The 56,787-nt window shown below is 68.3% G+C and carries 50 protein-coding genes (1 of these 50 only partly in view); 23 read left to right on the top strand and 27 right to left on the bottom strand.

Annotation, left to right across the window (positions count from 1 at the left end; all coding sequences use genetic code 11):
• Together ACYVDK_RS14720 and ACYVDK_RS14715 are read left to right on the top strand one after the other, a co-directional pair.
• On the top strand, positions 1-489 hold the end of the coding sequence (locus tag ACYVDK_RS14720) for an aldehyde dehydrogenase family protein (RefSeq protein ID WP_460523051.1). The gene continues 975 nt to the left of window position 1, outside the view; 489 of the gene's 1,464 nt are visible here — the last part of the coding sequence; its start codon lies off the left edge, out of view; it ends in the stop codon at positions 487-489.
• A 4-nt stretch (positions 490-493) separates the two neighbouring features.
• A complete protein-coding gene (locus ACYVDK_RS14715) occupies positions 494-2,149 on the top strand; it encodes a GMC family oxidoreductase (protein ID WP_460523049.1) in 1,656 nt (551 codons plus the stop codon).
• A gap of 191 nt (positions 2,150-2,340) precedes the next feature.
• On the opposite strand, the gene ACYVDK_RS14710 is transcribed toward ACYVDK_RS14715, so the two are convergent.
• From ACYVDK_RS14710 to ACYVDK_RS14695, 4 genes are all read right to left on the bottom strand, one after another.
• Complete coding sequence (locus ACYVDK_RS14710) at positions 2,341-2,988, bottom strand: HAD family hydrolase (RefSeq protein ID WP_460523047.1); 648 nt, start codon at positions 2,986-2,988, stop codon at positions 2,341-2,343.
• Positions 2,989-3,150: 162 nt separating this feature from the next.
• On the bottom strand, positions 3,151-4,845 hold the full coding sequence (locus ACYVDK_RS14705) for an amidohydrolase (RefSeq protein ID WP_460523045.1): 1,695 nt from the start codon (positions 4,843-4,845) through the stop codon (positions 3,151-3,153).
• Between the two features lie 3 nt (positions 4,846-4,848).
• Positions 4,849-5,682 carry a MoaF C-terminal domain-containing protein gene (locus tag ACYVDK_RS14700; RefSeq protein ID WP_460523043.1) on the bottom strand — a complete coding sequence of 278 codons (834 nt, stop codon included), beginning with the start codon at positions 5,680-5,682 and terminating at the stop codon, positions 4,849-4,851.
• An 85-nt stretch (positions 5,683-5,767) separates the two neighbouring features.
• Positions 5,768-7,240 (bottom strand): APC family permease, encoded by a 1,473-nt coding sequence (locus tag ACYVDK_RS14695; RefSeq protein WP_460523041.1) that lies wholly within the window; start codon positions 7,238-7,240, stop codon positions 5,768-5,770.
• 233 nt (positions 7,241-7,473) lie between these two features.
• Here ACYVDK_RS14695 and ACYVDK_RS14690 point away from each other — a divergent pair, with 233 nt between their 5' ends.
• Both ACYVDK_RS14690 and ACYVDK_RS14685 read left to right on the top strand, forming a co-directional pair.
• Entirely contained in the window at positions 7,474-8,223 is a 750-nt protein-coding gene (locus ACYVDK_RS14690; protein WP_460523039.1) for an SDR family NAD(P)-dependent oxidoreductase, read from the top strand.
• 85 nt (positions 8,224-8,308) lie between these two features.
• Positions 8,309-9,127, top strand: coding sequence for an SDR family NAD(P)-dependent oxidoreductase (locus tag ACYVDK_RS14685; RefSeq protein WP_460523037.1), 819 nt, complete (start codon positions 8,309-8,311; stop codon positions 9,125-9,127).
• A 76-nt stretch (positions 9,128-9,203) separates the two neighbouring features.
• Here the strand turns inward: ACYVDK_RS14685 and ACYVDK_RS14680 are convergent, their stop codons facing one another.
• The 9 genes from ACYVDK_RS14680 to ACYVDK_RS14640 all read right to left on the bottom strand — a co-directional run bounded on the left by ACYVDK_RS14680 (position 9,204) and on the right by ACYVDK_RS14640 (position 17,965).
• Positions 9,204-9,644: an ester cyclase gene (locus tag ACYVDK_RS14680; RefSeq protein ID WP_460523035.1), complete on the bottom strand. Its 441-nt coding sequence runs from the start codon at positions 9,642-9,644 to the stop codon at positions 9,204-9,206.
• Positions 9,641-10,231: a PadR family transcriptional regulator gene (locus tag ACYVDK_RS14675; protein ID WP_460523033.1), complete on the bottom strand. Its 591-nt coding sequence runs from the start codon at positions 10,229-10,231 to the stop codon at positions 9,641-9,643. The genes ACYVDK_RS14680 and ACYVDK_RS14675 overlap by 4 nt, the downstream gene beginning before the upstream one ends.
• A 170-nt stretch (positions 10,232-10,401) precedes the next feature.
• Positions 10,402-11,142: an ABC transporter ATP-binding protein gene (locus ACYVDK_RS14670; RefSeq protein ID WP_460523031.1), complete on the bottom strand. Its 741-nt coding sequence runs from the start codon at positions 11,140-11,142 to the stop codon at positions 10,402-10,404.
• On the bottom strand, positions 11,142-12,974 hold the full coding sequence (locus ACYVDK_RS14665; RefSeq protein ID WP_460523029.1) for a branched-chain amino acid ABC transporter ATP-binding protein/permease: 1,833 nt from the start codon (positions 12,972-12,974) through the stop codon (positions 11,142-11,144). Before ACYVDK_RS14665 ends, ACYVDK_RS14670 begins: the two co-directional genes overlap by 1 nt.
• A complete protein-coding gene (locus ACYVDK_RS14660; RefSeq protein WP_460523027.1) occupies positions 12,961-13,821 on the bottom strand; it encodes a branched-chain amino acid ABC transporter permease in 861 nt (286 codons plus the stop codon). The genes ACYVDK_RS14665 and ACYVDK_RS14660 overlap by 14 nt, the downstream gene beginning before the upstream one ends.
• Before the next feature lie 76 nt (positions 13,822-13,897).
• Positions 13,898-15,100, bottom strand: a complete 1,203-nt coding sequence (locus ACYVDK_RS14655; protein WP_460523025.1) for an ABC transporter substrate-binding protein — start codon at positions 15,098-15,100, stop codon at positions 13,898-13,900.
• A gap of 165 nt (positions 15,101-15,265) precedes the next feature.
• Positions 15,266-15,658, bottom strand: coding sequence for a nuclear transport factor 2 family protein (locus ACYVDK_RS14650; protein ID WP_460523023.1), 393 nt, complete (start codon positions 15,656-15,658; stop codon positions 15,266-15,268).
• A 23-nt stretch (positions 15,659-15,681) separates the two neighbouring features.
• Positions 15,682-16,500 carry a MoaF C-terminal domain-containing protein gene (locus ACYVDK_RS14645; protein WP_460523021.1) on the bottom strand — a complete coding sequence of 273 codons (819 nt, stop codon included), beginning with the start codon at positions 16,498-16,500 and terminating at the stop codon, positions 15,682-15,684.
• 493 nt (positions 16,501-16,993) lie between these two features.
• Positions 16,994-17,965, bottom strand: a complete 972-nt coding sequence (locus ACYVDK_RS14640; protein ID WP_460523018.1) for a helix-turn-helix domain-containing protein — start codon at positions 17,963-17,965, stop codon at positions 16,994-16,996.
• A gap of 344 nt (positions 17,966-18,309) precedes the next feature.
• Here ACYVDK_RS14640 and ACYVDK_RS14635 point away from each other — a divergent pair, with 344 nt between their 5' ends.
• The 4 genes from ACYVDK_RS14635 to ACYVDK_RS14620 all read left to right on the top strand — a co-directional run bounded on the left by ACYVDK_RS14635 (position 18,310) and on the right by ACYVDK_RS14620 (position 23,827).
• Positions 18,310-19,845: a periplasmic substrate-binding domain-containing protein gene (locus ACYVDK_RS14635; protein WP_460523016.1), complete on the top strand. Its 1,536-nt coding sequence runs from the start codon at positions 18,310-18,312 to the stop codon at positions 19,843-19,845.
• A 120-nt stretch (positions 19,846-19,965) separates the two neighbouring features.
• Positions 19,966-20,907 carry an ABC transporter permease gene (locus tag ACYVDK_RS14630; protein ID WP_460523014.1) on the top strand — a complete coding sequence of 314 codons (942 nt, stop codon included), beginning with the start codon at positions 19,966-19,968 and terminating at the stop codon, positions 20,905-20,907.
• Positions 20,904-22,982, top strand: a complete 2,079-nt coding sequence (locus ACYVDK_RS14625) for an ATP-binding cassette domain-containing protein (RefSeq protein WP_460523012.1) — start codon at positions 20,904-20,906, stop codon at positions 22,980-22,982. Before ACYVDK_RS14630 ends, ACYVDK_RS14625 begins: the two co-directional genes overlap by 4 nt.
• Positions 22,979-23,827, top strand: a complete 849-nt coding sequence (locus tag ACYVDK_RS14620; protein ID WP_460523010.1) for an ABC transporter ATP-binding protein — start codon at positions 22,979-22,981, stop codon at positions 23,825-23,827. The genes ACYVDK_RS14625 and ACYVDK_RS14620 overlap by 4 nt, the downstream gene beginning before the upstream one ends.
• Before the next feature lie 341 nt (positions 23,828-24,168).
• On the opposite strand, the gene ACYVDK_RS14615 is transcribed toward ACYVDK_RS14620, so the two are convergent.
• A complete protein-coding gene (locus ACYVDK_RS14615) occupies positions 24,169-25,746 on the bottom strand; it encodes an HNH endonuclease signature motif containing protein (protein WP_460523008.1) in 1,578 nt (525 codons plus the stop codon).
• A gap of 186 nt (positions 25,747-25,932) precedes the next feature.
• On the opposite strand from ACYVDK_RS14615, the gene ACYVDK_RS14610 reads away from it, so the two are divergent.
• From ACYVDK_RS14610 to ACYVDK_RS14595, 4 genes are all read left to right on the top strand, one after another.
• Positions 25,933-26,661: a tyrosine-protein phosphatase gene (locus tag ACYVDK_RS14610; protein WP_460523006.1), complete on the top strand. Its 729-nt coding sequence runs from the start codon at positions 25,933-25,935 to the stop codon at positions 26,659-26,661.
• Positions 26,662-26,733: 72 nt separating this feature from the next.
• Positions 26,734-27,438 carry an ASCH domain-containing protein gene (locus tag ACYVDK_RS14605; RefSeq protein WP_460523004.1) on the top strand — a complete coding sequence of 235 codons (705 nt, stop codon included), beginning with the start codon at positions 26,734-26,736 and terminating at the stop codon, positions 27,436-27,438.
• A 176-nt stretch (positions 27,439-27,614) separates the two neighbouring features.
• A complete protein-coding gene (locus tag ACYVDK_RS14600) occupies positions 27,615-28,109 on the top strand; it encodes a hypothetical protein (RefSeq protein ID WP_460523002.1) in 495 nt (164 codons plus the stop codon).
• A gap of 11 nt (positions 28,110-28,120) precedes the next feature.
• The gene (locus ACYVDK_RS14595; protein ID WP_460523000.1) at positions 28,121-28,552 is read left to right on the top strand and encodes a protein-tyrosine phosphatase family protein; all 432 of its coding nucleotides are present in this window, start codon (positions 28,121-28,123) and stop codon (positions 28,550-28,552) included.
• 1 nt (position 28,553) lies between these two features.
• Here the strand turns inward: ACYVDK_RS14595 and ACYVDK_RS14590 are convergent, their stop codons facing one another.
• From ACYVDK_RS14590 to ACYVDK_RS14580, 3 genes are all read right to left on the bottom strand, one after another.
• The gene (locus ACYVDK_RS14590) at positions 28,554-29,177 is read right to left on the bottom strand and encodes a TetR/AcrR family transcriptional regulator (RefSeq protein ID WP_460522998.1); all 624 of its coding nucleotides are present in this window, start codon (positions 29,175-29,177) and stop codon (positions 28,554-28,556) included.
• A 9-nt stretch (positions 29,178-29,186) separates the two neighbouring features.
• Positions 29,187-30,371, bottom strand: coding sequence for a Rossmann-fold NAD(P)-binding domain-containing protein (locus ACYVDK_RS14585; protein ID WP_460522996.1), 1,185 nt, complete (start codon positions 30,369-30,371; stop codon positions 29,187-29,189).
• 104 nt (positions 30,372-30,475) lie between these two features.
• Positions 30,476-31,447, bottom strand: a complete 972-nt coding sequence (locus tag ACYVDK_RS14580; protein ID WP_460522994.1) for a methyltransferase family protein — start codon at positions 31,445-31,447, stop codon at positions 30,476-30,478.
• 290 nt (positions 31,448-31,737) lie between these two features.
• Here ACYVDK_RS14580 and ACYVDK_RS14575 point away from each other — a divergent pair, with 290 nt between their 5' ends.
• The gene (locus ACYVDK_RS14575; RefSeq protein ID WP_460522992.1) at positions 31,738-32,487 is read left to right on the top strand and encodes an alpha/beta fold hydrolase; all 750 of its coding nucleotides are present in this window, start codon (positions 31,738-31,740) and stop codon (positions 32,485-32,487) included.
• Positions 32,488-32,930: 443 nt separating this feature from the next.
• On the opposite strand, the gene ACYVDK_RS14570 is transcribed toward ACYVDK_RS14575, so the two are convergent.
• A complete protein-coding gene (locus ACYVDK_RS14570) occupies positions 32,931-34,025 on the bottom strand; it encodes an aldo/keto reductase (protein ID WP_460522990.1) in 1,095 nt (364 codons plus the stop codon).
• A gap of 108 nt (positions 34,026-34,133) precedes the next feature.
• Here ACYVDK_RS14570 and ACYVDK_RS14565 point away from each other — a divergent pair, with 108 nt between their 5' ends.
• Positions 34,134-34,874, top strand: a complete 741-nt coding sequence (locus ACYVDK_RS14565; protein WP_460522988.1) for an SDR family NAD(P)-dependent oxidoreductase — start codon at positions 34,134-34,136, stop codon at positions 34,872-34,874.
• A 181-nt stretch (positions 34,875-35,055) separates the two neighbouring features.
• Here the strand turns inward: ACYVDK_RS14565 and ACYVDK_RS14560 are convergent, their stop codons facing one another.
• Positions 35,056-36,429, bottom strand: coding sequence for an amidohydrolase (locus tag ACYVDK_RS14560; RefSeq protein ID WP_460522986.1), 1,374 nt, complete (start codon positions 36,427-36,429; stop codon positions 35,056-35,058).
• Between the two features lie 55 nt (positions 36,430-36,484).
• Here ACYVDK_RS14560 and ACYVDK_RS14555 point away from each other — a divergent pair, with 55 nt between their 5' ends.
• From ACYVDK_RS14555 to ACYVDK_RS14545, 3 genes are all read left to right on the top strand, one after another.
• A complete protein-coding gene (locus tag ACYVDK_RS14555) occupies positions 36,485-37,594 on the top strand; it encodes a zinc-binding dehydrogenase (protein WP_460522984.1) in 1,110 nt (369 codons plus the stop codon).
• A 64-nt stretch (positions 37,595-37,658) separates the two neighbouring features.
• Positions 37,659-38,630 (top strand): aldo/keto reductase, encoded by a 972-nt coding sequence (locus ACYVDK_RS14550; protein ID WP_460522982.1) that lies wholly within the window; start codon positions 37,659-37,661, stop codon positions 38,628-38,630.
• Positions 38,631-38,671: 41 nt separating this feature from the next.
• Positions 38,672-39,664 carry an alpha/beta hydrolase gene (locus ACYVDK_RS14545; protein WP_460522980.1) on the top strand — a complete coding sequence of 331 codons (993 nt, stop codon included), beginning with the start codon at positions 38,672-38,674 and terminating at the stop codon, positions 39,662-39,664.
• Between the two features lie 220 nt (positions 39,665-39,884).
• Here ACYVDK_RS14545 and ACYVDK_RS14540 read toward each other — a convergent pair whose 3' ends face one another.
• From ACYVDK_RS14540 to ACYVDK_RS14525, 4 genes are all read right to left on the bottom strand, one after another.
• Positions 39,885-40,487: a TetR/AcrR family transcriptional regulator gene (locus tag ACYVDK_RS14540; protein WP_460522978.1), complete on the bottom strand. Its 603-nt coding sequence runs from the start codon at positions 40,485-40,487 to the stop codon at positions 39,885-39,887.
• Positions 40,488-40,786: 299 nt separating this feature from the next.
• Entirely contained in the window at positions 40,787-42,829 is a 2,043-nt protein-coding gene (locus ACYVDK_RS14535; protein ID WP_460522976.1) for a primary-amine oxidase, read from the bottom strand.
• A 147-nt stretch (positions 42,830-42,976) separates the two neighbouring features.
• On the bottom strand, positions 42,977-44,212 hold the full coding sequence (locus ACYVDK_RS14530; protein ID WP_460522974.1) for a multidrug effflux MFS transporter: 1,236 nt from the start codon (positions 44,210-44,212) through the stop codon (positions 42,977-42,979).
• A gap of 20 nt (positions 44,213-44,232) precedes the next feature.
• Positions 44,233-45,219 (bottom strand): alpha/beta hydrolase, encoded by a 987-nt coding sequence (locus ACYVDK_RS14525; protein WP_460522972.1) that lies wholly within the window; start codon positions 45,217-45,219, stop codon positions 44,233-44,235.
• A gap of 320 nt (positions 45,220-45,539) precedes the next feature.
• Between ACYVDK_RS14525 and ACYVDK_RS14520 the strand changes: the two genes are divergently transcribed.
• Positions 45,540-46,889, top strand: a complete 1,350-nt coding sequence (locus ACYVDK_RS14520; RefSeq protein WP_460523090.1) for a pyridoxal phosphate-dependent decarboxylase family protein — start codon at positions 45,540-45,542, stop codon at positions 46,887-46,889.
• A 71-nt stretch (positions 46,890-46,960) separates the two neighbouring features.
• Here ACYVDK_RS14520 and ACYVDK_RS14515 read toward each other — a convergent pair whose 3' ends face one another.
• The 3 genes from ACYVDK_RS14515 to ACYVDK_RS14505 all read right to left on the bottom strand — a co-directional run bounded on the left by ACYVDK_RS14515 (position 46,961) and on the right by ACYVDK_RS14505 (position 49,965).
• On the bottom strand, positions 46,961-48,220 hold the full coding sequence (locus ACYVDK_RS14515; RefSeq protein WP_460522970.1) for an NYN domain-containing protein: 1,260 nt from the start codon (positions 48,218-48,220) through the stop codon (positions 46,961-46,963).
• A 279-nt stretch (positions 48,221-48,499) separates the two neighbouring features.
• Complete coding sequence (locus ACYVDK_RS14510; protein ID WP_460522968.1) at positions 48,500-48,928, bottom strand: pyridoxamine 5'-phosphate oxidase family protein; 429 nt, start codon at positions 48,926-48,928, stop codon at positions 48,500-48,502.
• Positions 48,919-49,965: a protein kinase family protein gene (locus tag ACYVDK_RS14505; protein ID WP_460522966.1), complete on the bottom strand. Its 1,047-nt coding sequence runs from the start codon at positions 49,963-49,965 to the stop codon at positions 48,919-48,921. Before ACYVDK_RS14505 ends, ACYVDK_RS14510 begins: the two co-directional genes overlap by 10 nt.
• 43 nt (positions 49,966-50,008) lie before the next feature.
• On the opposite strand from ACYVDK_RS14505, the gene ACYVDK_RS14500 reads away from it, so the two are divergent.
• The 4 genes from ACYVDK_RS14500 to ACYVDK_RS14485 all read left to right on the top strand — a co-directional run bounded on the left by ACYVDK_RS14500 (position 50,009) and on the right by ACYVDK_RS14485 (position 54,933).
• Positions 50,009-50,668 (top strand): CG0192-related protein, encoded by a 660-nt coding sequence (locus tag ACYVDK_RS14500; protein WP_460522964.1) that lies wholly within the window; start codon positions 50,009-50,011, stop codon positions 50,666-50,668.
• A 336-nt stretch (positions 50,669-51,004) separates the two neighbouring features.
• Positions 51,005-51,655, top strand: a complete 651-nt coding sequence (locus ACYVDK_RS14495) for an NAD(P)-dependent oxidoreductase (protein ID WP_460522962.1) — start codon at positions 51,005-51,007, stop codon at positions 51,653-51,655.
• 207 nt (positions 51,656-51,862) lie between these two features.
• Positions 51,863-54,175 (top strand): MMPL family transporter, encoded by a 2,313-nt coding sequence (locus ACYVDK_RS14490; protein WP_460522959.1) that lies wholly within the window; start codon positions 51,863-51,865, stop codon positions 54,173-54,175.
• Positions 54,176-54,210: 35 nt separating this feature from the next.
• On the top strand, positions 54,211-54,933 hold the full coding sequence (locus ACYVDK_RS14485; RefSeq protein ID WP_460522957.1) for a hypothetical protein: 723 nt from the start codon (positions 54,211-54,213) through the stop codon (positions 54,931-54,933).
• Between the two features lie 16 nt (positions 54,934-54,949).
• On the opposite strand, the gene ACYVDK_RS14480 is transcribed toward ACYVDK_RS14485, so the two are convergent.
• Positions 54,950-55,609, bottom strand: coding sequence for a LysE/ArgO family amino acid transporter (locus tag ACYVDK_RS14480; protein WP_460523088.1), 660 nt, complete (start codon positions 55,607-55,609; stop codon positions 54,950-54,952).
• Between the two features lie 110 nt (positions 55,610-55,719).
• Between ACYVDK_RS14480 and ACYVDK_RS14475 the strand changes: the two genes are divergently transcribed.
• Positions 55,720-56,583 (top strand): LysR family transcriptional regulator ArgP, encoded by an 864-nt coding sequence (locus ACYVDK_RS14475; RefSeq protein WP_460522955.1) that lies wholly within the window; start codon positions 55,720-55,722, stop codon positions 56,581-56,583.
• Positions 56,584-56,787: the final 204 nt, after the last annotated feature.

Raw genomic sequence — 56,787 nt, 5'->3', positions numbered from 1 at the left:
GGTGTGGGGCTCGATGAGGTCAACGTGCTCGGGCCGTTGCAGAACAAGCAGCAGTTCGACATCGTGAACCGGCTGGTCGAGGATGCCAGGGCGCACGGCGCACGGATCGTCACCGGCGGCGCGCCCGCCCCGGAGCTCGGGGAGTTGTTCTACCCGATCACGTTGGTCGCCGATGTGAGCGACGGTACCGCGATCGTCGACGAGGAGCAGTTCGGTCCGGTGTTGCCGGTGATCAAGTACTCCGATGTGGACGATGCCGTCGCCCGGGCCAACCGACTGGATGTGGGGCTGGGCGGTTCCGTGTGGGGTGATCCGGTTCAGGCGCGCGCGGTCGCGGCGCGCATCCAGTCCGGAACGGTGTGGATCAACTCGCACGGCGGGCTGCACCCGGCGGTTCCGTTCGGTGGTGTGAAGAACTCGGGCTACGGGCTGGAGTTCGGCGCTGCCGGGCTGAAGGCCGTGGCCGCCACTCAGGTGATCAGCGGTTAGCGTCGTGAGTACTTCAACGGCCTCGGTGATCGTTGTCGGCGCAGGATCGTCCGGCTGCGTCCTCGCCAGAAGACTCGCAGACGCCGGCCTTCACCTGACACTCCTGGAAGCCGGCGGCGAAGACACGAACCCTGCCATCCACGATCCGAGCCGCGCGGGCGAGCTGTGGCACGGGCCGGAGGACTGGGACTACCGCACCGTACCGCAGGAGCATGCGGCCGGGCGCCGCCTGCACTTGCCGCGAGGAAAGGTGCTCGGCGGGTCGCACGCGCTGAACGCCATGATCTGGGTGCGCGGTGCGCGCAGCGACTACGACGGATGGGCAGCGCAAGGCTGCACGGGATGGGCGTGGGGCGACGTGCTGCCGGTGTACCGGAGCATCGAGGCGTTCTCGAGCGGGACGCCCGGTGCGCACGCTGACTCAGGCCAGCGTGGGGAATCGGGTCTGCGCGGTGACGAAGGCCTGCGCGGTGACGAAGGCCTGTGCGGTGACGAAGGCCTGCGCGCAGACTCCGAGTTGCGGGGAACTGACGGCCCGCTTCCGGTGACGGATGCCTATCCGCTCGCGCCGATTCAGGCATCCATCATGCAGGCGGCGCTCGAGGACGGGCTCGAGCGTAACCCGGACTATAACGGCGAGCGGCTCGACGGCGTCTCACAGGAGCAGGTCACGATGCAGGACGGCCGTCGTGTGAACACCTGGATGGTGTACCTGAAGCCGGTGCGCGACCGCGTGGATCTGCGCACCGGATGCCATGTGCGCTCGGTCATCGTCGAGAACGGCCGCGCGGTCGGAGTTCGGTACCGCCGGGCTGGCGACCCACTGAACGGCGCCCTGCACGAGTTGCGGGCCGACGAGGTGGTGCTGGCCGCCGGTGCGCTGGACTCGCCGGCCATCTTGCTGCGGTCGGGCATCGGTGCGGCGGAGCACCTGGATCCGCTCGGCATCGATGTCGTGCACGACCTGCCCGGCGTAGGTGAGAACCTGCACGACCATCTGCTGTCGCCCGTGGTCTTCCGCACCACGAAGAAGAAGGTGGGACCGCCTCAGCCCGGCGTCTCGGTGACACAGACGCACCTGTTCTGGCGGTCGCGGCCGGAGCTCGACGAACCGGACACGCAGCCCATCCACTTCTCCGTTCCGATGTACGGCGAAGACCTCGAACCGGTGGGCGACGACGGGTTCTCACTGATGGCGGGCATCGTGCGGCCGGCCAGTCGCGGATCGCTCCGGTTGACCGGACCCGGTCTCGATGACCCTGTGCAGATCGACCTGAACGCGCTTGCGGAGCCCGACGACGTGGTATCCCTCGTCGCCTCGGTGAGGCAATGCCGCTCGATCGGCTCGCGCCCCGCCCTCGCAGAGGAGTGGGGAGCCGTCGAGGAGTACCCGGGGCAGGAGGTCTCCGACGACGACATCGAAGACTACGTGCGCCGCACCGCCATCACCTACCACCACCAGGTCGGCACGTGCCGCATGGGAGTGGACGCCGACGCGGTCGTCGACCCACGGCTACGCGTACACGGCGTCGCCGGCCTTCGCGTGACGGATGCCTCGATCATGCCCCGCATCACCACAGGCAACACGAACGCGCCGGCCGTGCTCATCGGCGAGCAGGGCGCGCGGTTCCTGCTGGAGGAGCTCGACCCCCCGCGATGATCACGACTGCGCCGACGCATCGCACGTGAACTTCCGGCCGGAGGTGTCGCTATCCAGTCGAATAGCGACATCTTCGGCCACCAACTCGCACGCTCACGCGATAAGAAGGGCGAGCGCGGGAGCTCCCGCGGAGGTTCGACACCCCGCCCGACCGCTGCAGCGTAGCCGTTTGAGGCGCGCTGGCCCCTCGATCACCGGGGGTCTGCCTCGAGCATCGCGAATACGGCGTCTGTCACAGTTCGCGCTGTGATCGTCGGCACACCTGCACTCGTCGTCGGCACACCGGCCGACGTGATCCAGGCGGTGCGTAGACCGACTGCTGCACCGCCGGCGACGTCGTGTTCGAGGCTGTCGCCGACCATCCAGCCACGGAGAGAGCAGCCGAGTCGTTCGGCGAGCGCACGGAAGATCGCGGGGTCGGGCTTGCGGAACCCCGCTTCTTCCGAGATGACCCAGCCGTCGACGAGAGCCGCGAGCCCGGTGGCGCGAATCTTGCCTTCCTGGTTCTGCACCGACCCGTTGGTGAGAACGCCGATGGTCCAGCCTTCAGCACGGAGACCGCGAAGGGCGGCTTTGTCGGCGTCGGTGCATTGCACGAGGTCGGGCATCCGTCGGCGGTAAGCCGCAAGCAGGTCTGCGCCGCGAAGAGGCAACGACCGTGCCGCGACGAGCCTGTCGAACGCAGCATCCTTCGGCCCGCGTTCGCTCAGCGCCGATGCGATGCCTTCTGCCGCGTCGAGGGGCAGGCACCATTGCGCAATAAGCTCCTCGCTCCACTCCCGTGCCGCACGAGCTTGATCTACCAGCGTGCCGTCGAGGTCGAACGCGGCGAGAGCCATGCGTCGAGGATACGAGCACTTCTGGCCTCGTGACGTGAAAGCAGGACCGGCATGGCGTGCTCCTGGTGGGGTTTCGGAGGTGCGGGTCAGCGCAGGGCGCCTACGTGGAACACAAGCCCGAATCCGCACACGCGCAGCGGTGCTGTCGGTTGTCACGTCGTGTCAGGAGGCCGTGTACACCCGCCGTCCGGCGAACCAGGTCTCGAGCACCCGGGCGTCGATGATCTTGTCGGGGTCTTCGCCGATCGCGTCGCGGTCGAGGATGACGAAGTCGGCCGACTTGCCGGGCTCCAGGGAGCCGGTCTCGTCGTCCAGACCCATCGCGCGGGCCGCGTTGATCGTGAAGACATCCAACGCCTCATCGGCGGTGATCGCCTGCTCCGGCCAGAGCACTCCGGGCGCACGACGAAGCGGGTCGGCCCGGGTGATCAGGCCTTGCATGCCCTCCAGCGGATTCGGCGACTCCGACACCGGCCAGTCCGATCCGCCGGCGACCAGCACGCCGGCGTCGATGAGCGACCGGTTCGGCTGCAGGTGCTCGGCACGCTCAGCGCCCAGCACGTCTGCGAGCGCCTCGGGGATCACGCCGGGGAACCAGACGAACGGCGAGATGTCCGCGATCACGCCGAGGAGCGCCATGCGCGGGATGTCCGCCTCGGCCAGGAACTGCCCGTGCGCGATCTGCACCGGAATCGTGTAGCCCTCCGCCCGGAGTCGCTCGACCACGTCGAGCAGCAGGTGCGCCGAGCCGTCGCCCGTGCAGTGCACCTTCGCGCCGAGGCCGCGCTCGGCGACGCGATGCAACCATCCGTAGAGCTCGTCCGCGTCCATGGTGGTGGTGCCGTGGAAGTGCGCGCCGTGCGCGGCATCCGGCAGGTAGGGGGCGAGGAACGACGCCGTGCGCGCCGGCGGCACGCCGTCGAGGAAGATCTTCACGAAGTCGGGTCGGTGGTGTCGCGTGCGGAAGCGCTCGCCCGTCGCCACGAGTGGTTCGCCGACCGGGTCGTAGCCGAAGATCTCATCGTTGATCGTGAGACTCGACACCACCCACGCGTCGAGTTCGCCTGCGGAGTCGAGTGAGTGCAGGGCGGCGAGGATGTCCGCCGACACGGCGGCATCCTGAAACGCTGTCACTCCGAACGCGTTCAGCAGTTCCACACCGCGTTGCGACGATCGGCGGTGCTGCTCCGGCGTCAGGCCGCCGGTGCGGGCGAACGCCTCCTCGACCGGAATGCCCGCAGCCTCCAGCAGGATGCCGGTCGGCTCGCCGTCGACCTCGTCCAGCGGCGTCACGCCGCCCTCCGGCAGCGCTCCCTTGCGGATGCCCGCCAATTCGAGCGCAGCCGTGTTCGCCCAGCGGTTATGCCTGCTGTCTTCGACGATGACGACCGGACGGCCGCCGGATGCCGCATCCAGTCTCCTGCGCGCCGCGGAGCTGTTCAACTCGGGCATCATCGTGCTCGGGTAGGCGCTGCCGACGATCCAGGCATCCGCGGGCAGGTCGGCAGCATGCTCGCGGACGCGGTCGAGGATCTGGTCGAGCGTGAGTGTCGGCTTCAGCGTCAACTCGTACAGGTCGGCACGGCCGGCCTGCGTGTGGTGATTGTGCACGTCGACGAAGCCCGGGTACACCGCGGCTCCGCCGAGATCACGCACCTCGGTGACGTCGTCGCTGTGTGCAAGCACCTGCTCGGCAGTGCCGACCGCGAGCACACGGCCGTCGGCGAATGCGATCGCCTCGGCCACGGTGCGACGCCCGTCCGCGATGCGCACGGTGCCGCCGGTGAGGATGAGGTCTGCCCCGGCTCTCGCGTCGCCCGCGTCACGGCCGATCGTCGAGCCCTCCGCTGCCGCCACGGTTCAGCGCTCCGGCTGCAGCGCCGGGTCGTACTCGGCCGGGTGCACCGTGTTGGAGAGCAGACGCCCGAACGCGCCGAACGTGAAGTGCGTCTGGCCCGTGCCGGCCTCGTCGACGCCGAACAGCACGCCGTGCGAGCGCAGCGACCGCTGGTCGCGGTGGTCGGCGATGGTCACCGATCCACACGGGATCACCTTCTCCCGCCAGGCGAACACATAGATGCCGGGGCGGATGCGCCACGTCGTCTGCTCGTCGGTGTCGGCGAGACCCTGCTCGGGGCCGGCCAGGCACTGCCAGGAGTACCAGTGCGGCGACAGGTACACGTGCTCGTACGCATGCTGCGACGAGTACACCCACAGTGCACGGCGCCCGATCAGCTCGTTCGTGGGCGACGGTGCCTCGCCGGTCTGCGCCATGCCCTCGATGCGGGCGGGCGCGAAGTGCTGCTGCACGGCGGTGCGCCCCGGTGCGGCTTCTCCGATGACGCTGAGGATGGCCAGCGCGTGTCCGCCGCGCAGGTCCAGCACGAGCGACACGGCCTCGTTCGGCAGGTAGTCGTGGTGGAACTGCGCGTAGTACAACTCGTCGTCCACGCGGATCACCTCGCAGGCATCCGTCTGCGCCGCCGCTTCTGTGGGATCGCCCTGGCCCGGCTCGTACACCCATGACACCGTGCCGGCGCCGAACGTGTGCGAGATACGGGTACCCCGCTCGTCGACGACAGTGACCGTGCGGCCCTCGAGGTCGCTCGACGGCTTGGCCTTGTTGGCGTCGAAGCCCGGGGCGAGGCCGTCGAGCGGTAGCCAGGTCGTGGTGTCGGAGAGGTTGGTGGTCATGGATGCTCCTTCCGGGTGGTCGGGGACGCCTGGTCGGTCGCGGCGCGGCCCGTGATGACGCGAGGGGTTGATGCGGTGCGAGAACTCACAGACCGGGCACGGGGTCTTTGTGCTGGTCGGCGGCGTGCACGTTGAACTTCTCGATGTCGGTGGCGAGTGCGTCGTACACCTTCGGCTTGCGGCTGCGCAGGTACGCGCCGTAGATCGTGCCGCCGATGATCGCCAGCACCAGCAGCAGCGGCAGCATCAGGATGAAGATGTTGTCGCTTCCGGCGACGATGTTGAAGTTGAAGACGGCCAGTAGCACGATCGACAGCAGTCCGAGGAATCCGAGTCCGGGTGCGATGAACGTGCTCCACCAGCGCGGGTCGCGCTGCCTGCGGAACCACACGACGATCGAGAGCGCCGCCAGGGCCTGCAGGATGAGCACCGCCAGTGTGCCGAACCCGAGCATCGCCGGAACGAGCGTGGCGATCGGGCTCAGCCCGGCCAGAGCGAACAGTCCTGCGATGATCGCGCCGAACAGCGCCTGGACCAGTCCGGCGATGGCGGGGGCGCCGTTGCTCCGGGTGCGGGCGAGTGCGTTGGGCAGAATGCGCGCGCGCCCCATCGAGTACAGGTACCGCGTCGCGGAGTTGTGGAACGCGAGCATCGCGGCGAACAGGCTCACCAGCAGCAGGATCTCGGCGATGATCATCATCGGCTCGCCCAGGTACTCGTGGATGAGCGAGAACAGCAAGTCTCCGGCATCCAGATGCTTGAGGGAGGCGTTCTGCGCCTGCGCGACACCGGTCGCGCTCACGAGCGCCCATGTCGTGACGCCCAGGATGATGCCGATCGCGATGATCGCCGAGTACGTCGCCCGCGGGATGGTCTTCAGCGGGCGCCTGGCCTCTTCGCTGAACAGCGCGGTCGCCTCGAACCCGAGGAACCCTGTCGCGGCCAGCAACAGACCGATCGGCAGCGACCCGGAGAACACGGCGGCCGGGCCGAACGCCGAGACGTCGAAGCCGGTGCGCACGAGCACGGAGATGTCGAAGACGACGAGCATGAGAGTCTCGAGCACGAGGGAGACGCCGAGCACCTTGGAGCTGAAGTCCACTCCCCGCCTGGCCATCACGAAGCACACGGCGATCGACAGCAGACCCCACACGTACCAGTGCATGTCGAAGCCGGTGAGCTGAGCGATGACCGTCTGCATGAAGAAGCCGCTCGTGCCGATCGTGCCGACGACGAAGAAGTTGTAGCCGAGCGTGGCGATCAGGCCCGCGATGAGACCGCCGGTGCGGCCGAGGCCCTTCACGACGAAGGCGTAGAACCCGCCGGCGTTCGCCAGCTGCTTCGACATCTGCGCGTAGCCGACGGCGAACAGCAGCAGGATGACCGCCACGATGAAGAACGACGCCGGCGCGCCCCCGCCGTTGCCGAGAGCGATGGCGAGGGATGCCACCACGACGATGCCGGTCAGCGGTGCGACCGCCGCCAGCACGAGGAAGACGATGCCGAAGACGCCGAGCGAGTTGCTCTTGAGTGTCGTGTTCGTCGGGTTGTCTGACACGAACGGCTCCTTTGCCTAGTGGAGATGCTGAGGATTGTTGCTGAGGGCGGATGCTGGTGGGCGTCGCCCGGATCCAGCGCGCGGCGACACAGGACGATGTCGTCCCACCGTGCCATTCTGCGTTCGTCGAGGGGCCGCGCTGTTGGCCCTGAGCGCACGACGATAGCGCTCTAGTGCAGACCCGGCCGCAGCCCGCGTGACGCCGCGGACGTTCTCGATGGAAGATGACCGGCATGGACCTGAGACTCGGTGGACGGCGGGCGCTCGTCACCGGCGCGGCCGGCGGCATCGGCAGCGCGACGGCACGGGCGCTCGTGGCCGAGGGTGTGTCGGTGGCACTGATCGACCGCGAGGCGCCGGAGCCGCAAGCCTCCGCGTTGCGCGCCGCAGGATGCCATGCCGTCGCGCTCGCCGCAGATGCTGCTGACGAGTCGCAGGTGGCATCCGCGGTGGCCGCCGCTGCGCACCGGCTCGGCGGCCTCGATCTCGTGATCGGCTGCGCGGGTGTCTCCGGCCCGGTCGGCACCAGCCTGGTCGGCACGACGCAGGATGCTTGGGAGCGCGTGTTCGCCGTCAACGTCACGGGCGCGTTCCTGCTGCTCAAGCACGCATTGCCCGAGCTGCGCGATGGCACCGAGCCGGCCGCGGTGTTCGTGGCCAGCGACTCGGCGCTGGTGGCGGCGGGCGGGATGGCCGCGTACTGCGCGTCGAAGGCGGCGCTTCTGCAGCTGGTGCGGGCGGCATCCGTCGAGGAGGATCGCGTGCGGATCACCGCGGTATGCCCGTCGATCGTGGACACCCCGATGAGCAGGGGCGACCTGGGGCTGTCGCACGGATTCGACGGGACAGGCTATCCCGTGCAGACCGCGGACGACGTGGCTGCCGAGATTCTCTTCCTCGCCTCGCCGCGCGCCAGGGCCGTCGACGCCACGGGACTCGTCAGCGACTTCGGCTACACCGCCCGTTCGAGCTTTCCGGCGTAAGGCCGGCATTCATCCTGTCGGCGCAGGGCCGGCATCCAAAGATCCTGGAGCATCGAAGCTCCTTGACGAGAGGGAGAAGCGCAAGATGGCACAATTCGCCGGAGCCGGCGTCGCGGGCAAGGTCGTCGTGATCACGGGAGGCGGAACCGGAATCGGTGCGTCGATCGCCGAGCGGTTCAGCGCCGAGGGCGCCAACGTGGTGGTCGTCGGGCGCAGGCTCGCTCCGCTCGAGGAGGTCGCCGCGGCCACCGGAGCCGTTCCGCTGGTCGCGGACGCCGCCGATTCCGCGGCCGCATCCGGGGTGGTGCGCGACGTTCTCGCCCGCTTCGGACGCCTCGACGTGCTCGTCGCCAACGCCGGCGGTCATGGTTTCGCGCCGGTGGGGGAGACGGATGATGCGGGCTGGGAGCAGGCGCTGCGCGCCAACCTCACGACCGCCTTCACGATGGCGCGCGAATGCCTTCCGGCGCTCATGGAGGCCAAGGGGCAGATCGTGATCGTGTCGTCGCTGGCCGGCCTGTTCGCCGGGCCGTCCGTCGCCGGGTACACCGTGGGAAAGCACGCCCTCATCGGGCTCACCCGCACGCTGGCTCGCGACTACGGACGCTCCGGCGTGCGCGTGAACGCGGTGTGCCCTGGATGGGTGCAGACGCCGATGGCCGACGCGGAGATGGACGAGTTCGCCGAGCACGCGCCCGACCTCACCTGCCGAGAAGACGGCTACGCCGCCGTCACCGCGGATGTGCCGCTCGGCCGGCCGGCGCAACCCGCGGAGATCGCCGCGATCGTGCGCTTCCTCGGCTCGGCTGAGTCGTCGTACATGACCGGCGCCGTGCTGGTGGCCGACGGCGGAGCTCACATCGTGGATGTTCCCACGCTGGCCTTCGACCACGCCGGCATGTAGCGGGGTCGCCTCACGAGTGCGGGCATGCTCCCGCGCGGTGGGCGCAGGCCATGCGCGGCATCACGCACGAAGCCCGCTATGCCCTTCCCGGCTTCCAGCCGAGCTGAAGGAGGAGGCCGAGGTCGTCGCGCACTGCGCGATGGGCGACGATCCGCCCGTTCGCGGTGTGGAAGATGTGCACCTGCTTCTGGGCGAAGGCACGGCCGGTGGGTTCGATGCCGTGGAACACGCCGGTGTGCTGCCCCGACATGATGCTCGCAGCGATGACGGTGTCGCCGTCGACGGCGATCTCCTGGGGTTGGAACCTCAGATTCGAGAACGAGTTCCGCAGCCAGGTTCCGGTGGCGAGGAAGCCCTCGGGGCCGAGTTCCCGCCGTTCGGTGTCTCCCGGATCATCCTCCGCCTCGTGATTGACGAAAGCGGGCGAGATGATGCGTGCCGCTTCCTCGACGTCACCGGTCTCGATGAGTCGGAATGACGCGAGAGCGAGATTCTTGAGGTTCTGTGTCGTCGTCATGACGGCTCCTTCGGTGTGGCGGAATCATCGGAGCCGCCGGGGGCGCCGAGTCCTGCGATACGTTCCCGGACGGCGTGGTGCCAGGCGATCTCCGCGCGCAGCCGGGTGATCGAGTGCGCGAAGAGGTCTCGGTCGCGATCGTCGAGATAGTCCCCGGCCGCGCCCTGCTGGTGCTCGAGTCGATCGATCTGCATCTCGAGCGCGCGAACGCGGTCGTCGATGATCGTCAGCAGCTCGTCGCCGGGCACGTCGTCGGCGACCGAGAGTCCGAGATCGAACGGGTCGGCCGGCAGCTCCACCGTGCGCAGAAACTCGTCCCGGAGAACATGCAACTCGCGGCGGCCCTCCTCGGTGACCGTATAGATCGTGCGTTCGGGCAGCAGCCCTTCTCGCTCGGTACGCACCGGCTCGACGAGGCCTTCGCCGTTCATCCGGCGCAGTGTCGAGTAGATCGAGCCGATCCCGACGTCGGTCCACAGTTCTGTGCGCCCGATCTTGGCCTCACGACGCAGTTCGTGCCCGTGCGCCTGCCCCCGCCGGACGAGTTCGGCAAGCAGGAACAGACGGGTCGAATCGCCGCGTTTCATAGCGACTAGTATACACAGACTAGTATCTGTCGAACGGGTAACGGATCCCCAGGAACGCGGCGTCTCTGGTGCCCGGGCCGAAGGGACGCACCGACCGTCGCGGTTCGAGGCGGTTGCCGCCGGCACTCGGCCGCGCAGCGGTCCACCCGTTCAGCGCGCGCCTTCGGTTGTTACGAGGCCGACGGTGAAGCGGTCGTGCCGAGGTACGCCTCGTGCAGCAGCTGCGGGGCATCGCGCAGTCGCAACGCGTCGCCCTGGTAGGTGACCCGGCCGCCCGAGACTACGAGCGCCTCGCCGGCCAGCCCGAGCGCCATGCTGGTGAACTGCTCGACGAGCAGAACACCGACTCCGGCCTGCGCGATCGTCGTCACCATCGGCAGGAGCCGGGTGAACACCACCGGCGCCAGCCCCAGCGACATCTCGTCGATGAGCAGGAACCGGGGCTGCGCCGCGAACGCCCGTGCGAGCACCACCATCTGCTGCTCCCCGCCCGAGAGCAGAGCGGTCGGGGAGTCCCAGCGCTTCTCCAGCTCGGGAAAGTGCTCGAGCGCGGTCCGGGCACGGGCATCCGTTCCGGCCGTCAGCACGAGGTTCTCGCGCACGGTCAGCGACGGGAAGACGGCCCTGCCCTGCTCGATGTGCACGATGCCGCGCCGTGCTCTCGCCACGCGGGAGAGCCTTCCGATCGGCTGGTCGTCGAGCAGGATGCTCCCGCTCGAGAACGACGTGACGCCCGAGACCGACTCGATCAGGCTGGTCTTGCCTGCGCCGTTCGGGCCCACGAGGGCGGTCACATCGCCCGGCCGCAGCGTGATGCTCACGTGCGAGATCACGGGACCGGCGCCGCGGCTCACCGTGACGTCGTCGAGCACCAGCGACCCGTGTGCGTCTCCACTGCGCGCATCGGCCATCACAACAACTCCGTTTCGCCCATGTAGGCCTTCAGAACGGCGGGGTCCGCCAGCACGTCCTCCTGCGGTCCGCTCGCGATCACCTGCCCGAAGTCGAGCACGGTGATCTCCTGACACACCGAACGCACCAGTTCGAGGTCGTGCTCGATCAGCACGACGGCGATGCCGAACCGGGCGGGCACCTGCCGGAGTCGCTCGCCGAGCGCGACGTGCTCCTCCAGTGACAGTCCCGCGGCTGGCTCGTCGAGCAGCACGATGCGGGGAGAGGCCAGCACAGCGGCCGCCACCTCGATGAGCCGCCGGGTGCCGACGTCGACGTTCAGCAGTCGCGTGCGTGCCCGCGGGCATCCGAAGAACTCCAGTGTCTCCTCGATCTGCTGCAGTGAGAGACGTCGTCGTGCGACGAACCGCACGTACGCCTCGACGGTGAGGCTGGGCGGCACGCGGTCCTGCTGGAACGTGCGTCGCAGGCCGGCGCGCGCACGCTTCGTGGGGGAGAGGCCCCGCAGATCTGCGCCCGCGAGCGTGACGGTTCCGGTGTGCTGGGGCAGAAAGCCGCTGATGGCATCCACGAACGTCGACTTGCCTGCGCCGTTCGGCCCGATCAGGCCCGTGATCGAGTTCTCGCGCACGGTAACGCTGACGCCGTCGAGCGCTTTCACGGAGCCGAACGCGACTCCGAGGTTCTGCACGACGAGCAGCGGGCCACCGATGCTCGTGCCGCCGACGCTCGGGCCGCCGACAATGGTGCCGCCGACAATGGTGCCGGCGACGCCCGTACTGCCCGTGCTCGTGCCGCCGACGACCGCGGCGCTCGGCGCCACCGAGGCATCGACGTCGTCGGCGAGTGCCGCATGCTCGCCGGCGGCCTGCACCTTCGCCTGACGCTTCCACCAGGTGTTGCGGATCGCGCCGCCGAGCGTGCTTCCGCTGGCGAGCGCCTGCACGCCGAGGGCACCGAAGATCACGAAGCCCCAGTCCTGATCGACGCCGAGTCGCTTCAAGATCTCGGGAACGGCGATCCAGAGGATGCCGCCCAGGATGGCCATGTCGATCAGGTGCGCGCCGGTCATGATTGAGAGCACGTACAGTGCCAGCGACTGGATCGGCTGGAAGCTCGACGCGAACGCGAGACCCACCTGACCGGCGATGAGGCCGCCGCTGATGCCGCCGAGCGTCGCGCTCACGGCGAACGCGGTCAGCTTCGACACGCTCACACTGGCGCCGACGGATGCCGTACCGCGTTCCGAGAACGCGACGGCCTTCCATCCGGCTCCCCAGCGTCCGTTCTGCACGAAGTAGACGACGAGCGCGCACACCGCCAGTACGAGCACGCTGAAGAAGAAGAACTGCGGGTCGGTGCTGAAGGCATCCGGTCGCAGCACGGAGTCGCCGGCCGCAGCCCCGGGGAACTGGATCTGCACGAGCGTCACGTCGGCTGCTGCCGCGAACCCGAGCGTCACGACGGCCAGGTTGACACCGCGCAGTCGCAGGGCGGGCAGGCCGATGATCACGCCGACTGCGCCGGCCGCAGCACCGCCCAGAATGAGCCAGACGACGAATCCGCCTGGTGCATTCATCACGTTCAGCCCCGAGACGACCCAGGCGCCGACGGCCGCGAAGGTGAGCTGGCAGAGCGAGATCATGCCCGCGCTTCCAGTGACGATGCCGAGGCCGAGAATGGCGATCGTGGCCACCACGACGCTGATGCCGAGGTAGACGACGTATCCGCTCAGGCTCAGGCTCAGAACGTAGCCGATGCCGACGCCGACGATGGCGACGACGAACGGCAGGGCGTACCTGACGAGCGTGCTGCGGTCAGCGCGCGGCATCCCACACCTCCTTGCGCTGCATCCACAGCAGGAATCCGACGATGACGAGGAACGGCACGAAGTTGCGCACGGCCGAGAGTGCGTCGATCTGTGCGACCACGCCGCTCAGCGCCCCGAGCCCGAGGCCGCCGATCACGGCGAGATCGAGCCTGCGGAAACCGCCGACCAGCGCGGCCGCCGCGGCCGGCACGATGAGCATGGACAGGCTCGTGGCGTCGTTGGCCTGCGACGGCGCCACGATGATGATGACCAGCGAGCTGAGGATGCCGGTGGCCGCCCACACCGCCACGCTGAGCGGCCGCGACGGAATGCCGATCAGCTCAGCGGTGATCGGACGCTCCGACAGCGCGCGCAACCTGGTGCCGGCGCCGGTGCGGCTCAGCACGAAGTACGACGCCACAGCGACCACCACCGAAAGCACCACAGTGGTGACCGTGAGCCAGCTCACCGTCACACCCGCAAGCTGGAACGCGGGGCCGGCGATGATCGGCTCGAACGGCTGCGGCTTGTTGCCGAACAGAATGAATGACAGCGAGATGAGCAGCAGCAGCGGCCCGACCGTGACGGCCGAGCGGATGCTGGTGGACGCCTCGGACAGCCAGGTCGCGACGATCCAGCCGATCGCGGCACTCAGCGCACCGCCGACGAGGATGCCCGCCACCGACGCGACCGGGATCGGCCAGCCCAGCGCACCCACCAGCCAGACGGCGCAGAACGCGCCGAACATGCCGGTGGCGGCCTGGGCGAAGTTCACCACTCGCACCAGGCGCGCCATCAGCGTGAGGCAGACGGCGAGCACCGCATAGAGTCCGCCGGAGGCGAGGCCGGCTATCGCGCCCTGCAGCATGCGGCATCCTTCCTCGCCGTCGCCGTCGCCGTCGCCGTCGCCGTCGCCGTCGCGGTCGCACAGGCGCCTGCCGTCGTCACGACTTCGGGATGCACAGCCACTTGTCGCCGCCCTTGGCCGCAGGTGCCCACTTGTTGGTGCCCGTCATGAGCTGAATGGGCCAGCCGCAGATGTTCGTGTCGTGCACCTTCGCCGTGCCGAACGTGTACGGCGTGCCGATCATCGGGTCCTCGATCGGCTTCAGGCTGTGCAGCGCATCGGTCACGTTCTGCCGCGTGATCGCCTTGCCGTCCTTCTTCATCTGCTTCAGCACGGTGATGAAGTGCGTCGCAGCGAGATAGCCGCCCTGGCTGAACGCGGTGAGCTTGATGTTGTTCTTGTCCATCAGGTCGCGCCACGCCTTGGTCTGCGAGTTGACCTCGGTGAACGGGTAGAACTCGGCGGGAACGTAAACGCCCTTGCCGGTGTCCGTCACCGAGTTCGCGTAATTCGTGCTGTACACGCTGGTGAGCAGCAACCAGGTGACGTCGTTCCAGCCCATCGCCTGAGCGTTCTTGAGCATCGCGATGGAGTCCGGCTCCACGGGGTTGTTCATGATCGTCTTACATCCGGCCTGCTTCGCCTTCACGAGGTAGGGGGTGTAGTCGGATGCCCCGTAGGGCACCGTGTAGTCCGCGTAGAACAGCTTCTGCCCTGTCACGCTCTCCCACTTGGCGATCGCCGCCTGGTACGCGGGTTTCGTGTTGCCTGCGATCTCCAGAAGAGCGCAGATGTGGTCGGCGTGCAGCACCTGGGTGCCGTACACCAGCGTGAGGGTCGTGTCGTTGAACGGACCGACGTTCGCCGGCGAGATGTTCGGGCTGTCGAAGCATCCGCGATCCACCCCGATGCCGGGAATGGAGAGGATGCCCTGCTGCTGGTAGTACTTCGCGTTCAGCTCGCACTCGATGAGGCTGGCGCTGCCCACCATGGCCACCGCATCGTCCTGTCCGACGATCTGCCTGGCCAGAGCGGTCGCGGTCGCGGGATCGCCCTTGTCGTCCTGCGCGACGTACTTGATCTTCTGGCCGTCGAGACCGCCCTGTGCGTTGAACTGGTCGAACACGGCTTTCGCCGCTTGCGATGCCTCCGGGAAGGTGGCGGGGCCGCTGTCGGTGTTGACCGAACCGACCACTATCGGGCTCTTGTCACCGCTGCCCGAGCCACTTTGACTGCAGCCGCTCAGTGCGAGCATTCCGGCTACGGCCACTGCCGCAACCGCCATCAGCTTCTTCTTCATCGCTTGCCTCTTCCTCGAGGGATCTCAGGTGGAACGGTGTGGTGCTGTGCTTCCTGTTTGTTCGGATCTCGTCTGCTCAGATGTCGGTGCCCAGAACTCGTTTGCTCAGAGCTCGTGTGCCCGGAGCTCGTTTGCTCAGAGCTCGTCCACTCGGAGCTCGTTCACTCAGAACTCGTGCGTTGCGCGGGCAACGAGCAGGGTGTCGGTGAACTGCTCGAAGGCGACGACCTTCGTCTCGCGCACTCGCCACACGTGAACGACCCGCACGTGCATGTGCTCGCCGGTGGCCTTGTAGGTGCCGCTGTAGGTGCCGAGCCCGACGACGGTGTCGCCCGCGTCGAGCAGTTCGGTGATGGATGCCGTGTAGCCGTCCCATTCGCGTCCCAGTCGCTCGAACACGTTCGCGCGCACCGCCTCAGGGCCGATGTATGTTCCGGCACACGGAAAGCCGGCCATCTCGGTCCAGCGCACGTCGTCGGCGAGCGGGGCGAGCATCCCGTCGAGGTCGCCGCGGTCGTTCGCGTCGTAGTGCGCCTTCACGACGTCGTATGCGGTCACGGTCGTCCTTTCAGTCGTTGCGCTCACACCGGTTGCACGTCGGGGTAGCCGACCGAGCCGAGCGGGTAGATGTGGCCTCCGGCACGCGAATGCTCCGGCCGGCCCTCGCCGTCCAGCCCGAGGAACACGCCGGTGGTCATGAGCTGATAGCCGAGGTCGTGCAGCCACACGCTGGCGACGGCGATGCGGAATTCGCGGAAGCAGAACAGGTACAGCCCGTCCGCGAACTTCCACACGGTCGAAAGGTCGGTGTCACCGTGGCCGCGTTGCACGCCCTCCAGGCACTGCCACGAGTAGCGCCTGCTGGAGAGGTAGACGTGCTCGTAGAGGTGGTGCGGGCTGTACCGGTACACGTTGCGCTTGCCGATTAGGTCGCGGCTCGGCCCCGGCACCTCGCCGGATGCCTGCCCGCCGTCGGTCACGCCCGCCCAGAACCGCTGCGACACCCGCGGAATGCCCTCGACCTGCGCGTCGTCGATGTGCGACCGCACCGCCAGGGCGCGATGCGTCGTCGTGGAGTAGACGATCGTGAGCGCCTCGTTCGTCGTGCTGGTCAGCGGCAGATGCACGAACAGCACGTCGTCGCGCACCGCCACGGCGTCGTACGGGTCGACGGTGCCCTCAGCGGCTTCGATCGAGCCGGATGCCGACCAGCTGACCGTGTCGGATCCGAACGCGAGACGGATGACCGTGCCATCCTCGAGCGTCACCGTCACGGTCGTGCCGTCGAGCGAGGCGCCCGGCAGGCGATACGTGTCGATCCCCGCCGCGAAGTCGTCGTACGTGCGCCACTCGTCGTCCGTCGTGTCGTCGGCCGTGGTGCCGGCTGTGCTGTCGGCCATGCTGACTCCTCACCGGGCCGCACCGATGCGAGCCCTCGTGGTCAGCGTCTTGCGGGCGCCGATGCCCCCTCAAGGCCGCGCACCGGATCGCGCGCCGACAGTCAACCGACGTGCCCTCGGCGGCAAGTTGAGCACACGGTCGCAGACCGGTGATCGACGCGGGCTCCCGGGCCGCCACCGTGCAACTTGATGGCCGAAGGTGTCGCTTCACCGGGGTGGTGACGACAGTTCGGGACAGCAAGTTCGAGGGTGGTGGGACTAGAGCAGGATCGCGCGCGGCCCGGCTGTCGTCTGGCGCGCGGGAGGCCTGGCTACCGTCTGAGTCACTGGCGGCCCGGCTGCCGTCAAGCTCGCGGGCGCTCGGGCTTGAGCAGGCTTGCGGGAGGCCTGGCTGTCGTCTGGCGCGCGGGAGGCCTGGCTGTCCTCAAGCTCGCGGGCGGCCTGGCTGCCGTCAAACTCGCCGGCGACCCGACTACCGCTCAGCGCCTACCGTTCAGTGCGTCGCGCGGAACTCGCTGGGCGAGACGTCGAACAGCGACTTGAATGCGCGGCTGAAGTGGGCGGCATCCACGAAACCCCACCGTGCCGCGATGGCTGCCACTGAACGGTCGGCGTACACCGGATCGACGAGGTCACGCCGGCACTGCTCCAGCCGACGCAGCCGGATCCAGGTGGATACCGTCGTCTTCTGCTCCTGGAACAGGGCATGCAGGTGCCGGGTGGAGATGAAGTGGGCCGCCGCGATCGACGCAGGCGACAGATCCGTCGATGCCAGGTTGCGGTCGATGTGCGCACGGATGCGCTGCATCAGCGCCCGGTGCGGGTCGCCGCCGGCGTCATCCAGCCCGAGCTCCCGGGTGAAGACCGTCGTCACGAGATCGAGCGCGCTGTGCGCAAGGCGGGCCCCGACGCTCCCGGCCAGTTGGTCGAGGTTGACCGCGAGCTGGCTGAGGTAAGGCGCCACGACGGCTCCGACGCCGTCGCTGCCTGAGATGCTCACGGCAGTCAGCTCACCGACGAGGTCGGCCGGAAGCGTGATCAGGTGATGCGGGAACATCACGACCATGGTGCGGAACTCCTCGTCGAAGACGAGCGAGTACGGGCGGCTCGTGTCGTACACGGCGAGGCTGCCCGGTTCGAGCAGTGCCTCGCGCCCGTCTTGGATGAGCAGCCCGCGACCGGCGAGCATGAGGCTCACCTTGAAGTAGTTGCGTCCGCCCCGTGCGACCAGCTCCGGCGTTCGCTCCACGACGTGCGGCGCGGCGCGGAGGTCGGTGACGTGCACCTCGTCGACCGCCGCGCCGCGTATGACACTGCGGAAGCCGTCGACGTGCGAGGCGGTCACCTGAAGCGGCACGAAGGCGTCGCTCACGGCCACACGGAAGTCGTTGATGTTCCGTGCGACGCTGGTTGCGACGGTCTGCGGCCTGGTCGCGGCGGGCAGCGTCGCGGGGGATACGGGCATCGTCACCGGCATCTTCACCTCGCACATCTGAGGTCGAAACACGACCACTCAGGATTGTATACGATCCTGGCTCCGACCGCCCTGATGAAGGATCTTCAGTTGACCAGGAGCGCACGCGGATGGCCACTGTGCGCAGGGTGTGCCGGTGCATGACGGGTGTAGATGCCGCGGGCATCCCGCCGCGTTGAGTTTTGTGTCAACAACTGTAGAATGACGGCCACGGCACATCGAAGTGACGTCGACCTCTCACAGGTAGGCGCCCGCAGCGGGCACGTCGGCGGAACCGATTCGCCGGCGATCACAACGAGGTTCCACCCCCGAACCGCCAACCGAGAGAACAACGAATGAAGAAAGCAACTGCTGCACTGGCAGTGTCCGCGGCGCTCGTCCTGGCGCTCAGCGGATGCTCGGCCTCAGGCTCGTCATCGTCGTCCACGACGAGCAGCGGAAAGGCCGCAGCCGCGGGTCCGCTCAACATCGGCAACTTCGCCGATGTGACCAACTGGGATCCGTCGAAGGCCGACATCGGCTTCGACGGCCCTTACCTTTCGGCGGTTTACGATCCGCTGGTCGCCTCCGACGCCGACGGCAAGCCCGTTCCCGCGCTGGCAACCAGCTGGGACGTCTCGTCCGACGGTCTGAAGTACACGTTCCACCTGCGCACCGGAGTGAAGTTCAGCGACGGTGAGGCCTTCAACGCCGCTGCGGCGGTGAAGAGCCTGGAATACCTCAAGGCGGGCGCTCGCTCCAGCGAGGCGTACGGCAACGTGTCGAAGATCGTCGCCGACAACGACAACACCGTCGAGATCGACCTCTCCAAGCGCGACGACACCATGCTCTACCTCATGGCGATCGGTCGCAGTTACATGATGGCGCCGAAGGCGATCGAGGCCGGAACGCTGTCGAAGACGCCGGTCGGCTCCGGCCCGTACACGCTCGACAGCTCGAGCGTGCCCGGTTCCATGTACAAGTTCGACAAGGTCAAGGGCTACTGGGACGCCAAGGACTTCCCGTTCAGTCCGCTGACGATCCAGCCCATTCAAGATGCCACGGCACGCGACAACGCCATGGTCTCCGGTCAGATCAACGTGAACTACGGCGACCAGACCGCTCTGAAGCAGGCGCAGACGAACGGCTGGAACGTGGCATCCAAGCCGTCCATGTGGGTCGGGCTGCAGTTCACCGACCGCTCCGGCGAGAAGTTCAAGCCGCTCGGAGACGTGCGGGTACGTCAGGCGCTGAACTACGCGTTCGACGGACAGGCGACGCTGAAGTCCATCGGCAACGGCGACGGCAAGTACACCAACCAGGTGTTCCCGGTGGGCGGCGCGGGCAACGACCCGTCGCTGAACTCGATGTACGCCACGAACATCGCGAAGGCGAAGAGCCTCATGGCCGAAGCCGGCTATGCGGACGGCTTCGCTCTGCACATGCCGATGTCGCAGGCATTCCAGGCGTGGCAGCCGGTCGTCGACCAGGTGTTCAAGCAACTGAACATCAAGGTCACCTGGGACAACATGCAGTACATGGACTACCAGAAGAACGCGCCGACGTACCCCATGTTCGTGTCGGTGGTCGCGATGGACTCCAACGAGATCGCCACGGTGCAGCGGCAGATCAACCTTGCGCAGTGGTACAACCCGACACCCCAGGTCGACAAGTTCCCGAAGGTGCAGCAGCAGGTCGACGCCGTGCTCAACGCGGCGCCGAAGGACCAGCCGGCCCAGGTGAAGAAGCTCAACAAGCTCATCACGTCGCTCGCATGGTTCTCGGTCTGGTACCAGGCGAACAACAGCTACATCTCCACCTCGAACATCACGGTGACGCCCGTCGTCGGCATGATGTTCCCCACGCTGCGGCAGATCCAGCCCAAGGCGTGAGACCAGCGGGCCGGACCGAGCTGACTCCCCGGTCCGGCCCGCTTCCCGGCGGATGATGCCGACACAACCCGGCCCCACCGGACTCCCACCCCCGAACCAGACTGGCAGGATGTCTGCTCGATGCTCAGATTCACTCTCAAGAGACTGATCTCCGGTCTCGTGTTGCTCGTCGTGGTCGCGACGGGCACGTTCTTCCTCGCCCACGCGGCCATCCCCGACCCCACAGTGGGCCTTCTGGGCAGCGCCGCCACTCCGCATGCCCAGCAGGTGCTCGCACAGCAGCTCGGCACAGACCGCCCGCTGTTCGTGCAGTTCTGGGACTGGTTCAGCCACCTCGTGGTCGGCGACCTCGGCACCTCGTGGCGCAATTCGCAGACCGTTTGGTCTCAGATCGCCCTCAAACTCCCGGTGACGCTCTCCGTCGTCACGTTCGCGATGATCCTCTCCGCGATCTTCGGCGGCCTCTTCGGGGTGCTGGCCGGGCTGCGCCCCGGAAGCATCGTCGACCGCGTCGTGAAGATGGCATCCGTCGTGCTGTTCGCGCTTCCAGGGTTCTGGGTGAGCATCGTGCTCGTCATCTGGTTCGCCGTCGACCTGCGCTGGTTCCCGGCCGTCGGCTACGTGCAGCCGACGGACTCGATCGGCGGATGGCTGCGCTCGATCACCCTTCCGGCCGTCGCACTTGCGCTGGGCGCGATCGTGATGATCGCCGAGCAGCTGCGCAACGCGATGATCACCGCGAATCGCCAGGACTACGCCCGCACGCTACGCAGCCGCGGGCTCTCCGGCACGCGCGTCACGCTGCATCTGCTGCGAAACGCGGCACCCTCGTCGGTGACGGTGCTCGCCCTGATGTTCGTCGGTCTGCTCTCCGGCGCCATCGTGGTGGAGCAGGTGTTCGCCCTTCCCGGAATCGGCGCTCTCACCAACGGTTCATCGCAGAACGGTGACATCCCCATCCTGCTCGGCATCACGGTCGTGACGGTCGCGTTCGTCGTCGTCGTCAACTTCCTCCTCGACCTGGTGCTCGGCTGGCTCAACCCGAAGGCACGTGTGCAATGAGCGCTCCCATCGCCGAGACCATCGACCCGCGCGCGCTGTCGCGGTCGTCGCTCCTCGTCCAGTTCCTGAAGCGGCCGGCGGGCGCGATCTCGATCGCCGTGCTCGTGCTGCTGGTGCTCGTCGCGGTGCTCGCGCCGCTGCTGGCGCCGCATGACCCCAACCTCGTGACCTACACGCTGACGAAGGCACCCCCCGGCCCTGGCCACCCGCTCGGCGGTGACAGCAGCGGCCGGGATGTGCTCAGCCGGCTCATCTACGGAACGCAGCTGACCTTGTGGGGCGCGTTCGTCACCGTCGTGGTCGCCCTGGTGATCGGCGTGCCCTCTGGTGTCGCAGCCGGGTACTTCGGCGGCAAGTTCGACCAGGCCGCCACCTGGGTCAGCGACGCGCTGCAGTCCGTGCCGGGCATGATCATCCTGTTGATCGTCGCGGCCGGCAGCCGCAACAACTTCGAGCTGCTGATGGCGTCGATCGGCGTGCTGATGGCGCCGGGGTACTACCGGTTGGCTCGTTCGACCACGATGAGCGTGCGCAACGAGGTGTATGTCGACGCGGCCCGGGTGGCGGGTCTCGGGCACACGCGCATCATGGCCAAGCACATCGTGAAGTCGGTGTATGCGCCGGTCATCATCCAGACGGCTCTGACCGCGGGCATGGCGATGGGCATCCAGGCCGGTCTGCAGTTCCTGGGCATCGGCAGCGCGAAGACGCCGAGCTGGGGCGCCATGATGAACGACGGATTCCAGAACATCCTTCTCGATCCGTGGCTTCTGCTGTGGCCGTCACTGGCGCTCGGCATCGCGATCGCGGCGCTCGCGATCGCCGGTTCGACGTTCGCCGAGCTCGTGGCGGTTCGCACGCCGAAGGCGCGCAAGCGTTCGCGGCGACGCTCGAAGGCGTCCGCCGATTTCGGGTCGACGACGACGGGTGTGCTCGTGCACGCACCCACGGCGTCAGCAGTGCAGATCGAGAACCTCCACGTGTCGTACGACACCGCGCACGGCGAGGTCGAAGTGGTGCACGGCATCAATCTCGACGTCGCGCCGGGCGAGGTTCTGGGCATCGTCGGCGAGTCCGGGTCGGGCAAGTCGCAGACGGTGTTCTCGATCCTCGACCTGCTGCCGAGCACCGGGCACTCTCGGGCCGACGCGATGTGGATCGAGGGCCGCGAGGTGTCGAAGCTGACCCGCAAGCAGCGCGCGAGGCTGCTTGGCAGCGTCATCGGGTACATCCCACAGGAGCCGATGTCGAATCTCGACCCGAGTTTCACGATCGGCTTTCAGCTCACCGAGCCGCTGCGGCGAGTTCACGGCCTCTCGAAGAAGGAGGCGAGGGCACGTTCGCTGGCGCTCTTGGAGCGCGTGGGCATCGTCGACCCGGCGCGGGTGATGGCGTCGTATGCGCATCAGCTCTCCGGGGGCATGGCGCAGCGCGTGCTCATCGCGGGGGCGCTGGCAGGCAACCCGTCGGTGCTCGTCGCAGACGAGCCGACGACGGCTCTGGATGTGACGGTGCAGGCCGAAGTGCTCGAACTGCTGCGCGAGTTGCAGGCGGAGTACCGAACGGCGCTCATCATCGTCACGCACAACTTCGGCGTCGTCGCCGACATCTGCGACCGCGTCGTCGTCATGCAGTCCGGCTCGATCGTCGAGTCGGGCACGGTGCACGACGTGTTCGGTGCTCCCGCCGAGGCGTACACACGCGAGCTCATCAGCGCGTCGCTTGACGATGCTGCACCCCGTGCAGAACTCGACGCGCAGCACGCGTCGCAGCGTGACGGTGGAACCGACGCGCCAGGAGCTGGCACAAACATGACGTCTGGTTCGCGCGCAACGGACGCGCAAGGCGCGGGCGCCGAGAAGGCGTCTGGTTCGCGCGCAACGGACGCGCAAGGAGCGGGTGCAAAGAAGGCGTCTGGTTCGCCCGCCACGGACGCGCAAGGAGCGGGCGCAAAGAAGGCGCCCGGCCCGAGCACCACGGACACGCAAGGCGCCGGCGCCGGCGACACCGCGACCGCATCCGGCACGGTGGGCGCGGACGCAGACGAGGACGCAGAGAGGGAGGTGCTCGCATGACCGCCGAAGCACAAAGTTCGGCCGGCCTGCTCACTGTCGACGATGTCTGCGTCGACTACACGACCGGGCGGCGCAAGCAGCCGTTCCGTGCGTTGAAAGGGGTCTCTCTCCGAATCGGAGCGGGCGAGTGCCTGGGCCTGGTGGGGGAGAGCGGGTCGGGAAAGTCGACGCTGGGCAAGGCGATCCTGGGGCTGGCCCCTGTGGCCAGCGGCACGATCAAGTTCGACGGCAAGGACATCACCCACGCGAAGGGGGCGGAGCGCCGAGCGCTCGCGTCGAGCATCCAGGTGGTTTTCCAGGATCCGTACGGCTCGCTCGATCCGCAGTTGACGATCGGGGAGATTCTCGCCGAGCCGCTGACGGCGGCCGGAACCCGGCGCGGAGCGGCGCGTTCCTCCGTCGGGGAGATGCTCGAGCGGGTCGGGCTGCCCGGGTCGGTGGTGGATCGGTATCCGAGCGAGTTCTCCGGGGGGCAGCGGCAGCGGATCGCGATCGCGCGGGCGCTCGTGCGTAAACCCCGTCTGGTCGTCTGCGACGAGCCTGTCAGCGCACTCGACCTGACGACGCAGGCCACCATTCTCGACCTCTTCATCTCCTTGCAGCGCGACACCGGCGTGTCGTACCTGTTCGTCTCGCACGATCTCGGTGTGGTGCGCCGCATCTGTCACCGTGTCGCCGTGATGTATCACGGTGAGATCGTGGAGAGCGGTGACGGTGAATCCGTGACTCGTGACCCGCAGCATCCATACAGCAGACGCTTGCTGATGGCATCGCCGGTGGCGGATCCGTCGCGACAGGCCCAGCGTCGTGAGGCGTGGTTGCGCCTGAAGGACGAAGCGGCGTAGGAGGTCACAGTTGCGGCCGAGGAGCCACGCAGCGTGGGGCGATGCGGGCTGCGGCTGCGGGAAACCAGGCAGCGTGGGGCGTTACGGGCTGCGGCTGAAGGACACGGCAGTGTGGGGCGCTGCGGCTGCGGCTGAGTGACCAGGAAGCGTCGGGCGCCGTGGCTCCGGGCGAGGGTCGTGCCGCAGAGGGTGCGTCGAGGTGGCGACGGCTTCGGGTTGAAGCTGAGACTGTCGATCGTGACGGCCAGCGGCCGATGGGCAATGAACGGACTGGCGGTGCAATCCGACGGCCTGTGAGAAAGGCGCCCGACGGTTTCCGCCACGAGTCGAGGACATCCTGCTTATCCGGTGCGTTGTCGTAGGTGTTCCCAGGTGGTGCTCTTGGGGCATAGCGGTGTGGGCGGCAGGTTGAACCCGGGTGGGGCGATGAGTTCGTAGGCGGTGCGGTGTCTGCGGATGCGCCAGTGGTTGTTGTGCAGGTTCAGATGGTGGAATTTGCAGAGCAGGACCCCGTCGGCGATGTCGGTTTTGCCGTGGCGGGCCTCCCATTCGTCAATGTGGTGGGCTTCGGTTTGCCAGGGTGGTCGGTCGCAGCCGGGCCAGAGGCATCCGCCGTCGCGGGTGCGGAGCACGATGCGTTGGGCGGCGGTGAAGAGTCGTCTGGTGTGCCCGAGGTTGAGGACACGTCCGGACCGGTCGACGGTGATCGGCGCGATCCCGTCGGTGCACGTGGTGGCCTCGACGAGTGCGGCAGGGACGGCGAACACCGAGCCTTCGAGTTGACCTGCCGGTGCCGTCGTGCCGGCGTCACCTTCGATGACGTCTTCAGCATCGATCACTGTGATGACACGCACAGCGGGACGGTCGGAGCGGAACACGGTGTTCTCGTCGCATCCTGCACCCGAGTGCAATACATCGAGGAGGGTGTCGAAGGCGAGTTGCTCGTTGCTGCGTGGGTCCTGGAGCAGGCGTTGCGTCCACGCGACATCGTCTTGGGCGATGAAGCGTGGTCCGCCGCGTCTGGGGCTGAGGGCGAGGTCGAACAACTGGGTGAGGAAGATTCCGGATTCATCGTCGCAGACCGCGTGCAGGTTCAGCGCCCCGTCCCGGTCGTGCCAGGTCTTCACCGAGCGGCGTTCGTAGCGGCCGGTGAAGCGTTCTTGAATCCCGTCGGGGTCGATCCGGTCCCGCACCTGCCGGGCACGTCGCAGGAGATCCTCGTGCAGGGTGGCGCACTCGTGCTGTTGTTCGGTGGCGTAGGTGACGAGCTCGGTTGCTGCCGCCCGCCGCACCTCGATGCTGCACGCGTCGGACACGCCGTCCAGGGTGCGCATGATCATGTGCCCGTATTCCGTGGACAGCGTCCCGCCCATGATCGCGGTGGTGACCGGATGCTGCCACGGCAGAACAGGCTCGGCGGTGGGCGTCCTGTCGGCGTCGTTCGCGCCACTGTCACCCGCGCCGGCGTCGTTCGCGCCTGTGTCACCAGCATCCTCGGCTCCCGCGCCGGCGGGGTTGTCGATGAGGCTGCGTTGTGCGGCGTCGGTTTCACCGATCAGTTCGCCGACTTTCACCTGTCGGGACGCTTCGCCTTTGGATTCCCCGGTCAGGGATTGCACAAGCTGGACCGCGGTGCGGTGCCCGCGTCGTTGCGCAAGCCCGCCGTGTCCGAGGGAGCGTTCGGAGCGTTTCGCCGCCTCCCCGGCAGCGACGGCGATCACCCGGTCGAACTCCGCCCGACCGTTAGCAGCTTGCGCGAGCAGGGCTTCCAGGTCTGTATCGGGGAGGTGGCGCACCGCTTCGATCAGTGATGGTGAGTTCGTTGGGGCGCCTGCGTCAGCGTCGTCGAGTGGCGGTTTCTCCAAAAGGGCGCACACCATCGCGGTCATCTCGGGGAGCCGCGTGAGGTGGAATGCCATGCTCTCACTATATCCGAATAATCGAACAAAGTATCGACTTGTGGACAACTTCTCAAACCCCGTACTTGGGGACGGAAAGGCGGAAGGGCGGGACAGTATTCGCGAAGAATAGAATAGAGTTACGATCATCATGATCCCAGCGCATCCTCCGGCCGAACGCCCAGGGCAACCACCTACCGTGAGCTCATGCGCGACCTCGACTGGGACGGAAGTCGGAACATCCGAGACCTCGGCGGCCTGCCCACGCCGCTCTCGTCGACCGGCGTCACGATCGAACGGCGCATCGCGCGCGGTCCCCGCCGAGAACTGCTCACCGATGCCGGCTGGACGGTCGCTCGCAGTTGGGGCCTCCGTTCGGTCGTCGACCTGCGCAACGAGGGTGAGATCGGGCGACGTGAAACCGATCCGGTGGTCGAGGCGCTCGACGCCGTCTCGATCGTGCATGCGCCCACCGAGGACCAGAACCATCCCGAGTTCCGCGCGGTCTGCATGCCCATCCTCGACTCGCCCGAATACTGGCAGCACAACCTCCGCATCCTGCCCGGCCACGTGTGCGGCGTGCTCGTCGCGATCGCCTCCGCGAGGCCCGGCATCCTGATGCACTGCTCCGCCGGCCGCGACCGCACGGGCATGATGACTGCGCTGCTGCTCGCGAACGCGGGGGTCAGCGCCGACGACATCTTCGCGGACTACGCGACCTCTGTGCGAGCCATGGCCGGCACAGCCTCGCACGACGCACCCTCGCACGACAGGCAGGCATCCTGGACGCCCGCGCAAGTGGAAACCTGGCTCGCCGAAGTCGAGTCCCACGTGCGAACATTTGTGTCTGATATCGACGACACTCTCGGCCGGCTCGCGATCGATCAACCGACTCGTCGGGCGCTGCGCGGACTCCTGACCGATCCGCAGAGTTGACCAGGAACCGGAAACGCCCACCAGCCGCTGCCGGCCAGGGGGTCGCTTGCGCCCGCCTGGCCGGATGGAACGGTGCTCTACCCATCGGAGAAGCGAGTCCTCGACGCGGCGCTGCATCAGGTCGAACAGCTGATCGGGAATCCCAACCACACCGTTGCCGCAGCGGCGATGGACACCACCGGCTGCATCTTCACCGCCGTCAACGACTACCACTTCACCGGAGGCCCCTGTGCCGAGCTGGTCGTGCTCGGTGTCGCAGCGGCCGCCGGCGCCGGACCGCTGACGACCATGGTGGCCGTCGGAGACAAGGGGCGCGGCGTGCTCGCGCCCTGCGGTCGTTGCAGGCAGGTGCTATTGGACCAGCACCCCGACTGCCTGGTCATCCTGCCCTCGGACGACGGCGGGACGACCATGCCGATCCGGCACCTGCTTCCGTACGCGTACGCGCGTCCTGAGGCGATCCCGGAGCGATTCATCCGCTTCAATCCGCGCTACTACAACACCGTGGCGTCTGGACGCAAGACCGCTACGACCCGCCACGACGACCCGTGCGAGGTAGGCCCCGCCTGGCTCGTGTTCGAGTTCGAGGCGGGCTACAAGCGGCTCCCGGGATTCGTCGAGTCGATCGAGACGAAGCGCCTCGACGAGCTCACCGACGAGGATGCCTGGCTCGAGGATGGCGGAACGGCCGACGACCTGCGCGCAGGGCTTCGCGGCCACTACCCCGGCATCCGAGACGATGCGACCGTCGACTTCGTGCGCTTCCGGGTGCGGTAGGCACTGAGCGTGACAGCCGAAGGCCGCGTACCCTTGGATCATGCGTTCCCAGCGTTCGGCCTCGTGGTGGTGGCTGCAGTAGCAGCCGGCTGATGCATTTTCGCGGGCTGCACGGCAGCCTGCGTTGCGATCGCGGGGCATCCGTCCGTGCAGCCCTTCGGTTGGAGGGATGTCAGATGGACTCGTTCGTAGCGACTCGTTCGCGGATGCCCGAGCTGGAAAACAGGATCGCGGCGCGTCCGTCGAGCTTCCGAATGCTCACCGGCGAACGAGCGACCGGCCTGCTGCACCTCGGCCACTACTTCGGCTCGATCCGGGAACGCGTGCGATTGCAGTCGCTCGGGGTCGAGACCTTCTCGATCGCGGCGCTGTGCACGGGCTCGACGCCCGAAGCCGTCGCCGACGAGATAGGCGTCAAGGGGAGCGATGCCCTCAAAGACGTGACAATCGGCGCGGTGAACGCCTTCCTCGCCGCCCACCGCGCGCGTCGGTCCGAGTTCGCCGCGGAGCCCGGACTCGTCGAGAAGATCCTCACCGCGGGCAACCGGCGCGCGAATCGACTCGCCGACGTGACGATGGACGAGGTCCGGGACCACATGGGGCATGACCTACGCACACAGCCGTGGGCAGACGTGTGCAGAAGCCCCTCGCACATCATCCCGCGCCGCTGAATAATGGACCCGTGGATGCCTGGAACGAGCAGATCGCCGGAGTCGTCACGTTCCCCGATGGCACGCGTGTTCGCGGCAGGGGGCTCCACGAGGGAACACCGGGCGGGGAGCTGACGCCGCAGTTCGGGCTCTACCTCACCGGGAAGCCGCACATGGAACCGGATTGGGAGTGTCGGTGGGTGCGCTGGCCCGACTTCCGTCTGCCGCATTCCACCGCCGAGGCGGTCGGCGCGCTCGCCGAGGTGTTCCGCCGCGCCGCGTCGTCGAAGGTCGAGATCGCCTGTGCGGGCGGCACGGGGCGAACGGGGTCGGCACTGGCCATCCTCGCCCGACTCAGCGGTGTTCCGAGCGGCGATGCGATCGCCTGGGTTCGTGCGAACTACCGGCCGCGGGCGGTCGAGACGTTCCGGCAGCGACGGTGGGTGCAGCGCACACCCATCTGAATCAGCCCGTCACGCCCAGCGCCCGCCGCATCATGTCGATCAGCGAGTGCACGGAATCGACGAGGTCCGAATGTTCGGGCTGCTGCACGATGAGCCAGGCATCCATGGCCTGTCCCATGCCGAACGCCACGGCGATGAGCAGGTCGGCGGGCAGGTCGGCACGCACGGCTCCGACGCGCTGTCCCGTGGACACGGTCTGCATCAGCCACGGCATCATGTCCTGCTCGGCCCGGCTCTCGGCATCGCGCAGCGCGGGGGATGCGGCGCCGCTGAGCCAGTCCCTGAGCAGCGTGCCGGTCTGGGGCGTCTCGGCCAGTAGCCGCATCAACCGCAGGTAGTACTCCTCGATCGCATCCCAGAACGCATCAGCGCCGGCGGTGTCCTGCACCCGCAGCTGGCCGCCATGCTCGAGCATCCGCTCCACCTGGCGTCGGATGACCTCTGCGTAGAGGTCATCCTTGCCATCGAAGTAGTAATACATGGCGCCCTTGGACGTTCCCGTCACTTCGATGATGCGGTTCAGCGAGGCGGCGGCGAACCCGTGCGTCGCGAACTCCTTCAGGGCGGCATCCAGGAGGGAATCCTGCTGTTCGGGCGGGAGGCGTCTGAAACGTGGGCGGGACATGGGCAACATTCAACCGCCGGGAGGCGGCGGAAGGCGGATCGGATCGCGCAGGCTGCGGCCCATAGCGAGGTTCGCGACGAACGGGATGCCCATGAGCCCGACCACCGTGTTCCGCATCAGCAATTGCACGCGGTTGCGTGGAGCGAACGCGGCGCCGAGCCCGATAGCGGCATCCTGCTTCGTGAGCACGAGGGATGCCAGTCTCCGCTCGTACCCGGCGAACGCCTCCTGGTGGTCGCCTCCCGTTCGATCGAGTTCGGATGCCAGCACGTACGCCTCCACCATCGCCAGCGCGGACCCTTGGCCGGCCAGGAATGATGGGCAGGCGCCCGCGTCCCCGATGAGCGCCACGCGGCCGCGCGACCAGGTCGGCATCCGGATCTGACTCGCCTTGTCGAGGTAGAAGGTGCGCGCTCGCGGCAATGAGGCGAGGATCGCGGGCACCTCCCATCCCACGCCGTCAAGACGCGTGCGGAGCAGCTCCTTCTGGGCAGTGTCATCGTTCTGCGGCACCTCGCCGTCGTAGCGGAAGCTGAAGCAGAACATCGTCGCGTCGTCGCGCAGAGCCAGTCGAAGAGACTGAACGCCCACCTGAGTGTGGGTCACGGCGACCAGCTCGTCACGTGGGCGGTATCCGTCGAGATCGAACACGGCGACGGTGATGCCGAGGTATCTCTCGTACTCCACGTCCGGGCCGAAGACGAGATTGCGCACCTTGGAGTGGAGGCCGTCCGCGCCGACGACGAGGTCGAACTCGCGTTCCGGCCCGTGGGCGAACGTGACCCGCACGCGGTCGCCGTCGTCCGTGATCGACTCGACCGTGTCGTCGAAGATCGTCTCCACGTCGCCTTCGAGCGACTCATAGACGGCCCGGGCGAGGTCGGAGCGCGCGATGCTGACGTATCGGTCGGCAGCTGCACCGTCGATCACGCGCAACGGGTCGAGATGGACGATGCGGCGGCCGCTGTCGGAGACCTCACGCAGCTCACGTACTCGATACCCCTCGCGCATCAGCCGCGGCGCGATTCCCATGTGCTCGGCGACCTCGAAACCGGCGCCCCAGAAGTCGATGAGGTAGCCGCCGTCGCGCAGTCGTGGCGCACGCTCGACAAGCGTCGGCTCGTGTCCGATCCGTCGCAGCCAGAATGCGAGCGTCGGACCGGCGATGCCGGCCCCGACGATCAGAACCCTCATATCGGCATCCTTCGATCATGCTGAGACCAGTGGTTAGACCACTGGTCTCAGCATGACACGATCGAGTCGATGTCGCGAGGGGCTCGATAGCGCGAAGAGGCGCATCACACCGCAGTGGCCACCAGCACGCGCGGGCTGCCCGGAACATCCACGTATCCCTCGAACGCCCATCCGGTGTCGGACAGCCACGACTTCACGGTCTCCTCCGGCCACACGACGGTGCCGTCGAAGTTGAAGTACTCGGCGGCGTGGCGGGCATCCAGGGCGCGCTGCTGCGGAAGCGAGTCGAGGAAGAAGTCGAAGACGGCCAGAGTCGCGCCGTCCGCGGCGGACTGCCGCAGGTGCTGAAGGATCTGGTGGTTCTCGGCATCGGTGAACCGATGGATGACGTGCACGGCCAGCACGAGGTCGTGGTCGCCGCCCGGCACGGTGATGACGGTGTCGCCCGCCTCGACTGTGATGCGATCCGCCAGACCGGCTTCCGCGGCGGCCGCCTTGAGCAACTCGCCGGATTCCGCGGGATAGACGAAGCGGGCCCTGAGCTCGGGGTTGCGCTTCAGCAGTTCGATCGACCACCCGGCCGTGAACCCGCCGAAGTCGAGGACCGACTTCTTGCCCGATGCGTCGAACGCCTCGCCGAACCCGCGTGCGTGCAGTCCGTTGTACTGCATCACGCCGGCCATGAACATCGCCCAGCCCGCCTCGTCGAAGTCCAGCGTTCCGCCCTCGTCGGCGTCGACTGTGTGACGGTAGTGGCCGAAGGCCTCGAAGCTGCCGAGCTCGAGAAAGTTGAGGAACGCGCCGAGGTCCTGCTCGCCGCCGGTGAGGTACGTCGTGGCGTCGGCGGCGAGCTCATAGCGGCCGTCGCGTCGTTCCAGCAGGCCGGATGCGGTGCATCCGTCGAGCAGAATACGCACCTGCCGCTCGGGATGCTCCGTCGCGGCCGCGACCTCTGCAGCAGTGTGTGCGCCGCCGGCGATCGCGCGGAACAGCCCGATGCGTGAGGCGTTGAAAAGCTGCTTCGACGCCATGTAGCCGGTGGCGATGTCGAGGATGCGGGTGGGGTCAGCGGTCATTGCTGCTCCTTTTTCGAGGGGTACAGGGTTCGAGGGGTACAGGGTTCGAGGGGTACAGGGTTCGAGGGGTACAGGGCACGAGAGGTAATGGGTTCGAGAGGTAATGGGTTCGAGAGGTACAGGGTGAACGTGGGGTTCGGGGGTGAAGCTGTTCGAGGGTTTCGAGGTGAAGGTGATGCACGGGTCCAGGGTCAGATGTCCGAGGGGCTCGGAGCGAGACGTTCGATGGTGAGGGTTCGACGATGCCGTGTTCGATGGTGGAGGACGTCATCCCTTGATACTCTACAAGCGTGGAAAATAAAACTACAAGTGCCGAGACGGATCACGTGACGAGTCCGATCCTCGCGGTGCGCCGATTCCCTGGAAGTGATCCGGTGCTGCTCGTGCACGGGTTCGCATCCGACGGGCGAGCCGACTGGGAAGACGCGGGCTTCGTCGACGAACTCGCGGCGCGCGGCCGCGGCGCCATCGTCATCGACCTGCCCGGCCATGGCGAAGGGCCTGCGCTGTCACGCGGCGAGGCCACGACCGGCACTGTCGCGGACGCGCTCGCCGACGTGGTCGACGCCAGCGGGCACGACGTCCTCGACGTCGTCGGCTATTCGCTGGGGGCGCGGCTCGCTTGGGCGCTCGCAGCCACAGGCAGGGTGCGTCGTCTGGTGCTCGGTGGGCTCAGTCCGATGGATCCGTTCGCAGCACTCGACGCGGATGCTTTGACGGCCGTGGTCGCCGGCGAGCGGGAACCGGCCGATCCGTTGCAGGCGATGTTCGCCCAGATGCTCACCATCCCCGGCCTGGAGGCCCGGAGCGTGATCGCGCTGATGGAAGCGCTCAGTGCGGAACCGTTCGACCCTGCCGTCGACGTGCCCGCCGTGCCCACGCTGTTCCTCTCCGGGACCGACGATCCGATGGCGCAGGGCGTCGAGACGCTCGCGGCCGGCGTACCGGGCGCGACTCTCGTGCGGGTTCCCGGCGACCACCACGGCACACTGCGCTCCCCGGAGTTCCGCGATGCGGCCTTGGGGTTCCTGGCGGAGTAGGGGCGGCGCTACGCGCCGACGGTCCTTCCGTGCGCTCTGCGCCCGAGGCGGTCCTTCCGTGCGCTCTGTGCCAGAGGTGGTCTGTGCCGGGGCTGGTCTGCGCCGCAGGCGGTCTGTGCCAGAGGTGGTCTGCGCCGTAGGCAGACTGAGCCGCAGGCGGTCGCCGGTAAACCGGTGGTCGTGTGCCGCAAATCGGAGACGCGCAGAACCGATGGTCGCTGTTCGCCGATTCCGGCGGTCGCGGTCGGCGTGTCTCCGATTTGCCGCACGGGCGCAGGGTGGTCTTCCGGCAGGGGTATGCGGCCGTTCGCAGGGGCACGCGGCCATCCGGCAGGGTGCGCGGCCATCCGGCAGAGGGTGTTCGACGGCCATCCGACAGAGCTGCACGCGGCCATCCCAGGCCAGACGCTGCCGCGGGCGGCGGATGCCCGGCCGCGGTCCGTTCAGGCCGGCGGCGCCCAGGTGCCGTCGGGGTTGACGTCGCGGTCGATCCAGAGGCCTTCCGCAGCGGACACCAGCCGCTTCGCGCCGACCCGCTCGAGCAGATCGAGCGAGCCGAGGGCATCCTCGAACTGCGCGAACGAGCTGACACCGAAAAGCACGTTGGCCGTCGCAGGGTTCGCGAGGCAGAAGGCGATGCCCAGCTGGGCGGGCGTGGCATCCAGAGTCTCCGCGAGGTCGCGCACGCGCGGCCAGGAGGCGATGATCTGCTCCCGGATGCCGCCGACATCCGCACCGATCTTGCGCTCCGGACTCGTCTTGCCGACCAGGATGCCGCCCTCGAAGACGTCGGATGCCTGCAGTGCGAGCCGTCCATCCGCGAAGAGTCCGCCGTAGAACTCGCCCTCGGCCATCGAGCGCCGCGCAAGGCTGTACTTGAGCTGTGCGAACGTCGGGGGAGTGAGCCCCTCGGCCGCGGCGAAGTCCAGCGCGAGCAGCGCCTCCTCGTATGGCCAGTTGTTGATGCCCCAGTGACGGAAGCGGCCGGCGTCGATCTCCGCCTGAACGTCGAGCACGACCTGGCGGATGTCTACGGGCGCCATGTGGTCGCCAACGACGACCTGGTCCACATCGTCGATGCCGATCCGGTCGAGGGACTGGCGCATCCAGTCGGCGAACGACGTGTTGGGGTAGTCCCAGAGCCAGAGCTTGCCGCAGATCAGGTAGTCCTCGCGGCTCAGACCCGCCTCCTGCACCGTCTCGCCGAAGAGGATGTCCGTGCGCGCCCCCTCCGCATGCGGTCCCAGGTTGTAGTTGCCCACGTCGAAGAAGGCCGCACCTACTGCGTGCGCCCTGCGCACCAGCGCGATGGCCGTGTCGCGCGACATGCGGTCCCAGGTGTTCCACGATCCGAGTGCGAACACGGGCACCTGCTCGCCGGACGGGCCGAGCGCACGGGCCGGAACGCTCCCCTCCGTCGTCTCGCGCTCGCGGGGATCGGAACCCGCAGGCGCCGGCGCGGATGTCTGCGCGGCGGTGGTCGGTGTCGCGGTGGTCAGTATCGCGGTGGTCGGTGTTGCGGCGTCGTCGATGGTCACGGCTCCTCCAGAAGCTCGTCGATGAGCGTTTTTCTACGCTTGTATAATAACGTCTGTAGGGCCGGGACAGTACCGGCTGAAATCAAAGCGCCGTTTTCGAAGGAGTCGATGGTGAGCACACGTACGGTCTTGATCACGGGTGGGGCGGGAGGCATCGGCCGCAGCCTCGCCGAGGCGTTCCGGGAGGCGGGCGACCTGGTCGTGCTGGTCGATCTGCCGACGTCCCGAGTCTCTGCGGTCGCGGAGGAGCTCGGTGTCACCGCGCTCGGTCTCGACATCACCGATGCCGATGCCGTGGCCGCGGGAGTGCAGGAGATCGTCTCGACGCACGGCCCGATCGCGGTGCTGGTGAACAATGCGGGCATCCTGCACCTGCACGGCGATGTGATGACGCTGCCGGTCGCGGACTACGAGACCACCGTTCGGGTGAACATCCTCGGAACGTTCGCCGTGACGCAGGCGGTGTCACGGCACATGGTCGAGGCGGGCATCCGCGGGGCCATCGTGAACATCTCGTCCATCGGAGGCCGGCAGCCCACTCCGGGCATGGGCGCGTACGAGACGACGAAGGCGGCTGTGGATGCGCAGACTAGATGGGCGGCCATCGAACTGGCGGCACACGGCATCCGCGTGAACGCCGTCGCGCCCGGACCGGTCGACACGCCGATGATGAAGGCCGGGATGCCCGAGGGTTCGCCGATGCGCGAGGCGTGGGTGTCGCGCATCCCGCTGAAGCAGCTGGCCGATCCCGCCCAGGTGGCGGCAGCCGCAGTGTTCCTCGCCTCGGACTCCGCCGCCGGCATCACCGGCGTGAGCCTCCCGGTCGACGGCGGGCAGCTTCTGGCCTGACGTGGCGAGCTTCCGGCTCGACGCGGCAGCTGCCGGCCCGACGCGGCACGACCGCGTCTTCCCCGCGAGACTGCACGCCCGCCCCGAAACAGCAGGTAAACCCCGCACTCTCGGGGCGGGCGTGCAGTCTCGCGGACGTGCGGCGCCCAGCGACGCCGGCGCCTGCGCGGGCGACGCCGGGTCACGCTCGGGCGGCCTCCACCGACTCCGACGCCGCATCGAACACGACCTCGCCGCCGAGGTAGGTGAGCTCGACGGCCAGATCGGGCAACCCTGCCGGTCCGACGTCGTCGGGGTCGCCGGAGAGCACGGCGAGGTCGGCGACCTTGCCGCGTTCCAGTGTGCCCTTCCACGATTCGGCGCCGTCTTGCCATGCCGGCACGGCGGTGTAGCGGCGCAGGAGTTCGTGCATCCGGGCGCGGGCGTCGTCGGCCGGACCGAGCAGTCGGTCGGCTGCGGCGATCTCGGTGCGCCAGTCCGGCGACAGCACGGGGGCATCGGAGCTGAGCGTCGCGTTCACGCCGTTCTGCAGGAGCGCGCGGAACGGCCACGATGGGGCCCCGACGCCCGCGGGGAAGGCCGCGTCGGCCCACTCTCCGGTGAAGGCGGCGATGCCGGCCTGCACTGTCGCGCCCATGCCGAGTTCAGCCAGTGCCGCCGTGCTCGAAGCCGAAAGCATGTCGGCGTGCACCAGGTAGTGCCGAAGGTCGGCCGGATGCTCCGCCTTCGCCTCGCGCACCGCATCGATGACCAGGTCGATCGTCCGGTCGCCTGTGGCGTGCACAGCCACCTGCAGCCCTGCCCGGTGCGCCGCGCGGATGACGGCACGCAGGTCGGCTTCCTGCTGCGCCTCGTCGGCGCCCTCGAGCAGCAGTGCGCCGTGCGAGCCATCGACGTAGCAACTGTGGATATAGGCATTGCGCATCGGCGGTATCCCGTCGCCGAACACCTTGACCCCCGCGATGCGGAAGCGCTCCGGATCGGGGGTGGAGACATCCGTATGCCGGATGCCGGCGAGGATGTCGCTCGCCCGGCTCGCACCGTCGACCAGGCCGAACAGCAGGAGCAGGTTCACCCGCGCCCGCAGCAGTCCGTCGGAGTCGAGGCGGCGGTAGGCGTCGAGTACCGCGGATCCGAAACTGCCGGTGGTGCCGGCATCCTCACCGGGGCCGATGCCGGGCTCGGTGTAGCTGGTGATGCCGAGCGAGGCGAGCAGGTCACCAGCGCGCAGGAGCGCGGCGCGGCGCTCGGCATCCGTCGTCACGAGCGGGCCGTCGTCGGGTTCGCCGCCGCCGAAGACGGTGCGCGGCCAGAGCGCGCCGAGCCACGACGCGTGGAGGTGGGAATCGTTGATCCCCGGCAGCACACTGCGGCCATCGAGCTCGACCACGGTGGTGCGCGGACCGGTCAGTGCTTCGAGTCCGGCGCTCGTGCCGACGGCGACGATGCGTCCCGATCGCACCGCGATCGCCTCGCCTCGGCTGTCTGCCGCGTCGAGCACATGCACTCGACCGCCGCGCAGCACCAGGTCGGCGCTGACCTCGTCTTCGATCACGGATTCCTCATTTCGCGTCTGTTGCGGGAATGTCAACGCATGTAGACTAACGCACGTGAATCTTCCCACCACCACCCGAGCAGCGGTGCTCGTCGAACACGGTGCACCTCTCCAGTTGCAGAACCTTCCCCTCCCCGAGCGGATCGAACCGGGAGCCGCTCTCGTGCGGCTGCTGTGCTCGACGCTCTGCGGCACCGACATCGAGATCTGGGAAGGCAAGATGTCGTTCCCCGGCATGCTTCCGATGGTTCTCGGTCACGAGATGGTCGGTGAGGTGATCGCCGTGGGCGATGGCGCGCACGATGCACTGGGTCGCTCGATCGAACTCGGCCAGCGCATCGGCTGGTCCGAATCCGTGTGCGGCCAGTGCTACGGCTGCACGGTGCTGCGCGAGCCGGTGTTCTGCGAGCGTCGCGGCTACGGCTTCCTGCAGCGCAGCGACCTGGCTCCCTTCGCCACCGCAGGCCTGGCGGAGTACGCGTACGTCACGCCAGGCGCGCAGAAGCTCATCCTCCCCGACACGGTGAAAGATGCCTGGGCGGCCATGGCCGGATGCGCGGCCAAGACGGTGCTCAGAGGCTTCGACCGCGCCGGCGGGGTTCGCGCGGGCGATACCGTGGTCATCCAGGGCTCCGGCGCGCTCGGGGTGTTCGCGACCGCGGTGGCTCGCCTCTCGGGCGCGGGAACAGTGATCACCGTCGGCGGGCCGGACTCCCGGCTCGAGGTGGCCAAGCGCTTCGGTGCCCACCACGTCGTGAACATCGACCTCGGCAGCGAGGGAATCGTGCAGCGGGTTCAGGAGCTGACCGGCGGCAAGGGCGCGAACCTGGTGGTCGACCTCGCCGGCGCGCCGAGCGTCGGTCCCGAAGCGATCGGCATGGCCGCGGCGCGCGGCACGTTCGTCGTCATCGGCAGCACCGGGCCGGTCGGTCAGCCGTTCCCGCTCTCCGGGATCATGGGCAAGGAGCTCACGGTGATCGGATCGATCAATGGCGACGTCTCCGACTACGAGCACGCCATCCGGTTCTTCGACTCGTTCGCCAACCGTTTCGACTGGGACGAGTTGTTCAGCGCACCTGTCGGACTGAGCGAGGCGTCCGAATGCATCGTGCACATGCACGAGCAGACCGAGCTCAAGGCCGTGATCGACCCCCGGCTGCCGTGATCGACCCCCGGCTGCCGTGACCGAGCCCGCACCTCACACACCCGCGATTCGCGAAGGAGCGAACATGACAGTGAAGACGACCGAGACCGTGCCGGGGCGTGTGCTCGGGGCATCCGGAGTCCAGGTGCCCGCGCTCGCGCTGGGCTCGTGGCACACCTACGACCGCATGGACTTCGAAGACGCCGTCGAACTCGTCGGAACGGCGATCGAGCGCGGCGTCAACCTGTTCGACGTCGGCGTGTACGGCTTTCCCGGCGTGCAGCCGCCGGCGATCACCGACGTGCTGTTCTCGGCGATCATCCGCGGGGTCGGTGTGGCCCGCGACGACTACCTGCTCAGCGAGAAGGTGTGGACGGATGCCTACGACTCCGGATTCCGCACGCAGCTCGAGCGCGCGCTGTTCCGAGTGGGGACCGGGCATGCCGATCTCGTGGTGCTGGGCGACATCCACCGCGACGACCTCACGATGCACGACATCGCGCAGGCGATGCAGGAGCTCGTGGATGCCGGGCTCACCCGCGCCTGGGGCGTGAACAACTGGTCCGCCGCGAACATCGCCGAGCTGCGTCGCATCGCCGCCGACGAGGGCCTTACCGGGCCGGTCTTCGCGCAGCTGAAGTACTCCGTCGCCCGCCGGTCCATCGCCGACGGGGAGCCATTTGCGGCGTTGTTCGCCGACGGATTCGTGTTCGAGGCCTCGGACTGCCTCGAGGGTGGATATCTCGCAGGCAAGACGGAGCTCTCCCGCGAGGTCGGGCGGGATCCGGGCGAGGTACGAGCCACGCTGCTGCGGAACCTTCCGGAATACGTCGCGCTCGCCGAACGGCTCGGCACGTCGCCGGCCCGCTTGGCGGTCGCGTTCGCCCTGACGCACCCGGCGAACGCGACCACGTTGTTCGGGGCGACGAAGGTTTCGCAACTCGACGACAACCTCGCCGCGTTCGAGCTCGTGGAGCAGCTCGGCGCCGCCGAACTCCGCGCGGCCGTCGACCCGTTCTGGGCCGACAAGAACATCGTCGACCCGGCCGGGCCCTGACGTATCCGCCTGTTTCGCCCCCCGTTCACGAAGGAGTGACCATGACCCGGACCACCTACTCCGCGCTGCCGCCTGTGCCGTACGATCCTGCGCTTCTTCCCGGCATGGAACTCATGCGCCAGACGTTCGAGCCGTTCCCGCTGCGCGCCGACACCATCATCGCCAGCCGTGAGCATGTCGAGCGCACGACGACGACCGAAGGAGGAATGCCCGACGATCTGCCGGTGCGCCTGAGCGAACTGGTCATCCCGGGCAGGGGAGCGGGCGATCCTGACATCGCGCTCACCGTCGTCAGTCCGATCGAACCGGTGCAGGGTGCCGCCGGTGTCCTCGCCATTCACGGTGGCGGCATGGTGCTCGGCAACAGGTACATGGCCGTCGGGTCGGTCGTGCCGCTCGTCGCCGAACTGGGCGTCGTCGCGGTCTGCGTGGAGTACCGGCTGGCTCCTGAGGACCCGTGGCCTGCAGGTGTGGAGGACTGCTACACCGGGCTCGCCTGGTTCTCGGATCACGCGGGCGAACTCGGGGTCGACGCGGCACGCATCCTCGTCATGGGATCGTCTGCCGGTGGCGGACTCTCCGCCGCGATCGCACTACTGGCCCGTGAGCGCAAGGGCCCTGCCCTGATCGCACAGCTGTTGGATGCCCCGATGCTCGACGATCGCAACGTGTCGCCGTCGACTCGGCAGTACGACGGCATCGGCCTCTGGGACCGCAACAACAACGACACCGCGTGGACGGCGCTGCTGGGCGACGCGGCGGGAACGGATGCCGTTCACTGGTCGGCCGCTCCGGCCAGAGCCGACGACCTGTCAGGTTTGCCGCCGACGTACATCGAGGTCGGCGCTGCGGAGATCTTCCGCGACGAGGCCGTCGACTATGCGTCGCGCATCTGGGCGACGGGCGGCGACTGCGAACTGCACGTGTGGGCGGGTGCCCATCACGGGTTCGGCGGCTTCTCACCCGACTCGATCGTCGGCTCGGCCTCGAGCGACGCGCGAAACAGCTGGCTGCGACGCATCCTGAGTCGCTGACCGTCTAGGGGAGCTGACGGCTCCGGGTCGCTGGCCGTCTTGGGTCGTGGACGGCGCGGGGTCGTGGACGGCACTCGGTCGCCGACCGCACGGGGCCGCTGACGGCACTCGGTCGTTGACCGCACTGGGTCGCTGACAGTCCTGTGCCGCCACTCCTCTGGGGTCGCCGACCGCCCTGAGCCGACCGCCCTGAGTCGACCGCTCAGACCGCTCAGACGGCTCAGACCGCTGCAGTCACTCCCATGCGTTCGAAGAGATCCTCGATCATGCCGTCGAGGATCTCCGGGGTCACGAACTGCGGGCCGATCGCGCTCAGCACGGTGGCACCGACGTTCAGCAGGATGATCTCGTTGACCAGCTCCTCGTCGGGAGTGGCGATCGTGATCGCGCCCTGTTCGCGGCACTGGCCGATGAGCACGGCCAGGTCGTGGTGCCACCCCTCCAGGTGGGTGTCGTAGGAGTCGCGGATCGCCTGCGACGACAGTCCGCGCTCCCAGAACGCGAGCAGGACGCGAGCCGACTTGCGGGCATCGTCGTCCATCGGCATGGTGGCGCGCACGAGAGCGCGCAACGCCGCGATCCCCTCCAAGCCTTCCACCGCCTCATTGAGCCGTGCGATCACCTGATCCATCGAGCGCTGATAGGCGCCCATCACGATCTCGTCTTTGCCGGGGAAGTAGTGCTTGAGAGCGCCGTTGGCGAAGCCGGCCTCCGAGGCGATCTCTCGCATGGTCGCGGCTTCCAGCCCGCCCTTGACGATCAGGTCCCAGGTGACGTCGATGATCTCCCGACGGCGCTGGTCGTGGTCGATCGCCTTGGGCATGTGCTCTCCGTTCCCGGCCGGGTTTTGTCGTCAAGTGTAGACGAATGGTGTTGAGGCATCCGTTCGCACGTCCGTCGACCGTTGTGCCGGCGCTCGCTCCGGGCCTGGACGATCGACTTGGGGTCCCGAGATGTCGCTTCAGCGAAGATCAACGACAGTTCAGGCCCACAATTCCGGCCCGCGACGTTTCGACTGCTCGGCGGGCGTCCCTCGCGGCGATCCGGACGATGCGCCTCTGCTGCAGCGCATTCGGCGGATGCGCGCGTCACGCAGATGGGCGCATCAGGCGGATGCGCGCATCACGCGCAACTGCATGCACCACTGCCGCACGCATCACCGTCACACGCGCACGAGTCGTGCGCCTGCGACGCCACGGGGATGTCCATGGCCGGGTTCACGTCGCAGAACCCGTACGGCTTGAACCAGAACCCCGCGTAGTCGACGGGCATGATCGGCCAGTCCTCGGGGCGAGGAATGTGCGTGAGCCCGAACGTGTGCCAGAGCACCAGGTCCGCCCCGTCGAGCGAGCGGTCGTCGGCGATGTACTCGGGCAGCCCGGATCCGCCTGAGTGGGCATTGGGGTAGCGCCCGGCCGGCCAGCGCTCGTCACGGTCGTAGGCCGTGCCCCACAGGTGCTTCGTGGCGAACGCGGCGCGCGCTGCCACAGACGACGCGGGGTCGGCCATCAGCAGAGCGGTCGGCTCAGGAAGCAGATGGTACGCCGTGGGCTTGCCGACGTGGTTCGTGCGTGTGGTCGACTGCACCTCCCACACCCGGGCGACCGACGTGTCGGCCTCGCGCACGGCCTGCTTCTCGCTGGTCAGCGGCGTCTGCGTCCAGGTGAAAGCGTTGCCGAACGGATTCTCGACGCCCATCGGGATGCGCGTGGCATCCACCTCGACGAGCCGGTTGCTCTCCCCGTCGATCGCCACATCGAGGCGGGCGCAGAACAGGTGCTGGTGCACGGGGGCGAACGCACCGGGTGCGATCTCGGTCGCGTGCGCGTTCTCGGACCCCGGATGCCCGGCGCCCACGAACACGATCCCCGTCGCCTTCGTCTCCACCTGGATCGAACCGTCGAGGTAGAGGTACCAGTAGAAGCCGTAGTCGTAGTTGCCGATCGTGGCGAAGTACGAAACGACCAGCCGGCGCGATCGCCGCACCTCGGCGTGCCCGGCCAGGTCGGTGTGCTTCCAGAGCACGCCGTAGTCCTCCTCGTGCATGCACACCACGTTCGGGATCTTCACGGCGTGCCCACGGTCATCCGCGACATGGCCATCGAAGTAGTGGATGACGCCCAGGCAGTCGCAGCCGAGCTCGAGGGGGTTCGCGTTCTTGCCCAGGAGGTATTCGCCGGCGTCGAAGTAGCTGATCCAGAACCGGGTGGGTGTGGTGTCGCCGTACGGCACCACCATCTCGGGGATGCTCGCGCGGGTGAGCACGGAGCGGTCCTGGAAGCGCACGTCGTTCAGCACGAGCCCTTCGCGGGCGTTGAACCCGACGCGCAGCGACCATCCTTCCCATTGCACGAGCGACCCGTCGACGGTGAAGCTCGGGCCCTGGGGCTGCGTGATCTCTATCGGCTTGAGCGACTCGCGCGCGGGGCCGACGGCATCCGGCGTGTAGTTGCCCGATCCGGCGGGCACCGGAATGTCGCCCTCGTCCTCGACGCGGATCACCCGGTTCTCGACGAGGTCGATGTGGGCGATGAGCCCCTCGACGGGGTGAGCCCAGGGGGAGTCGTTCTCGAAGTCGCGCAAGAAGGTGAGCGAGCGGATGATGCGCCGACCGATCTCGTCGCTCCTGCCCGTGAATCCGGGCGCCAGTGGCGAACAGAATGCGAGCTCCATGCGGTCTTCGAGCCCACGGCGCCGCATTGCCGCCTGCCACCCGGGCGACGCCTTCACGAGCGCCTCGGCTCGCTCGTACTCCTCGAACAGGTACTGCGGCTGTCCGTACGGCTCGTGTGCCGCGTCGTGCTCGCGCACGTTGTCGATGCGGCGGTGGGTGATGGAGACGATGACCTCGGTCACGGTTCCCGTGGTGCCCTCGAGCAGCGTGACGTCGACCCGCCGGTCGATCGGGTCCCCCGGCCGCCATGCCTTCAGCTCGTCCTTCGTCGGCTCATCCGGCAGCAGCATCGGCACCCGAGTGGACTCGGTCACCAGCCCTGCGTCGACCAGGATGCTCCTGGCCGCGTCGATCTCCTCGCCGGTCAGCGCATCGAGCGGGTGCGGCTGCGCTGGGGCATGGTCGTGCTGCGCGTCGTGGCGGTGGCCGTGCTGAGCGTCGTGGCCGTGCTGCGCGTCGTGCTCGTGGGCCTGGGCATGCTGGTGCTCCATCGGGTCAGTCTCGCAGCGGGAGCGATGCGCGAACAGTGCGACCGCCGACGCGTTCAGTGCGAGGCTCGAAGCGTGCGCGCTCGGTCAAGTCGCCCGGTGCTCACTTCTCAGGAGCGTGCGGCGGACGGGCCGTGCCCTGTCGCGGAATCATGCGGACTCCGGCTCGGCCGGCCGGGCCGGCTCCTGAGAAATGCGCAGGGTCTGCAGTGTGCTTCGCGCGGCTGGTCGCACCCCGAACCAGGCGACGGCCGCGGCCGCGGCACTCGTGACGGTGATCACGGCGGCCATGGTGAGGGCGGTCGAGCCGCCGATTGCCGCGAGCGGCGCGACGATCGGCCCGACGATGAACATGCCCGAACCGAGAAGTGCCGCTGCGGTGCCGGCACGTTCACCATGTTGGGACAGCGCGAGCGCCGAGCTGTTCGGACCTCCGAGTCCCGACGCGAAGAGGTACAGCGCGAGTGCCCCGATGAGTACGATCACGCCGGTGGACCAGAGCGCACCCGACAGCAGTGCGACGGCCGCGGCCAACGTGGCGGTGATGCCGGTGAGGTACATGCGCAACGGCCCCAGCCTGCGCACGATCAGGCGACTGAGCTGACCCCCGCCGATGTTCGCAACGGCGCAACCGGCGAACACCAGGCTGTAGAGCTGAGGGGTGAAGCCGAACTGGCCTTCGAACACGAAGCTCGACATCGACAGGTAGGCGAAGAATCCGATGCCGCCAAGGGCCAGGCTCAGCAGTACCGCGACGAAGAGACGATCCCTGCCCACTGCGCCCACGTGCCGGCCGATCTCGCGCACCCCGCCGGCATGACGGGCCGCTGGCGGCAACGTCTCCGGCATGCCGAACACCACGAGCACGAGCAGGGCGACGCCGATGCCCGCGAGCACGACGAAGATGCCGCGCCAGTCCATCACGAGGGCGAGCTGCCCGCCGATCAGCGGTGCGACGATGGGCGCCGCGCCGGAGACCAGTGCGAGCAGCGAGAGCATGCGTGAGAGCTCTATCCCGTCGAACAGATCGCGGGCCACGGCGAGCGAGATCACGATTCCGGCAGAACCCGCGAGGCCCTGAAGTGCCCGCGCGATGAGAAGCACCTGGATGTTCGGCGCGAGCGCGCACAGCAGGGACAGCAGAGCGAACGCCGCGACTCCCACCATCAGCGGACGGCGCCTGCCGAGGCGATCGCTCAGGGGGCCGGCGATCAACTGCCCGACGCCGAGCCCGATCATGCAGGCGGACATCGTTGCCTGCGCCAGAGAGTCGGACGCCCCGAGGCTCGACGCCAGGTGCGGCAGCTGGGGCGAGTACAGGTCCATCGACAGCGGCCCGAACGCCTCGAGCACGCCGAGCACCAGCATCGCCCGCAGCGGGCTCATTCGCCTCGTGGGTGGTGCGTTCACACCCCGAGCACGCGGCGCAACCAGGATGACCGGGCAGCGAGCGCGGCTCGTGCCACGTCGCTTTCGGGCATATACATGTCGAATCCGTGCGCTCCGCCTGCCCACACGTGCAGCTCGGCCTGTCCGCCGGTCGCCCAGATGCGGGAGGCGAACTCCACGTCTTCGTCCCGGAACATCTCGGCCGCACCCACCTCGATGAACGCGGGTGGAAGGCCCGAGAGGTCGGCCGCGCGGGTGGGAGCGGCGTAAGCGGGGGCATCCGTCGAGAACGCCAGGTCATCGCCGAGCACGCACGACCAGGCCAGCAGGTTGAGTTCGCGCTGCCACGTTCCGATCCCGTCGTACTGCAGGCTCGAGATCGTCGAGTTGGTGTTGTCGAGCATGGGGCACAGCAGTAGCTGCCCGGCCATGCTCGGTCCTTTGCGGTCCCTGGCCAGCAGTGCCACGGCCGCCGAGAATCCTCCGCCGGCACTCCCGCCCATCACGACGATGCGCTCGGGGTCGACTCCGAGGCTCGTGGCGTTCTCGGCCAACCACCGGAATCCGGCGTAGCAGTCCTCGGCTCCCGCCGGGTACGGATGCTCCGGCGCAAGACGGTACTCGACGTTGACGCCGACCACGCCCAGCTCGTCGACGATGTCGACGACTCGCCCGGCCTCCCAGGAGCGGTGGCCGACGATCATCCCGCCGCCGTGGATGTTGTACACGGCCGGCAGTGTCTCGCCCACGCGCCCACGCGGACGGTAGATCGTCACCTCGAGATCGGGCGCGCCCACGGGGCCGGGAATGATGCGGTCCTCCCAGTCGATGGCGCGCTCGCCGATGACCGCGTCGTTGTCGGGGAACGGCATCGCCGGCCCTGAGCGCAGCGTCTCTCGGGTGAGGGGCGGCTGAGCGGGGAGCGCGTCGAGCACCGCTGTGACCTGGGGGTCGAACGGAACCGGCGTGTGCTGGGGGTGTCCGGTCGCGGGGGCAGTAGGCATGTCGATCCTTCCGTTATTCCACGATCGTAGACGAACAGTGTCCGGTGTGGAAGAGGGGCGGTACGGAAAGCGGGCGGTACGGAAAGCGGACGGTGCGGAAGACGGACGGTGCGGAAGACGCACGGTGCGGAAGACGGACGGTGCGGAAGACGTCCAGCGCGGGAGACGTGATATCCGGACGACGTCCGGCGGGGCAGACATGCGGTCCGGGTGCGTCATGAGCGGTGCGAGATGATGGATCGTCGTGCCTCAGCAGCCGAGTCGGAAATCAAGAGACACGCCCTGCGCCGAGAGGAGTCGCCGTGAGTCGTAGCGACCGCATGCACGCCGTGACCGACGAGACGGTCGTTCTCGTCGACGCCGTTCTCGCCTATGCCAGGGAGCGGATGCTCTCCACCACCACTCCGCTCGATCGCACCGCGACCGAACCCGAGCTGCGCGAGCGCTCGGGTGCCACCGTGACGGAGAGCGGCATCGGGCCGGAACGGGCGCTCGAGGTGTTCGCCGACGTGCTGGCGCCCGCCTGCATCACGACGGATCATCCCGACTACCTGTCGTTCATTCCGACCGCGCCGACGAAGGCCGCGACCGCGTTCGACCTCGTCGTGTCGGCCACAGCCGTCTACGGCGGTTCGTGGCTCGAGGGGTCCGGCGCCGTGCACGCGGAGAACGAGGTGCTGTCGTTCCTCGCGGCGGAGTTCGGCCTGCCCGCCGGTGCGGGGGGCGTGTTCGTACAGGGCGGCACGCTCGGCAACCTCTCGGCGCTGGTGGCCGCGCGGGAGTCGGCGGTCGCACGCGTCGGCGACCCGGGCGGCAGGTGGGTCGTCGTCTGCAACGCAGAGGCACACTCGTCGATCGTGTCGGCGGCCAGGGTGATGGATGTCGACATCGTCACCGTCGATCCCGGGCCGTCCGGCAGACTGACAGGCGGGGCTGTGCGGCCCGTGCTGGAACGCTTCGGAGACCGCGTGTTCGCCGTTGTCGCCACCGCCGGCTCGACCAACTTCGGCATCGTCGACGACATCGCGTCTCTCGCAGCGCTGCGGGAGGAGTTCGACTTCTGGCTGCACGTCGACGGCGCGTACGGTCTCGCCGGCATGCTGTCGTCCCTGGCGCGCCCGCTCTTCGCGGGGGTGGAACGCGCGGACTCGCTGATCGTCGATCCGCACAAGTGGCTGTTCGCACCGTTCGACGCCTGTGCGCTGATCTACCGTGACCCTGAGACCGGGCGACGCGCCCACACCCAGCACGCGGACTACCTCGACACCCTCACCGAGGCTGCGGAGTGGAGCCCGTCCGACTACGCGGTGCAGCTCACGCGCCGAGCCCGCGGCCTTCCGCTGTGGTTCTCGCTCGCCTCGCACGGCGCGGCGGCGTACCGGGATGCCGTGACCGCATCGATCCTGCTGGCCCGCCGGATCGCACACGAGATCCGGTCTCGCGACGGATTCCGGCTGGTGCGCGAGCCGCAGCTCTCGGTCGTGGTGTTCGAGCGCGATGGCTGGTCGAGACCGGATTACGACGCGTGGTCCGCCCGGTTGCTGCGCGACCAGCGTGCGTTCGTCGTCCCGAGCTCGCACGCCGGGCGGCCGAACACGCGCTTCGCGATCCTCAACCCGCGCACGACGTTCGAATCGCTGGCGGGCATCCTCGACACGATGGAGACCTGACCAACGATTCAGGTCGCACTTTTCGTCTCTTCGGCTGGCGGCATCCGACGAGAACTGCGACCTGAACTGCGTCAGCCCTTCGCGCGACGCGGCGAGCGCTTCGACGCGGCGGCCGTGATCTCCGGCTGCGGCTTCAGGCGTACCAGCTGCGTGGTGCTGCTGTCGTCGAGCTCGGCGATCTCCGGACGGGACTTGATGAAGTCGGAGAACGACCGGAAGCCGAGCTGCTTCTCGCTGAACGACGGATCCATGCGCTTGATCTGCGACTTCACCGCCGAAGAGTGCAGCCATTCGGAGTCGTCCTTCTCGTGTCCGATGCGCAGTGCACGGTCGAGCAGCCCGGTGGCCTCCTCCTGCGGGTCACGGCCTGCGTCGTCCGCATCGTCGAGCTCGGCGTTCTCGAGCTCGGCGTTCTCGAGCTCCACCCGCACGTCGAGTTCGTGGTTCTCATCGGACTCGACGCGATCACGTGCTGCGGCAGGCTCGCGCTTGACCGCGCCGCTCTTCGCCGCGGACTTCGCCTTCGACGAGCGCGCGGTCGACGTCTTCCCGGCGGACTCCGGCACTGCCTCGGCGGCGCTGTCGGCATCGCTCGACTCCACGCCGGCCCGGGGCGCCTTCGCGCGCGGCGGTGTCGCACGCTCCACGCCCGGCAGCGCGTCGTACGTGTAGAACTCGTCGCACGCAGCGGCGAGCGTGCGGCTGGTGGACCCGGCGACCCCGATTCCGACCACGTAACGGCCGAGCCGCTTGCAGCGCTGGGCGAGCGGCACGTAGTCGCTGTCGCCTGCCACGATCACCACGTGTGTGAGGTCGGGCAGACGGAACATGTCTTCAACGGCATCGACGGCGAGACGGATGTCCGCACCGTTCTTCGCGTACGCCGCCGCCGGGAACAGTTGAACGAGGTCCACTGCTCGACCCACCAGCTGGTGTCGGTACTCCGCGTTGACCTGCGCCGACCAGTCCGCGTACGCCCTGGTGAGCACCAGCGTGCCGAAGGACGCCGCGAAGTCGATCACGGCACCCACGTCAACGGTGGATGCCTCGAGCTTCGCGGCGAGGGAGGCATCCGCTCCCGCCTCGGGGCCGTGCCCTGAGCTTGTCGAAGGAGCCTGCCCTGAGCTTGTCGAAGGAGCCTGCCCTGAGCTTGTCGAAGGAGCCTGCCCTGAGCTTGTCGAAGGAGCCTGCCCTGAGCTTGTCGAAGGGTTGAACTGGCGCACTCGGTCCCGCTGGAACGAGTTGCGCCCATTGACCTGGTCGTAGCGGGAGATGACGATGTTGTCGAAGTCGATGTAGACGGCCACGCGGCTGTCGGTGGTGTCGGGCATGCGCATCCTTCCGCTGGCCCGGCGTGGGCGGCGGGCACGCTCCGAGCGTAGCCCGCGGCGGGCCAGCTCCGGGCGAACCCACGCGCCGGCGACGCTCCGGCCCCGGGCCGGCGACGCGCCGGCGACGTGCCGGCTTCGCGAGACTGCACGTCCGCCCCGAAACAGTGGGATATGCCCGCTCTCTCGGGGCGGGCGTGCAGTCTCACGCTCGAGTACGAACTCGCTCGAGTACGAACACCCTCGAGTCAGGGTCGCGACGCCGGCACGCCCGACGCCGGCTCAGGCGAGACCGTAGGCGCGGGACGGGGCCAGCTCATAGACGAGACGCTCCTCCTCGACCATGCGCGTGAGGAAGGCCGGCTCGTCGAGCTCCGTGCCGTACCAGTTCAGTGGACCGTCCGGTCGGTTCTGCATGATGCGGAACAGCCGTAGGTTCTGCTGCGGCGCATCCGGGCCGTCGAGCACCGTGATCGTGCCTTCGATGGTGAGGTACGAATACGCCTGGTCGAAGACGAACATCGTGCAGCGAGGGTCTCGACGCACCCTGCGGGTGCGTACCCGGCTCTGCGTTCCGCTGCTCCACACGCGGCCGTCGACGAGAACCACACCGACGCGCACGGCCTTCGGCATGCCGTCGCGGCCGTTCGTGATCATCGCCGCCGCGCGGTGGCTCTCGAGAAAGGTCTTCTGCTGCTCGGTCAGGTCCATCTGTCTCTTCCCTCCAGCACATCGGAAAGCACCCCGGATGCCATGATGCGCCGCAGCGTGCTCGCCCCGAGCTCACTCATCACCGGGTTGCTCTCGCAGTAATACCAGACGAGCCCCATAGCCTGCTCGAACGACCAAGCCGCCCCCCTCGCCCACTCCAGCGCCTCGTTGTCGGTTTCGTCGTCGTCGGTTTCGTCAGACGCGTCGTCACGGATGTCCGCCTGCAGCGCCGCCCGCAGCTCACTCCGTGCGGGCTCCTCGAGCAGGTGCCACGCCACCACCAGATCGAGCGCGGGATCGGCCGCCTGGAAGCCGCCGACATCGAGCACACCGGTGAGACGCCCGCCGCGGACGAGCAGGTTGGCCGGGATGAGATCGGTGTGCGACATCACAGCGGGTGAGCGCCGAGGAAGGTCGCGGAGTACAGCCCAGGCGCGACGCAAGGATGGGACATCGAGCAGTGCCTCGCTGTTGTCGAAGCAGGTGGCCATCCAGCCGTCGTGCGTGCGCAGGTCGCCGCCGCGCCCGCTGCCGTGGAACGACCGGCCGTTCACGGGCGCCGCGCGGAGGTCGCGGATCAGGGCGGCGACATCGCGGGCGAACCCGGTCGAGTGCGCCAGAGCATCCGGTGTCGCGGGTTCCCCCTCGATCCACGTGGTGATGCACCACGGGCCGGGATACCCGGGGCCGGGTCCGCCGATCGCGGCCACGGTCGGAGCGGGAAAGTGCGTCGCGAGTGCGAAGTCGTGCGCGGCATCCGCTTCCTTGTGCAGGGTGGCGAGTGCGGCATCCGGATCGTCGATGACGAGCGGCAGTCGGGCCGCAAGTGCGTCGCCGATGCGGAACAGCGCGTTCATCGTTCCGGAGCCTGCGGCACGGCGCACCGCGAGGGTCGCCCACTGCGGGAACTGGTCGGCGACGAGCGCCGCCACCGTGGATACCTCTATGTCGAGTTGGCCACGGTGCATCCGGGTGGAGCCGGCTGCACCGTGCGCGGCATCCGTCATGCTCGCCAGCGTAGGCGAGGCGTACGTCATGCCCGCCTCGTAGGGGGAAGCGTGGTTGTGTCAGGGTGGGCGTATGGCGCTCATCCACCACGCAGAACTCGTTCCGTCCAAACTCGAGCTCATGGCGGACTGGCTGCCGTCGCAACCGTTCTGGCCGGGGGACACCACCGCGGAGCTCGAACGCCTCGCCGCGTACCGCTTCGACGACCCGGCGGGCAAGGTCGGCATCGAGACATTCCTTGTTCGCCACCAGACAGCAACGGGCGCCGTGACGCTCCAGCTGCCGCTGACCTACCGTGAGGCGCCACTGGAGTACGGGGAGGCCGCATTCATCGGCACCACCGAGCACAGCGTGCTCGGTACGCGCTGGGTCTATGACGCCACCGGAGACCCGGTGTACCTCGCCGAACTGGTGCGCACGGTCGTGACCGGCGGCTGCGAGGTGGAGCAGTACTACGAGGTCGACGGCGAGCGCATGGTGAAGCCCGGCGATGCGCAGGTGCGGGGGAGCGGGCATCCGGATGCCCGGGTGCCGGCGACGCCCACGGCTGCTGCGTCGCTCACGTGCGAGAGCGATGCAGTGTCGACCGTCGTGGATGCAGGCGAGGTGCGCGTGACGCTGGTGCGCGATCTCGGAGCGCAACGGGCCGGGCAACCTCAGGACGGCGACGGACTGCTCCTGGGCGAGTGGGCGGGCATCAGCGGAGCGCTGCTCGCCGTGGTCCACGCCTGAACGTTCGGCGACAGCGCCGGAGGCGTACCTCCGGCGGCTCGGCGGTCGACCCCGAGTCGCCGTCGGCCCTGAGTCGCCGGTCGGCACTGAGTCGCCGGTCGGCACTGAGTCGCCGGTCGGCACTGAGTCGCCGGTCGGCACTGAGTCGCCGGTCGGCACTGAGTCGCCGGTCGGCCTCGAGTCGCCGGTCGGCCCCGGGTCACCGGTCGACTTCTCGTCCGGAATGGGAATCCGCGCGCCATCCGTGCTGTTCGGCTGAACGACCCCCTATGCGTTCGCATCGACTGCCGGTGCGCGGAGAAGCAGGCGGGCATCCCACGAGAAGAAGGAGAACGCATGAAGATCGCCATCATCGGAGGCACCGGCTACGCCGGCGCGAACATCGCGCGTGAGGCGCTGTCGCGCGGCTTTCAGGTGCGGTCCCTGTCGCGACGGGCACCTGAGCATCCGCTCGACGGCGTCGAGTATCTGACCGGGTCGTTCGCCGACCCGCAGACGCTCGCCCAACTGGCCGACGGTGAAGATGCACTCATCGTCGCCGTGCACGCCACCGCCGGCGGTGAGAGCGTGCTGCTGCCGCAGCTTCCGGCGATCGCGGATGCCGCGGCCACCACGGGCGCCCGGCTTGGCGTCGTCGGCGGCGCGGGCAGCTCGTTCGTCTCCGAGGGCGGACCTCGCCTGTACGACACCCCGGAGTTCCAGGAGGCGTGGAAACCGGAGGCGACGACGCACACCAAGGTGCTCGAATGGCTCGAGCACAACCGGCCGGCCGGCGATGGCCTGCGCTGGTTCTACGTGAGCCCGGCCGCCCTGTACGGAAGCTACGCACCCGGCGAGGCGACAGGTGCCTATCGCACCGACGGCGACCTGCTGGTCACGAAGGATGACGGCACCTCCGAGATCTCCGGCGCCGACTACGCGCTCGCGTTCGTCGACGAACTCGCCGACCCGAAACACGAGAACCGCCGGTTCACCGTCGGCCACTGAGCCGGACCCGGCTCCGCTGCTCTACCGTGGGTTGAGCCCGTGCCGCTTCCGCTGGTTGAGCCTGGGCCCCCATCGCCGGAGGCTCCGCGCGCCGCTGGCGGCGTGTGGAGGGGTGATAGGGAGCGAAACCAGTAGCCCCGGTGACGAGGCGGTCTCGACAAGCTCAACCGGCGGTGCGCACAACCGGCGGTACGGGGGTGATTGCGCATGCTGACGGGTCGCCGCACGGGGCCGATCGGACGGCTCGGCGCGGCTGCGGCGCGGCATCCGTGGGTCACTCTCGGGTGCTGGCTCGTGGTCGTCGCCGCAGCGGCGGCCACGGCGCTCGGGGGAATCGGCGGACAGACGCTGTTCGACCGGCTGGGCGGATCCGTGCCGAGCGTGCACGGCGAGAGTTCCGCAGGTGCCGATCGGCTCGCGTCGAACTCGGGCAAGAGCGTCACGCTGCTGATCCACGGCGTCGATCCCACCGATCCCGAGATCGTCGACCGCACCACGGTGCTCGCCCGTGACCTCGCCGCGCTCCCGGGCACCACAGTCGTCGATCCGCTCGCCGTGCCCGGCGGCATCAAGAACCCGCAGATCCCGAAAGCGCAGTTCGCCCCGCTCTTCGCGAAAGACGGCAGAGGTGTCCTGATCACGGCGACGGTCTCCGGGGTCGACGGTCACTCGGCCTCGCAGGCCACCGTCGATCACGCGCAGCGACTGATGGATGCCGCCGCCGACGACCTGCGCACCGCTCACCCGAGTGCGACGGCAGCGGTCGGCAGCACGCAGCTGCTCACCGATTCGCTGATGTCGATCAGCGAGAACGACCTGCGCCGCGGCGAGACCGTCGCGCTGCCCATCGCGCTTCTGGTCATGCTCATCGTGTTCGGCGGGTTCATCGCGGCCGGGCTACCGCTGATCGGCGCCGGCGCATCGATCGTCACGTCGCTCGGCGTGCTGCTGGCGTTCACCTACGTCACCGACATCGCGAACACCGTGATCAACGTCGTCACGGCCGTCGGCCTCGGCCTTTCCATCGACTACGGACTGCTTGTGGTGAGCCGCTTCCGGGAGGAGTACCGGGCATCCGTGGCCGCGCTCGATTGCGCCAGTTCGTCGCGACTGCGCCAGACATTCGGGCGCAATCACGACGAACTGGCGCAATCAGGCGCACGGGAACGGGAACGGGATCGGGCCGTCAGGGTCGCTGCGGTCGCCACCGCACTCGACCGTGCCGGGCGCACCGTGCTGTTCTCGGGAACGACGTTCGCGATCGCCAGCCTCGGGCTGCTCGTGTTCGAGCCGACGTTCGTGCACGCGGTCGGGATCGCCGCGATCGCCGTCACCGTCATCGCCATGCTGTCGGCGACCACGCTCATCCCGGCGATCATCGGCCTCACCGGGCAGAAGCTGCTGAAGCCCGGCGCGCTCACCCGGCTGCCCTGGCTCGGGCGCGACATCACGCGTTTCGGCGACGTCGCCCCCGAAGAAGGCTTCTTCTCCCGCCTCACACGGCGGGTGCAGCGGCATCCGGCACTGGTCACGCTCGGCTGCGTCGTCGTGCTCCTGATGCTGGCCAGCCCCGTGCTCACGCTCAACCTCGCCAACACGAGCATCGACGCCGTGCCGCGCGCCTCCAGCCAGTACACGTTCGAGACCACGCTGACCGACGAGTTCCCGGATGCCGCGCCCGCCCGCGTGCAACTGGTCACCACGACGCGTGAGCACCTCGTGGACTGGACGCGCGACGTGACGAAGCTCGCGCACGTCGACGCCGTTCAGCAGCCCCAGAAGTCCGGCGAGTCGTGGACTGCGCGGGTCGAGGTCAACCCGCGCGACGGAATCGAGGTGGTGCGGAGCATCCGCGCCGACCCACCGCGCTTCGATCACTGGGTCACCGGCATCGACGCCGGAACGGTCGATCTCGCCGACTCGCTCGCGCGCGGGGCCCCGTGGGCCATCCTCATCGTCGCGGTCGGCACGATCGTGCTGCTCTTCCTCATGACGGGTTCACTCGTGATCCCGTTGAAGGCGCTCCTCGCCAGCGCGCTCTCGCTCGGGGCCTCGCTCGGGCTTCTCGTCTGGGGCTTTCAAGACGGTGCGTTCGCGGGCATTCTCGGCTTCGACGCCGACCGCGTGTACGGCGTCGACGTGATCGTGCTGCTGCTCGCCCTGGCATTCGGCTTCGGCCTGGCGATGGACTACGAGATGTTCATCCTCTCCCGCATCAAGGAACGGGTGGATGCCGCCGTGCCGGGCCGCGAGGCGATCGCCCTCGGGCTGCAGCGCTCCGGTCGCATCATCACCTCGGCCGCACTCATCATCATCGTGGTCTTCGCAGGCTTCGCCACCGGCGACCTGATCATCATCAAACAACTCGGCGTGGCGCTCGCCTTCGCCGTGTTCATCGACGCGACCCTGGTGCGCTGCCTGCTCGTTCCGGCATTCATGTCCTGGCAGGAGCGCATCATGTGGTGGGCGCCGCGCTGGATGAAGCGTGTGCATGCGAAGATCGGCATCGCCGAGAACTGAGCGCGGCTTCGTGGGGTCCTCATAGGATGGCGCCCATGCATCCGAGGAGGACGACGACCGTCATCGCGGTCATCGTCGCCTGCGGATGCCTTGCAGGATGCGCCCCCCTTGTCGGTCCGTTCGGCTCCGTTCCCGTCGCCCGCCCTTCGGCGTCCACGCCGACACCGGTGCCCACGCCGACGCTCGACCCGTACGTGGCGCGTGAGCTCACGACGGCGCTGACGAGCATTCGTGCGCTGGAGGGAGTCGCCGATGCATCGAAGCGGATCACGCTCAGCCGGCGGTACAGGCAGGAGCCGGGGAACGGCCTGTCCCCCAAGCGCGTCGAGGAGCATTCGTTCCACGCGTCGTTCACCGTCGCCATGACTCCGGATGCCACGGCGCAGCAGACCGCGCAGGTGACGAGGATGCTGGGGCGAACCGTCGGCTGGACCGGCGTCGACCTCAGCATCACGACCCCCGCCGTGCCGGGGCGCATCGCCACCACGCAGAGCTGGAACGGCACGTTCGACGGCAACGTCGACGATCGGAACTCGCTCGGGGTGGCCGAGGGTCTCTACACGCTTGCCGCCACCGCCGGAGTTCAGTCGCTCTCAGTCGGCATTCCGTATACCGGCCGAATCGACTACGGCTCGCTGTGGGTCACGGTGAGCCCGAACGACGCGGCGACCCTTGCGGCGGTGCGCGCCGTCATCGACACCACCGAGTTCCGCAACATCACCCTGCACGGATCCTTCGGCAACGGCGCCAAGCCGTAGGCCACGGTCACGAACTTCACCCCGCACCGGCATGGAGCGCCTCGAGAGCGATCGTCGCCGCGATCACGAACATCGTGATCGCGATCAGCACGTCGAGAACCCGCCAGGCGACGGGGGAGCGGAAGAGCGGACCGAGCAGTCGTGCGCCGAATCCCAGAGCGATGAACCAGATCAGACTGGCCAGCGCGGCACCGAGCGCGAACCACCAGCGGTTCGCACCGTAGCCGTTGCCGACCGTGCCCATCAGCACGACCGTGTCGAGGTAGACGTGCGGGTTGAGCCAGGTGAACGCGAAGCAAGCGCCGAGCACGGCCCCGAGTCCGGCCGGTCCCGATCCCGACGCCGGGTCGAGCTCGCCCGGCCGGAGTGCGCGCTTCGCGGCGAACACCCCGTACACCACGAGAAACCCCACGCCCACCCACCGAACGATCGCGATCGCCCATGGTGCGGCGAGCACCAGCACCCCGATGCCTGCGATCCCCGCCGTGATGAGCACGGCATCGCTTCCCGCGCACACGATCACAATCGGCAGAACGTGTTCGCGCCGCAGCCCCTGACGCAGCACGAACGCGTTCTGCGCCCCGATCGCCATGATCAGCGACAGGCTGAATCCGAGTCCCGCGAAAACGGTGCCGAGTGCCGGCGCGGCCGTGTTCGTGTGCACGGATGCCTGCATTGCGAACGTCGCCGACGCGAGCGGGAGGGAGACGGGCACCGAACGACACTACGGTTGCCGGATGATGAAGGGAAGCTACTGTTTCTTATGGTGCATTAGCATTGCTGTTGATGGATCTCGACCTCGCGCAGCTTCGCGCGCTCGATGCCGCCGTGACGCACGGCACGCTGGACGCCGCAGCACGGGCCCTCCACATCACACCCTCGGCCGTGAGCCAGCGCATCCGAGCGTTGGAGGCATCCCTCGGCCGCGTGCTGCTGGTGCGCTCCAAGCCTGTCGTCGTCACGGAGTCCGGTGCCGCCGCGCTGCGCGTCGCTCGGCAGATGGATGCGCTGGCCGGCTCCCTCGCACTCGACCTGGCCGGAGCTGAGGGAGGGCGCCGCACCATCTCGCTCGGTGTGAACGCGGACTCGCTGGCCACCTGGGTGCTGCCCGCGCTCGCCGGACTCGACGACCTGGACTTCGAGTTCCACCGCGAAGACCAGGACTACACGGTCTCGTACCTGCGCGACGGCACCGTGATGGCGGCCATCACCGCCGAGAAGGCGCCGGTGCAGGGATGCACGGTGCAGCCGCTCAGCGTGATGCGATACGTGCCGACTGCAGGGCGCGAATTCGCCGCCAGGTGGTTCCCGCACGGCGTCACGGCGGCGGCACTCCGCGTGGCACCTTATGTGGACTTCGACCGCAAGGACGACCTCCAGCACCGCTACTTGCGCGAACACCGGGTCGACGACGCCGCACCGCCGCGGAATCAGGTGCCGGCATCCGCCGACTTCGTGACCGCAGTGCGGCTCGGGTTCGGCTGGGGAATGATCCCCACGGTGCAGCAGTCGCAGGCGGGGGACGACATCGTCGTGCTCGACGAGCACGGCATCGACGTTCCGCTCTACTGGCAGCAGTGGAACCTGCGCAGCCCCTCTCTCGACCGTGTGCGCGAGGCCATCCTCGCCAGCGCCGCCGTGCTGCGCTGATCGACGTTCCGCGGGTCGACCCGCCCGAGTCCCGCGGGTCGAGCCTGTCCGGGTCCCGCCGGTTGAGCCGGTCTGGCTCCCGCGGGTCGAGCCGGTCTCATTCCCGCGGGTCGAGCCGGTTTCATTCCCGCGGGTTGAGGTTGACCCCTGTTCCCGGACAGGTGGTTGGTTGGTCAGGCTGCCAGTGTGAGCTGGCGGCGTTCG

The organism is Humibacter antri (genome assembly GCF_054777235.1).
This window is presented reverse-complemented; position numbering and strand designations above follow the sequence as displayed.

What these genes read in the sequence shown, in the direction of transcription:
- ACYVDK_RS14630 (WP_460523014.1), top strand. Translation starts at nt 19,966, where the DNA reads ATGCTCAGATTCACTCTCAAGAGACTGATCTCCGGTCTCGTGTTGCTC.
- ACYVDK_RS14485 (WP_460522957.1), top strand. Translation starts at nt 54,211, where the DNA reads ATGCATCCGAGGAGGACGACGACCGTCATCGCGGTCATCGTCGCCTGC.
- ACYVDK_RS14525 (WP_460522972.1), bottom strand. Translation starts at nt 45,219, where the DNA reads ATGCCTACTGCCCCCGCGACCGGACACCCCCAGCACACGCCGGTTCCG.
- ACYVDK_RS14645 (WP_460523021.1), bottom strand. Translation starts at nt 16,500, where the DNA reads ATGGCCGACAGCACAGCCGGCACCACGGCCGACGACACGACGGACGAC.
- ACYVDK_RS14520 (WP_460523090.1), top strand. Translation starts at nt 45,540, where the DNA reads ATGCACGCCGTGACCGACGAGACGGTCGTTCTCGTCGACGCCGTTCTC.
- ACYVDK_RS14505 (WP_460522966.1), bottom strand. Translation starts at nt 49,965, where the DNA reads ATGACGTACGCCTCGCCTACGCTGGCGAGCATGACGGATGCCGCGCAC.
- ACYVDK_RS14480 (WP_460523088.1), bottom strand. Translation starts at nt 55,609, where the DNA reads ATGCAGGCATCCGTGCACACGAACACGGCCGCGCCGGCACTCGGCACC.
- ACYVDK_RS14580 (WP_460522994.1), bottom strand. Translation starts at nt 31,447, where the DNA reads ATGACCGCTGACCCCACCCGCATCCTCGACATCGCCACCGGCTACATG.
- ACYVDK_RS14530 (WP_460522974.1), bottom strand. Translation starts at nt 44,212, where the DNA reads ATGAGCCCGCTGCGGGCGATGCTGGTGCTCGGCGTGCTCGAGGCGTTC.
- ACYVDK_RS14490 (WP_460522959.1), top strand. Translation starts at nt 51,863, where the DNA reads ATGCTGACGGGTCGCCGCACGGGGCCGATCGGACGGCTCGGCGCGGCT.
- ACYVDK_RS14585 (WP_460522996.1), bottom strand. Translation starts at nt 30,371, where the DNA reads ATGAGGGTTCTGATCGTCGGGGCCGGCATCGCCGGTCCGACGCTCGCA.
- ACYVDK_RS14510 (WP_460522968.1), bottom strand. Translation starts at nt 48,928, where the DNA reads ATGGACCTGACCGAGCAGCAGAAGACCTTTCTCGAGAGCCACCGCGCG.
- ACYVDK_RS14535 (WP_460522976.1), bottom strand. Translation starts at nt 42,829, where the DNA reads ATGGAGCACCAGCATGCCCAGGCCCACGAGCACGACGCGCAGCACGGC.
- ACYVDK_RS14500 (WP_460522964.1), top strand. Translation starts at nt 50,009, where the DNA reads ATGGCGCTCATCCACCACGCAGAACTCGTTCCGTCCAAACTCGAGCTC.
- ACYVDK_RS14670 (WP_460523031.1), bottom strand. Translation starts at nt 11,142, where the DNA reads ATGGCCGATGCGCGCAGTGGAGACGCACACGGGTCGCTGGTGCTCGAC.
- ACYVDK_RS14545 (WP_460522980.1), top strand. Translation starts at nt 38,672, where the DNA reads ATGACCCGGACCACCTACTCCGCGCTGCCGCCTGTGCCGTACGATCCT.
- ACYVDK_RS14625 (WP_460523012.1), top strand. Translation starts at nt 20,904, where the DNA reads ATGAGCGCTCCCATCGCCGAGACCATCGACCCGCGCGCGCTGTCGCGG.
- ACYVDK_RS14600 (WP_460523002.1), top strand. Translation starts at nt 27,615, where the DNA reads ATGGACTCGTTCGTAGCGACTCGTTCGCGGATGCCCGAGCTGGAAAAC.
- ACYVDK_RS14565 (WP_460522988.1), top strand. Translation starts at nt 34,134, where the DNA reads ATGGTGAGCACACGTACGGTCTTGATCACGGGTGGGGCGGGAGGCATC.
- ACYVDK_RS14515 (WP_460522970.1), bottom strand. Translation starts at nt 48,220, where the DNA reads ATGCCCGACACCACCGACAGCCGCGTGGCCGTCTACATCGACTTCGAC.
- ACYVDK_RS14680 (WP_460523035.1), bottom strand. Translation starts at nt 9,644, where the DNA reads ATGACGACGACACAGAACCTCAAGAATCTCGCTCTCGCGTCATTCCGA.
- ACYVDK_RS14615 (WP_460523008.1), bottom strand. Translation starts at nt 25,746, where the DNA reads ATGGCATTCCACCTCACGCGGCTCCCCGAGATGACCGCGATGGTGTGC.
- ACYVDK_RS14620 (WP_460523010.1), top strand. Translation starts at nt 22,979, where the DNA reads ATGACCGCCGAAGCACAAAGTTCGGCCGGCCTGCTCACTGTCGACGAT.
- ACYVDK_RS14655 (WP_460523025.1), bottom strand. Translation starts at nt 15,100, where the DNA reads ATGAAGAAGAAGCTGATGGCGGTTGCGGCAGTGGCCGTAGCCGGAATG.
- ACYVDK_RS14475 (WP_460522955.1), top strand. Translation starts at nt 55,720, where the DNA reads ATGGATCTCGACCTCGCGCAGCTTCGCGCGCTCGATGCCGCCGTGACG.
- ACYVDK_RS14665 (WP_460523029.1), bottom strand. Translation starts at nt 12,974, where the DNA reads ATGCCGCGCGCTGACCGCAGCACGCTCGTCAGGTACGCCCTGCCGTTC.
- ACYVDK_RS14675 (WP_460523033.1), bottom strand. Translation starts at nt 10,231, where the DNA reads ATGAAACGCGGCGATTCGACCCGTCTGTTCCTGCTTGCCGAACTCGTC.
- ACYVDK_RS14495 (WP_460522962.1), top strand. Translation starts at nt 51,005, where the DNA reads ATGAAGATCGCCATCATCGGAGGCACCGGCTACGCCGGCGCGAACATC.
- ACYVDK_RS14540 (WP_460522978.1), bottom strand. Translation starts at nt 40,487, where the DNA reads ATGCCCAAGGCGATCGACCACGACCAGCGCCGTCGGGAGATCATCGAC.
- ACYVDK_RS14690 (WP_460523039.1), top strand. Translation starts at nt 7,474, where the DNA reads ATGGACCTGAGACTCGGTGGACGGCGGGCGCTCGTCACCGGCGCGGCC.
- ACYVDK_RS14635 (WP_460523016.1), top strand. Translation starts at nt 18,310, where the DNA reads ATGAAGAAAGCAACTGCTGCACTGGCAGTGTCCGCGGCGCTCGTCCTG.
- ACYVDK_RS14660 (WP_460523027.1), bottom strand. Translation starts at nt 13,821, where the DNA reads ATGCTGCAGGGCGCGATAGCCGGCCTCGCCTCCGGCGGACTCTATGCG.
- ACYVDK_RS14640 (WP_460523018.1), bottom strand. Translation starts at nt 17,965, where the DNA reads ATGCCCGTATCCCCCGCGACGCTGCCCGCCGCGACCAGGCCGCAGACC.
- ACYVDK_RS14685 (WP_460523037.1), top strand. Translation starts at nt 8,309, where the DNA reads ATGGCACAATTCGCCGGAGCCGGCGTCGCGGGCAAGGTCGTCGTGATC.
- ACYVDK_RS14700 (WP_460523043.1), bottom strand. Translation starts at nt 5,682, where the DNA reads ATGACCACCAACCTCTCCGACACCACGACCTGGCTACCGCTCGACGGC.
- ACYVDK_RS14590 (WP_460522998.1), bottom strand. Translation starts at nt 29,177, where the DNA reads ATGTCCCGCCCACGTTTCAGACGCCTCCCGCCCGAACAGCAGGATTCC.
- ACYVDK_RS14710 (WP_460523047.1), bottom strand. Translation starts at nt 2,988, where the DNA reads ATGGCTCTCGCCGCGTTCGACCTCGACGGCACGCTGGTAGATCAAGCT.
- ACYVDK_RS14550 (WP_460522982.1), top strand. Translation starts at nt 37,659, where the DNA reads ATGACAGTGAAGACGACCGAGACCGTGCCGGGGCGTGTGCTCGGGGCA.
- ACYVDK_RS14610 (WP_460523006.1), top strand. Translation starts at nt 25,933, where the DNA reads ATGCGCGACCTCGACTGGGACGGAAGTCGGAACATCCGAGACCTCGGC.